The organism is Ascidiimonas aurantiaca (genome assembly GCF_037646345.1).
Taxonomy (GTDB): Bacteria; Bacteroidota; Bacteroidia; order Flavobacteriales; family Flavobacteriaceae; genus Ascidiimonas; species Ascidiimonas aurantiaca.
This window is the reverse complement of record NZ_JBBEWR010000001.1, coordinates 173014-230684: the sequence shown is the minus strand read 5'-3', so window position 1 is coordinate 230684 and position 57671 is coordinate 173014. Positions and strand designations below refer to the sequence as shown.

The 57671-nt window shown below is 38.1% G+C and carries 60 protein-coding genes (2 of these 60 only partly in view); 24 read left to right on the top strand and 36 right to left on the bottom strand.

Annotated features, from left to right (window positions below):
- The 3 genes from WAO84_RS01040 to WAO84_RS01030 all read right to left on the bottom strand — a co-directional run.
- Positions 1-323: the beginning of a xanthine dehydrogenase family protein molybdopterin-binding subunit gene (locus tag WAO84_RS01040; protein ID WP_340063161.1), read on the bottom strand. The gene continues 1834 nt to the left of window position 1, outside the view; 323 of the gene's 2157 nt are visible here — the first part of the coding sequence; the start codon lies at positions 321-323; the stop codon falls past the left edge of the window.
- A gap of 16 nt (positions 324-339) precedes the next feature.
- Complete coding sequence (locus WAO84_RS01035) at positions 340-801, bottom strand: (2Fe-2S)-binding protein (RefSeq protein WP_340063160.1); 462 nt, start codon at positions 799-801, stop codon at positions 340-342.
- A 282-nt stretch (positions 802-1083) separates the two neighbouring features.
- Entirely contained in the window at positions 1084-3138 is a 2055-nt protein-coding gene (locus WAO84_RS01030; protein ID WP_340063159.1) for a dipeptidyl-peptidase 3 family protein, read from the bottom strand.
- 185 nt (positions 3139-3323) lie between these two features.
- Here WAO84_RS01030 and WAO84_RS01025 point away from each other — a divergent pair, with 185 nt between their 5' ends.
- On the top strand, positions 3324-4559 hold the full coding sequence (locus WAO84_RS01025; RefSeq protein ID WP_340063158.1) for a glycosyltransferase: 1236 nt from the start codon (positions 3324-3326) through the stop codon (positions 4557-4559).
- Positions 4560-4577: 18 nt separating this feature from the next.
- Here WAO84_RS01025 and WAO84_RS01020 read toward each other — a convergent pair whose 3' ends face one another.
- The 6 genes from WAO84_RS01020 to WAO84_RS00995 form a co-directional block, all read right to left on the bottom strand.
- Positions 4578-5846: a glucose-1-phosphate adenylyltransferase gene (locus WAO84_RS01020; RefSeq protein ID WP_340063157.1), complete on the bottom strand. Its 1269-nt coding sequence runs from the start codon at positions 5844-5846 to the stop codon at positions 4578-4580.
- Positions 5836-7266, bottom strand: a complete 1431-nt coding sequence (locus WAO84_RS01015) for a glycogen synthase (RefSeq protein WP_340063156.1) — start codon at positions 7264-7266, stop codon at positions 5836-5838. Before WAO84_RS01015 ends, WAO84_RS01020 begins: the two co-directional genes overlap by 11 nt.
- A gap of 204 nt (positions 7267-7470) precedes the next feature.
- Positions 7471-7668 (bottom strand): hypothetical protein, encoded by a 198-nt coding sequence (locus WAO84_RS01010; RefSeq protein WP_340063155.1) that lies wholly within the window; start codon positions 7666-7668, stop codon positions 7471-7473.
- Between the two features lie 342 nt (positions 7669-8010).
- Complete coding sequence (locus WAO84_RS01005; RefSeq protein ID WP_340063154.1) at positions 8011-8175, bottom strand: hypothetical protein; 165 nt, start codon at positions 8173-8175, stop codon at positions 8011-8013.
- Positions 8176-8204: 29 nt separating this feature from the next.
- Complete coding sequence (locus tag WAO84_RS01000; protein ID WP_340063153.1) at positions 8205-8387, bottom strand: hypothetical protein; 183 nt, start codon at positions 8385-8387, stop codon at positions 8205-8207.
- Positions 8388-9079: 692 nt separating this feature from the next.
- Positions 9080-9865: a sulfite exporter TauE/SafE family protein gene (locus WAO84_RS00995; protein ID WP_340063152.1), complete on the bottom strand. Its 786-nt coding sequence runs from the start codon at positions 9863-9865 to the stop codon at positions 9080-9082.
- 144 nt (positions 9866-10009) lie between these two features.
- Here WAO84_RS00995 and WAO84_RS00990 point away from each other — a divergent pair, with 144 nt between their 5' ends.
- The 3 genes from WAO84_RS00990 to WAO84_RS00980 all read left to right on the top strand — a co-directional run bounded on the left by WAO84_RS00990 (position 10010) and on the right by WAO84_RS00980 (position 13069).
- On the top strand, positions 10010-11335 hold the full coding sequence (locus WAO84_RS00990; protein WP_340063151.1) for a dipeptidase: 1326 nt from the start codon (positions 10010-10012) through the stop codon (positions 11333-11335).
- 78 nt (positions 11336-11413) lie between these two features.
- Positions 11414-12694 carry a mechanosensitive ion channel family protein gene (locus tag WAO84_RS00985; RefSeq protein WP_340063150.1) on the top strand — a complete coding sequence of 427 codons (1281 nt, stop codon included), beginning with the start codon at positions 11414-11416 and terminating at the stop codon, positions 12692-12694.
- 162 nt (positions 12695-12856) lie between these two features.
- On the top strand, positions 12857-13069 hold the full coding sequence (locus tag WAO84_RS00980) for a hypothetical protein (protein ID WP_340063149.1): 213 nt from the start codon (positions 12857-12859) through the stop codon (positions 13067-13069).
- 24 nt (positions 13070-13093) lie between these two features.
- Here the strand turns inward: WAO84_RS00980 and WAO84_RS00975 are convergent, their stop codons facing one another.
- Complete coding sequence (locus tag WAO84_RS00975) at positions 13094-13999, bottom strand: DUF72 domain-containing protein (protein WP_340063148.1); 906 nt, start codon at positions 13997-13999, stop codon at positions 13094-13096.
- Positions 14000-14043: 44 nt separating this feature from the next.
- Entirely contained in the window at positions 14044-15396 is a 1353-nt protein-coding gene (locus WAO84_RS00970) for an NAD-dependent succinate-semialdehyde dehydrogenase (protein WP_340063147.1), read from the bottom strand.
- Between the two features lie 145 nt (positions 15397-15541).
- Between WAO84_RS00970 and WAO84_RS00965 the strand changes: the two genes are divergently transcribed.
- Entirely contained in the window at positions 15542-15949 is a 408-nt protein-coding gene (locus WAO84_RS00965) for a glyoxalase (protein ID WP_340063146.1), read from the top strand.
- A gap of 18 nt (positions 15950-15967) precedes the next feature.
- Here the strand turns inward: WAO84_RS00965 and WAO84_RS00960 are convergent, their stop codons facing one another.
- Positions 15968-16642, bottom strand: coding sequence for a DUF2461 domain-containing protein (locus WAO84_RS00960; protein WP_340063145.1), 675 nt, complete (start codon positions 16640-16642; stop codon positions 15968-15970).
- A gap of 247 nt (positions 16643-16889) precedes the next feature.
- Between WAO84_RS00960 and epsC the strand changes: the two genes are divergently transcribed.
- Both epsC and cysM read left to right on the top strand, forming a co-directional pair.
- On the top strand, positions 16890-17696 hold the full coding sequence (gene epsC, locus WAO84_RS00955; RefSeq protein ID WP_340063144.1) for a serine O-acetyltransferase EpsC: 807 nt from the start codon (positions 16890-16892) through the stop codon (positions 17694-17696).
- Positions 17677-18561, top strand: a complete 885-nt coding sequence (cysM, locus tag WAO84_RS00950; RefSeq protein ID WP_340063143.1) for a cysteine synthase CysM — start codon at positions 17677-17679, stop codon at positions 18559-18561. The genes epsC and cysM overlap by 20 nt, the downstream gene beginning before the upstream one ends.
- 38 nt (positions 18562-18599) lie before the next feature.
- Here cysM and hisIE read toward each other — a convergent pair whose 3' ends face one another.
- The 9 genes from hisIE to hisG are packed head-to-tail and all read right to left on the bottom strand — an operon-like array spanning position 18600 to position 26104.
- Positions 18600-19217, bottom strand: coding sequence for a bifunctional phosphoribosyl-AMP cyclohydrolase/phosphoribosyl-ATP diphosphatase HisIE (hisIE, locus tag WAO84_RS00945; RefSeq protein WP_340063142.1), 618 nt, complete (start codon positions 19215-19217; stop codon positions 18600-18602).
- Positions 19214-19969, bottom strand: coding sequence for an imidazole glycerol phosphate synthase subunit HisF (gene hisF / locus WAO84_RS00940; RefSeq protein WP_340063141.1), 756 nt, complete (start codon positions 19967-19969; stop codon positions 19214-19216). Before hisF ends, hisIE begins: the two co-directional genes overlap by 4 nt.
- Before the next feature lie 12 nt (positions 19970-19981).
- Positions 19982-20719 carry a 1-(5-phosphoribosyl)-5-[(5-phosphoribosylamino)methylideneamino]imidazole-4-carboxamide isomerase gene (gene hisA, locus WAO84_RS00935; protein ID WP_340063140.1) on the bottom strand — a complete coding sequence of 246 codons (738 nt, stop codon included), beginning with the start codon at positions 20717-20719 and terminating at the stop codon, positions 19982-19984.
- Complete coding sequence (gene hisH / locus WAO84_RS00930) at positions 20719-21303, bottom strand: imidazole glycerol phosphate synthase subunit HisH (protein WP_340063139.1); 585 nt, start codon at positions 21301-21303, stop codon at positions 20719-20721. The genes hisA and hisH overlap by 1 nt, the downstream gene beginning before the upstream one ends.
- 22 nt (positions 21304-21325) lie before the next feature.
- Positions 21326-22462, bottom strand: a complete 1137-nt coding sequence (hisB, locus tag WAO84_RS00925) for a bifunctional histidinol-phosphatase/imidazoleglycerol-phosphate dehydratase HisB (RefSeq protein WP_340063138.1) — start codon at positions 22460-22462, stop codon at positions 21326-21328.
- Complete coding sequence (hisC, locus tag WAO84_RS00920; RefSeq protein WP_340063137.1) at positions 22463-23512, bottom strand: histidinol-phosphate transaminase; 1050 nt, start codon at positions 23510-23512, stop codon at positions 22463-22465.
- Between the two features lie 4 nt (positions 23513-23516).
- Positions 23517-24803 (bottom strand): histidinol dehydrogenase, encoded by a 1287-nt coding sequence (gene hisD, locus WAO84_RS00915; RefSeq protein ID WP_340063136.1) that lies wholly within the window; start codon positions 24801-24803, stop codon positions 23517-23519.
- Entirely contained in the window at positions 24800-25228 is a 429-nt protein-coding gene (locus WAO84_RS00910) for a GNAT family N-acetyltransferase (RefSeq protein WP_340063135.1), read from the bottom strand. The genes hisD and WAO84_RS00910 overlap by 4 nt, the downstream gene beginning before the upstream one ends.
- Before the next feature lie 18 nt (positions 25229-25246).
- Positions 25247-26104 (bottom strand): ATP phosphoribosyltransferase, encoded by an 858-nt coding sequence (gene hisG / locus WAO84_RS00905; protein WP_340063134.1) that lies wholly within the window; start codon positions 26102-26104, stop codon positions 25247-25249.
- A gap of 346 nt (positions 26105-26450) precedes the next feature.
- Here hisG and WAO84_RS00900 point away from each other — a divergent pair, with 346 nt between their 5' ends.
- Positions 26451-26987, top strand: coding sequence for a hypothetical protein (locus WAO84_RS00900; protein WP_340063133.1), 537 nt, complete (start codon positions 26451-26453; stop codon positions 26985-26987).
- Between the two features lie 2 nt (positions 26988-26989).
- On the opposite strand, the gene WAO84_RS00895 is transcribed toward WAO84_RS00900, so the two are convergent.
- The 11 genes from WAO84_RS00895 to WAO84_RS00845 form a co-directional block, all read right to left on the bottom strand.
- On the bottom strand, positions 26990-27805 hold the full coding sequence (locus WAO84_RS00895) for a prohibitin family protein (protein ID WP_340063132.1): 816 nt from the start codon (positions 27803-27805) through the stop codon (positions 26990-26992).
- An 18-nt stretch (positions 27806-27823) separates the two neighbouring features.
- The gene (locus WAO84_RS00890) at positions 27824-29857 is read right to left on the bottom strand and encodes a VWA domain-containing protein (protein ID WP_340063131.1); all 2034 of its coding nucleotides are present in this window, start codon (positions 29855-29857) and stop codon (positions 27824-27826) included.
- Between the two features lie 98 nt (positions 29858-29955).
- Positions 29956-30273, bottom strand: a complete 318-nt coding sequence (locus tag WAO84_RS00885; protein WP_340063130.1) for a YbjQ family protein — start codon at positions 30271-30273, stop codon at positions 29956-29958.
- 8 nt (positions 30274-30281) lie between these two features.
- Complete coding sequence (gene fabG, locus WAO84_RS00880) at positions 30282-31028, bottom strand: 3-oxoacyl-[acyl-carrier-protein] reductase (RefSeq protein WP_340063129.1); 747 nt, start codon at positions 31026-31028, stop codon at positions 30282-30284.
- 115 nt (positions 31029-31143) lie between these two features.
- Entirely contained in the window at positions 31144-32016 is an 873-nt protein-coding gene (sucD, locus tag WAO84_RS00875; protein WP_340063128.1) for a succinate--CoA ligase subunit alpha, read from the bottom strand.
- Between the two features lie 161 nt (positions 32017-32177).
- On the bottom strand, positions 32178-33116 hold the full coding sequence (locus WAO84_RS00870) for a UDP-3-O-(3-hydroxymyristoyl)glucosamine N-acyltransferase (RefSeq protein WP_340063127.1): 939 nt from the start codon (positions 33114-33116) through the stop codon (positions 32178-32180).
- Between the two features lie 5 nt (positions 33117-33121).
- Positions 33122-33688: an elongation factor P gene (gene efp, locus WAO84_RS00865; RefSeq protein WP_340063126.1), complete on the bottom strand. Its 567-nt coding sequence runs from the start codon at positions 33686-33688 to the stop codon at positions 33122-33124.
- Positions 33689-33695: 7 nt separating this feature from the next.
- The gene (gene lpxA / locus WAO84_RS00860) at positions 33696-34481 is read right to left on the bottom strand and encodes an acyl-ACP--UDP-N-acetylglucosamine O-acyltransferase (RefSeq protein ID WP_340063125.1); all 786 of its coding nucleotides are present in this window, start codon (positions 34479-34481) and stop codon (positions 33696-33698) included.
- A 3-nt stretch (positions 34482-34484) separates the two neighbouring features.
- The gene (locus WAO84_RS00855; protein WP_340063124.1) at positions 34485-35888 is read right to left on the bottom strand and encodes a bifunctional UDP-3-O-[3-hydroxymyristoyl] N-acetylglucosamine deacetylase/3-hydroxyacyl-ACP dehydratase; all 1404 of its coding nucleotides are present in this window, start codon (positions 35886-35888) and stop codon (positions 34485-34487) included.
- Positions 35881-36906, bottom strand: coding sequence for a UDP-3-O-(3-hydroxymyristoyl)glucosamine N-acyltransferase (lpxD, locus tag WAO84_RS00850; protein ID WP_340063123.1), 1026 nt, complete (start codon positions 36904-36906; stop codon positions 35881-35883). Before lpxD ends, WAO84_RS00855 begins: the two co-directional genes overlap by 8 nt.
- Positions 36907-36936: 30 nt before the next feature.
- A complete protein-coding gene (locus WAO84_RS00845; protein ID WP_340063122.1) occupies positions 36937-38160 on the bottom strand; it encodes an HD domain-containing protein in 1224 nt (407 codons plus the stop codon).
- A gap of 40 nt (positions 38161-38200) precedes the next feature.
- Between WAO84_RS00845 and porX the strand changes: the two genes are divergently transcribed.
- The 6 genes from porX to WAO84_RS00815 all read left to right on the top strand — a co-directional run bounded on the left by porX (position 38201) and on the right by WAO84_RS00815 (position 42915).
- Positions 38201-39751, top strand: a complete 1551-nt coding sequence (gene porX / locus WAO84_RS00840; RefSeq protein ID WP_340063121.1) for a T9SS response regulator signal transducer PorX — start codon at positions 38201-38203, stop codon at positions 39749-39751.
- A 2-nt stretch (positions 39752-39753) separates the two neighbouring features.
- Positions 39754-40158 carry a tRNA (adenosine(37)-N6)-threonylcarbamoyltransferase complex ATPase subunit type 1 TsaE gene (tsaE, locus tag WAO84_RS00835; protein WP_340063120.1) on the top strand — a complete coding sequence of 135 codons (405 nt, stop codon included), beginning with the start codon at positions 39754-39756 and terminating at the stop codon, positions 40156-40158.
- Positions 40159-40318: 160 nt separating this feature from the next.
- Positions 40319-40468, top strand: coding sequence for a hypothetical protein (locus WAO84_RS00830; RefSeq protein WP_340063119.1), 150 nt, complete (start codon positions 40319-40321; stop codon positions 40466-40468).
- Positions 40469-40762: 294 nt separating this feature from the next.
- Positions 40763-41338, top strand: a complete 576-nt coding sequence (locus WAO84_RS00825; RefSeq protein WP_340063118.1) for a hypothetical protein — start codon at positions 40763-40765, stop codon at positions 41336-41338.
- An 11-nt stretch (positions 41339-41349) separates the two neighbouring features.
- Positions 41350-42549, top strand: coding sequence for an alanine dehydrogenase (locus WAO84_RS00820; protein WP_340063117.1), 1200 nt, complete (start codon positions 41350-41352; stop codon positions 42547-42549).
- 6 nt (positions 42550-42555) lie between these two features.
- A complete protein-coding gene (locus WAO84_RS00815) occupies positions 42556-42915 on the top strand; it encodes a DUF4258 domain-containing protein (protein ID WP_340063116.1) in 360 nt (119 codons plus the stop codon).
- Here the strand turns inward: WAO84_RS00815 and WAO84_RS00810 are convergent.
- The gene (locus WAO84_RS00810) at positions 42912-44078 is read right to left on the bottom strand and encodes a proline dehydrogenase family protein (RefSeq protein WP_340063115.1); all 1167 of its coding nucleotides are present in this window, start codon (positions 44076-44078) and stop codon (positions 42912-42914) included. The genes WAO84_RS00815 and WAO84_RS00810 overlap by 4 nt on opposite strands.
- 93 nt (positions 44079-44171) lie before the next feature.
- Between WAO84_RS00810 and aroB the strand changes: the two genes are divergently transcribed.
- Positions 44172-45242: a 3-dehydroquinate synthase gene (aroB, locus tag WAO84_RS00805; RefSeq protein ID WP_340063114.1), complete on the top strand. Its 1071-nt coding sequence runs from the start codon at positions 44172-44174 to the stop codon at positions 45240-45242.
- A 255-nt stretch (positions 45243-45497) separates the two neighbouring features.
- Positions 45498-45803, top strand: coding sequence for a hypothetical protein (locus tag WAO84_RS00800; protein WP_340063113.1), 306 nt, complete (start codon positions 45498-45500; stop codon positions 45801-45803).
- 63 nt (positions 45804-45866) lie between these two features.
- Here the strand turns inward: WAO84_RS00800 and WAO84_RS00795 are convergent, their stop codons facing one another.
- The 3 genes from WAO84_RS00795 to WAO84_RS00785 form a co-directional block, all read right to left on the bottom strand.
- Positions 45867-48455: a phosphoenolpyruvate carboxylase gene (locus tag WAO84_RS00795; protein WP_340063112.1), complete on the bottom strand. Its 2589-nt coding sequence runs from the start codon at positions 48453-48455 to the stop codon at positions 45867-45869.
- 83 nt (positions 48456-48538) lie between these two features.
- A complete protein-coding gene (locus WAO84_RS00790; RefSeq protein WP_340063111.1) occupies positions 48539-49018 on the bottom strand; it encodes an Lrp/AsnC family transcriptional regulator in 480 nt (159 codons plus the stop codon).
- An 89-nt stretch (positions 49019-49107) separates the two neighbouring features.
- Positions 49108-50292, bottom strand: coding sequence for a M14 family metallopeptidase (locus tag WAO84_RS00785; protein WP_340063110.1), 1185 nt, complete (start codon positions 50290-50292; stop codon positions 49108-49110).
- 248 nt (positions 50293-50540) lie between these two features.
- Here WAO84_RS00785 and WAO84_RS00780 point away from each other — a divergent pair, with 248 nt between their 5' ends.
- The 8 genes from WAO84_RS00780 to WAO84_RS00745 all read left to right on the top strand — a co-directional run.
- A complete protein-coding gene (locus WAO84_RS00780) occupies positions 50541-50987 on the top strand; it encodes a helix-turn-helix domain-containing protein (RefSeq protein WP_340063109.1) in 447 nt (148 codons plus the stop codon).
- 30 nt (positions 50988-51017) lie between these two features.
- Positions 51018-51395 (top strand): hypothetical protein, encoded by a 378-nt coding sequence (locus tag WAO84_RS00775; RefSeq protein ID WP_340063108.1) that lies wholly within the window; start codon positions 51018-51020, stop codon positions 51393-51395.
- 1 nt (position 51396) lies between these two features.
- Positions 51397-52203 (top strand): TerC family protein, encoded by an 807-nt coding sequence (locus WAO84_RS00770; protein ID WP_340063107.1) that lies wholly within the window; start codon positions 51397-51399, stop codon positions 52201-52203.
- 241 nt (positions 52204-52444) lie between these two features.
- A complete protein-coding gene (locus WAO84_RS00765; protein ID WP_340063106.1) occupies positions 52445-53245 on the top strand; it encodes a hypothetical protein in 801 nt (266 codons plus the stop codon).
- A gap of 121 nt (positions 53246-53366) precedes the next feature.
- Positions 53367-54332, top strand: a complete 966-nt coding sequence (locus WAO84_RS00760; RefSeq protein WP_340063105.1) for a class I SAM-dependent methyltransferase — start codon at positions 53367-53369, stop codon at positions 54330-54332.
- Positions 54333-54619: 287 nt separating this feature from the next.
- On the top strand, positions 54620-55201 hold the full coding sequence (locus WAO84_RS00755) for a hypothetical protein (protein ID WP_340063104.1): 582 nt from the start codon (positions 54620-54622) through the stop codon (positions 55199-55201).
- 167 nt (positions 55202-55368) lie between these two features.
- Positions 55369-56910: a bifunctional GNAT family N-acetyltransferase/carbon-nitrogen hydrolase family protein gene (locus tag WAO84_RS00750; protein WP_340063103.1), complete on the top strand. Its 1542-nt coding sequence runs from the start codon at positions 55369-55371 to the stop codon at positions 56908-56910.
- Between the two features lie 65 nt (positions 56911-56975).
- On the top strand, positions 56976-57671 hold the 5' portion of the coding sequence (locus WAO84_RS00745; RefSeq protein WP_340063102.1) for a class I SAM-dependent methyltransferase. 156 nt of this gene lie beyond the right edge of the window; the window shows 696 of its 852 coding nt (coding positions 1-696); its start codon is at positions 56976-56978; its stop codon lies off the right edge, out of view.

Here is a 57671-nt window from a genome sequence, read left to right as displayed (position 1 = left end):
TCAGTATCTAAAGGAGCCTGCTGCACAAACACATGCTCCCAGGGAACATCGAGCTCTTCAGCAATGATCATAGGCATAGAGGTTTTTACACCCTGACCTATCTCCGGATTGGGTGAAAAAATGGTAACCATACCATTGTCAGCAATTTTAATAAATGCATTGAAATCATTAAAATTTAGTTGCGAGATATCGGTTGGTGGTGTCACTTCCGATTTACAGGCAGTAAAAAAATTAAAGCCGATGAGCATTCCTCCTCCTGCCAAAGCCGAAGTTTTTAAAAATGCTCTTCTGTTAAAACTATTTGGTATTACGGATGACGACATTTTTTTCAAGGTTTGATTAGTTAGATTTTTCCGCAGCCTTTGCTACTGCTTTTTCTATACGGTTATATGCCGCACACCTACATAAATTGCCATGCATGGCATTTCTTATCTCATCCCTAGTAGGGTTAGGATTGTTTCTTAAGAAAGCTGTCGCGGTCATAATCTGTCCGGCCTGACAATAGCCACACTGAGGCACGTCTTCCTCTTTCCAGGCTTGTTGCACCGGATGATCTCCATTTTCAGACAACCCCTCAATAGTGGTAATTGCTTTTCCTTCCAGTTGTGACACCTGCAGCAAACAACTGCGTGTAGCATTTCCGTCAAGGTGTACGGTACATGAACCACATTGCCCTATACCACAGCCGTATTTCGTGCCTACCAGATCCAGGTGATCTCTTAAAATCCAGAGCAATGGCATATCGGCATCCGCCTCTACGGTAACTGATTTTCCATTGATCGTCAAATTGTAAACTGACATAAAATGTTTTGATTAGATTGATTAATTTAATTCCTTCTAGTATTTTCCTATAACGGCTTACTGTAAACCGGAAATGAGTTCGCTCACTTAAAATCTTAATATGAAATATAAAGTGCTTAACAAGTTACTAAAAAATAGACAGGTACTTTACTTTTTAACAATTTGTAAAGATTTCAAAAAACAGAGCCAAAAGCACTGTGAACCTATAGGGATATGCATGAAAAAGGCATAAAAAACCCCCATACTTTTAAGTATGAGGGGGTATATGATTTTACCTGAATTTTAGTTTTCTTCCGGCAAATGCTTGTATTTTTTTGAATATGCAAGCATTTGGTTCTCAAAAGAAACCGGCTGTTTTACACTAATGGATGTGATCTCTCCATTTTCATTAGTCTCAGGCACCAATACAGGGTTTACAAAACCACTGTAAGGAGCACTTTTAAAAGCTTTATTACGCTCTAATACTTCGGCATGTATGGTTTGATCTACTTTTACTCCATATCCCTCTACTAAAGCCTGAGCTGCTTCATAATCACCTTCTGATTTGATGCGCTGGGTTTCACGCAGTAGTTCGCCAAAGAGTTTCCGGAGTTTTACATAATCATTGATCTTAAAATACGTTTTACCATCTTTGGAAACCTTTTCGATCACGTTATCTGCAGCTCCCTTTTCAAACACCCAGGCAGATACCCACTGACGGTTACGCATATGGGCCTCCTCAACATCTGCTCCCAGTTCCAACCTGATAAGCTGCATCATTAAACCATTCCTGATATAGTTGTTATATGAGGTCTTGCCCAGTTCTTCCCAATTGTCTGTAAGGCCGAGTTCCTGAAGTTTGGGGTTCATTATAAAATAAAGTCCCACGAGGTCTGCCCTTCCTTCTTCTAATGTAGATGCATAGTTTTTAAGGGTTTCTTTGGTTTCCCCTACTCCGGGGTTTAGTTTTCCGGAAGCGTGACCTATTACTTCATGAAGTGCCGTGTGTAGTTTGGAAGCCAGTTGTCCGTACTTTTTATTAAGGGTCACTTCTTCTTCACTATAAGCAAACTCCTGCAAGCGTCCGCTACTACCGGCATTGTTATATGCATCTATGATATTACCAAGTGAAACAGATTTAGAGCCTACGGCAGCCCGTATCCAGTTGGCGTTGGGTAAATTCACACCAATAGGCGTGCTGGGTGAAGCATCTCCCGCCTCTCCGGCTACATTTACTACTTTATAACTTACTCCTACTACGTTCTTTTTCTTGTGGGTATCCATTATGGGAGAGTTATCTTCAAACCATTGTGCATTTTCAGAAAGTACAGACATTTTTTGGGACATATCAAAATCTTTTATCTGTACTATATTTTCATAAGAGCCTTTATAGCCTAAAGGATCGTTATACACTTCAATAAAGCTGTTTATATAATCTATATTGCCTTCTGTAGCGGCTGTCCACGCTACGTTATACTCATCCCAGGTTTGCAGATCTCCTGTTTTATAATATTCAATAAGAAGGCCCAATGCATCACCCTGCGCGGTATTCTCGGCTACTTCTTTAGCCTTTTCCAGCCATTTCACTATTTCATCGATCGCTTTCCCGTAAAGTCCGCCAGACTTATATACACGCTCGGTGACTACTCCGTTTTCTTTTATGAGTTGTGAGTTAAGCCCAAAGGATAGAGGTTTATCAGGGTCTGGCGACTCCATGTTCCCGTAAAAGGTTTCTACATCTTCATTGGTAACACCGGGACCGTAAAAATTAACGGCAGACATGGCTACATTATCTATTCCTTTTGCCTGATTCACTTTTTTGGCATCTTCATCATTAAAGATCACTTCAAATGCCTCATTTTTGAGAGGCGTTGCTGTTTCTGCTAACAGTGTTTTTAAATATTCCCGTGAAAAATCAGGCTTTATTTTATCATTGGAATAATGGTGGTGTATCCCGTTTGAAAACCAAAAACGCTTCAGATATACCTCAAATGCCTTCCAGTCATTAGTAGTTTTATCTCCTGTGTAAGAAAGATATATATTCTCCAGTGCATTACGAATAGCCAGATTGTGCCGGTAATTCTGATCATACATGATATCCCTACCCTGCAAACCGGCTTCGACTAGATAATACACCAGTTTTTGTTCTTTTAAGGTTAATTCATCCCATCCCGGTATCTGGTACCTGAGTATTCTCAGATCGGCAAATTGATCTACTACAAAATCTTCAAGTTTACCGTTTACCATATCGGTAAACTCTTCCTGAAACGATGTGGTTTCCGGTGCTTTTGGTTCTTGCCTGCAAGCCTGAAAAACCCATAAAAAAAGTACCGATACTAGTATTATTTTTTGTCTCATTAGTAAGTAATTAATTAGTTTCTGATGCACAAAAATAAACGAAAAAATAATGAAAGAGTTTTCGTATAGCTATAAGTTTTTAAAAGATATGGCATTGGTATATGGTTAGGGTACATTTCTGATATACCTCTTTTTTTGGCAGTTGCTTTTTAAATGAAAAAAGTACCTTTGAAGCAAAAAGGAATATGCCCAAACTACTCATTGTTGGTTATGTATGGCCCGAGCCCTCTTCTTCGGCTGCGGGAAGGCGTATGATGGAGTTGATCGATTTTTTTCTCTCCCGGCAATACTCTGTAGTTTTTACCTGCGTTTCTGTAGAGAACACCCATGCTAAGAGGCTTCGCAAAAAAGGGGTTACCGTTGAAAGGATTGTACTGAACAGTCCTCAATTTGATGATTTTATAGAAAGTTTACAGCCTGAATTGGTTTTGTTTGACCGTTTTATGATGGAAGAACAGTTTGGTTGGCGGGTAGCGGCAGTTTGTCCTGAGGCTTTGCGTATTCTTGATACTGAGGATCTCCACTTTTTAAGAAAAGCGAGAGAGACTGCTTTAAAAAAGAATAAAGACTTTTTGGAATTGGCGCTGCAAAGCGATCTGGCAAAAAGAGAAGTTGCCAGTATATACCGTTGCGATCTAACATTGATGATTTCGGATATGGAAATAGAGCTTCTTACTAAGTATTTTCAAGTACCTGAACAACTTTTACACCTGGTGCCTTTTATGGGGACTATTCCGGATGAAGAAAAGAAAAAACAGAACAGTGTTTTTGAAAACCGAAAGAATTTTATTGCCATTGGTAATTTCAGGCATACCCCTAATACAGATGCCCTGCACTATTTAAAAACAGACATATGGCCACTGATCAGAAAGGAGCTCCCGGATGCAGAAGTACATATTTACGGAGCTTATATGTCTAAAAAAAATAAAGTATTAGAAGCTATTGAAGACGGGTTTTATGTGTCTGGATGGGTAGCCAATGCTGCAGAGGTAATGGCTGTAGGTCGCGTATGTCTGGCACCACTGCGCTTTGGAGCAGGATTAAAAGGAAAACTTTTGGAAGCGATGGAAAATGGTACCCCAAGTGTTACTACCTCAATAGGAGCCGAAGGCATGCATGGAATGCTACCGTGGAATGGTATCATTGCCAATACTCCGCAGGCATTTGCTAGTGCTGCCATAACTTTATATCAGGATCCTGAAAAATGGCAGGAAAGTGTGGCTAATGGATATACACTTCTTGAAAACCGATATCACAAAAAACAGATCCTAACTGCTTTATCGAATAAAATAAAAGATGTATTTACTAACAAAGAAACCTATAGAAATGCTAATTTTACGGGAGCAATGCTAATGCACCATCGTATGCAAAGTACGAAATACCTATCCAAATACATTACCCTTAAAAACACTGGTAAATAGATTTTATAGGTATTCGCCCTATAGTCTGAATCCGTGCGGGATCACTGCTCCTTTTTTAATGACTACAATTCCCTCTTTTACTGCATAAAGAGGTGTATCTGTGTTGTTCGTGCAAGCAGTACCATCAATACGCACATCATTTCCAATACAACAGTTCTTATCAACAATCACATTATTAAGGTAACAATGCTGTCCTATACCCATGGGAATATTACCATCATTGTAAGCTTCCAGTTCATTGATATGCTGGTAATGATCACAACCCATAATATAGGCATTGCTAATGGTGGTTCCTTTGCCAATTCTCGAGCGAATACCAATCACAGACCGCTCAATGCGACTGGCATGGATAATACACCCTTCGGCAATAATGGTCTTTTCTAAAGTGGTACCGGTAAACTTAGAAGGGGGTAGCATACGGGCGTGGGTGTATATTCTGCTGGCTTCATCAAATAAATTAAATTTAGGAATATCATCGGTAAGCCCTAAGTTTGCCTCAAAAAAAGAATCAATATTCCCTATATCAGTCCAGTAGCCTTCGTACTGATAACTTAATGTTTTTAGTTTCTTAATAGACTGTGGGATGATATCTTTACCAAAATCGGTTGTAGAGGTATCTGCCATGAGTTTTTCAAGCAGTGCCCTGTTAAAAATGTAGATCCCCATAGAAGCCAGGTAATGGCGGCCTTCGCTTTTCATTTCTTGACTCACTTCAGATACCCACTCGGGAAGCTTATCTTTTGATGGCTTTTCTATAAATGAGGTTATACGCTGCTCTTTATTTGTTTTAAGAATACCAAATCCGGGAGCATCTTTACTGTTAACCGGTAAAGTTGCTATAGTAATATCTGCTTCATTCTCAATATGTGTATCCAGCATTAGGTTAAAATCCATCTGGTACAACTGGTCTCCTGAGAGGATTAATGCATAATCAAAATCGTGATTTTGAAAATGGTGCATACATTGTCTTACCGCATCGGCAGTGCCCTGAAACCAGGCCACATTGTCCGGGGTTTGTTCTGCTGCCAGTATATCAACAAATGCCCGGCTAAAAAAACTAAAGTGATAGGTGTTTTTAATATGTTTATTTAAAGAAGCTGAATTAAACTGAGTAAGTACGAACATACGTTTCATGCTCGAATTGATACAATTGGATATGGGGATATCAACCAGGCGATATTTCCCGGCAATGGGAACGGCTGGTTTGGAACGTGTGCTGGTTAAAGGTGCCAGGCGACTTCCCTGTCCTCCGCCCAGTATAATAGCAAGTACGCGATCATTCTTCATGACTGTGTATTTTAAGAGAGTTGTATAGATTTTGATAATGCCGGGCTGTTTGTTCCCAGGAATGATTAATTTTCATGATACGCCTGCGCAATTCTTCAAACTGTTTTTTATGATTGTAAAGTGTTACTGCTCTTGCAATAGAGTAGCATACATCTTCTACAGATGCCTGGTCGTGACAGATACCAAATCCTCCGGGGTCTCCTACATCTATAATAGTATCCCGAAGCCCTCCGGTGCGTCTTACAATGGGGATGGTACCGTACCTAAGTGCATACATCTGGTTAAGTCCGCAAGGTTCTACTCTTGAGGGCATTAAGAGAAAATCGGCACCGGCATACATAATTCTGGATAAACGCTCATTATACCCCACATAAGTGTTATAATACCCTGGAAAAGAAGATGTATGGGCTTCCAGTCTTGAGGCGATTTCTTCATTTCCTGACCCAAGAATGAGCAGGTTTACGGAGGCTTTGAATTTTTTAAAGGTTTCTGAAATAATATCGGGTAAAAGATCGGCTCCCTTCTCATATACCAATCTTCCTATGAATATAAAGAGTGGCAGGTCTTCATCCAGCCCAAATTCTTCACACAGATATTTTTTATTTTTATGTTTCCCTTTTTTAAGGGTCTGTAGAGAATAGTTACTTATCAACATGGTATCAGTGGCGGGATTCCATACATCGGTATCAATTCCGTTAAGTATTCCCTGGGTCTTGTTTTTTTCATGCTGCAACAACCCTTCCAGGCCATTGGCCGCATATCTGAGTTCTTCCATGTATGATGGCGATACGGTGGTAACCTTCCAGGCACATTTAATACCGGTTGCCAGAGGATTGATCTGTCCTGACCAATCGAGTAACCCTGTATGGGCCGGATCAAAATCAGGAATATAATACAGCTTATCGTATCCAAAATTTCCCTGATATTGTGCATTGTGAATGGTTAATACGGTTGGAATATCAGATAAAGACGTAAACGCATGGGAACGGGTAATAAAAAAAGGTATGAGTCCGGTATGATGGTCATGACAATGAATAATATCCGGACGATGTGAGTGATCTAATAGCCATTTCACTACAGCTATCTGGAAGGTCGTAAAACGTTCAACATCGTCAGGATATGCATATACTTCTTCTCTGTCAAACATACCCGGAAGAACTACGAGAAATACTTCAAAATCTGTAAAATCAGGAAGTGTTACTACTTCAAAACGCACTTTGAGCATACCCAATGAAACGGTACCTTCAAAAATTTTTTCTTTGGTATGGTCCCGAATGACCGGAGTATCATAACAGGGCAAACATACGCTTACCCGGGAGTTTTCTTTTTGTTGAAATTTAGGCAGTGCCCCCACCACATCGGCAAGGCCCCCTACTTTTGCCAGGGGATAACATTCAGCGCTAACGTGCAGAATATTCATTAAGGAAAGTATTTATAACTACGTTTTTAAATCTTTTTAAAGATACTTCTTTTCTTTAAAACACCCTCACTATAACTGTTTTTTTAAGGTTAATCTTTTCAGGTTTTTTGGGGTATCTGTACTAATAACGCAGTAAAAAAAAACTCCCTTAGTACAAGGGAGCTTATTCAAATATGGTTATCTAAACGTTTTTGATACAAGAGATCAGCAAATGGGGCGCCCCGCAGTATCTACTTCATTGGTTTGTACCTGGCAGGTACGATATTCTCTTGTAATTTCAACAAGGCATTCTTTTACAGGCACGCGGGTATAGGTAGTTATAACCTCTTCTCCTCCCTGTATCTCATTTAGTTTACTTACTATATATTTTTTTAGATATAAATTCTTTAATGTTTTTTTCATAATTGCTTAGTTTTTAATTTTTTTTGGAGCCGACTTCACAAAAAGACCGAATACGGGTTTTTTGATTTTCTTTTCCAATATTATTGTGCTTCTAAACGGTAGTCTTACACGCATAAGCCGGCACACACCCGCGGGACGTACAATTTACGGTATAGTCTTCACCTCCTCGTATCTGGGAAGCAGTTTTCACATCAAGTTTACTAATCATAGTTTTACGTAAACTTAGTTTATACATACTTTTTTTCATTATTTTAAATTTTAAGTTATCTCTTAAACTACAAGTTTTTATCTTGAAGCTTTTTCTAAATACAAGAAATGCTCAGGTTTTAAATGTTTGTCACATTAAACGTCATCACAATTATAAGCAGGATTGCACCCTCTTGACGTATAGTTCAATGTACAGGGAACAGATTCTGTCTCACCCCCCTTAAGCTCATAAGTTGTATTGGTATTTAATTGACTAATTACATTTTTAACCAAATGCAGGTTTTTAATAGTCTTTTTCATAAATAATTGGGTTACATATTATATGAGGCTTATAATTCGGTATTCGTGTTCATACCATTACAAAAAATTAACGGGTCGCAATTTCTTGAGGTGCAATTCACCGTACAGGGAACAGATTCTTTCTCACCTCCTTTAAGCTGATAAGCCGTATTAATATTTAATTGGCTGATCACATTTTTACGTAAATACAGGTTTTTAATAGTTTTTTTCATAATTAGAGAGGGTCTTATAAGTTTCAAGGTTCAATCCCTTTAAGGAATATAAAGACCAGTTACGGCCTTTACATTCCTACTATGGGGTCTTCACATCTTAAAATGCTTCAGTACATAAAGAATGGGGGACACACACTCTGGAGGTACAATATTCTGTACCATTTGCTGTATCATTCTCTCCCCCATTTAACCGCGAAGCAGTTTTTACATTCAGTTTGCTTATCATGCTTTTATGCAAGTACAAACTCTTAATTGACTTTTTCATTACGCTAATATTGATGGTAATAAAAACACCTAATACAATTACACTAAAGTTTCCTGAATCGCCTCGCTTCCTTACTGCATTAATCCTTTTTAGAAAACCTACTTCATTAAAATAAGTGATAGCGTTTTTTACTTACTGAATTTCCGAGCCTTATACAATTTTTAGAAATCCGGGAAATGGGGCGGGCATACAAAACAAAAAGTATTTGCAGTAGGATGCGTTGTATTACAAAGAGTTACAAACTGCGAATCCTTAACTAAAACATTGTCTTGTTGGTTGTTTAACCTACCTCCGGTAAGCTTAGAAATAGTATTCTTTTGAAGCTTAAACAGATTTTTCTTTTTTTTCATTACTGTATGAATTTAAATTATTAATACACTAAAGTTAAGAAAAATATTTCAAAGTAAAGAGATTAAAAGATTGGTATTTATCTGAAAAATATGATAAGTGCACCTATACCCGTAAGTAAGAGAATAAGTCTTCTATAACTAAAATCTCTAATGAGGGCCACTATCTTTACTCCAATCAACAATCCGGCCAGCATAAAAGGAAAAAGACCCAGATTAATGATGAAGGAATCGATTGTGATGGTTTTCCATACCCAAATATGAAAAGGCAGTTTAAACAGATTTACAAAGAAGAATAACCAGGCTGCCGTACCAATGAAAACATTTTTTGGCAGTTTCATGGCCAGAAAATAAATATTGGAAAAGGCACCGGCCAGATTCCCTATCATGGTGGCAAAGCCGGCGGCAAGTCCTAAAGAAGCCCCAAACCAAATTTTATGAGGAATGCGATGCTTTTTTCCTCTATCCATCCATATTAGTAAAAAAACCGAGATCAATATTATCACAGACATCCCTTTTTTAAAATAATCTTCAGGAATATCTTTACCTGCATATACACCTATAAGTACCCCAGCCAGTATCCAGGGTAACAATTTGGCAAGATATTTCCAATGCACATGCCTTCGATAATAAATAATGGCAAAAATGTCTCCGAAAACAAGTAAGGGCATAACCACTCCGGTAGATGCTTTGCTTCCGAAAACCAGGGCCATAATTGTAACTATAATTATGGCAATGCCCTTTAATCCTGCTTTCGAAATACCTAAGGTAAAGGCTGCCACAGCGGTTACTATCCATTCTGTAAGAGTCAGGTTCTCATACATATTTAAAGCACTGTTTTGAATACAATTGATCAAACTGACCATGAAAGTATATAATTTTCGTTTCTTAGAACAGAAGATCTGGTAAAACACGGTTTGCAGCTAAGTACATATTTGTTAAAGCACTAAGGAATGTAAAGTTCAAATGAGCTTTTTTTGTAACTTAGGCAACCATCAAAAAACAGGTTCATGAAAACAAACTTTATTCCTCTTTATTTCTTATGTATAGCTCTTTCTTTGTACGGTTGTAAAAAAACCGAAAAATCCGCAACCCCTGATACCGAGACCGCCGAAACAAATGTGGTTTCCAAAGCTCGGGCTATTCATGAACGCGTTATCACTATTGACACTCATAACGATTTTAATGTAGCCAACTTTACAGACTCCCTTAATTATACTATGGATCTGGACACACAGGTGACCCTGCCTAAAATGAAAGAAGGCGGCCTGGATGTATCCTGGCTCATTGTATATACAGGACAGGGACCTCTTACAGATGAAGGATACAAAAAAGCAATGGACAACGCTATGGCCAAATTTGATGCGATTCACCGTTTGTGTGAAGAAATTGCACCAGAGTCTATTGAACTCGCCTATACTTCCAACGATGTGAAAAGGATTGTGAAAGCGGGAAAAAAAGTAGCCATGATAGGTGTTGAAAACGCATATCCGCTGGGTACTGACCTCACTAATATCAAGAAATTTCATGAGCTGGGAGCGCGTTATATGTCGTTATCCCATAATGGCCACAGCCAGTTTTGTGACTCAAATACCGGAGAAAAGGATAGTACATGGCTATACAACGGGCTAAGTGAGCTAGGCAAAGAAGCTGTTGAAGAAATGAATAAATGGGGAATTATGATCGATGTTTCACATCCTGCTTCATCTTCTATTAAACAAATGATAGAACTTTCAAAAGCACCCGTGATTGCTTCCCATTCTTCTGCACGCGCTTTATGCGATCACAGTCGTAACCTTAGTGACGAAGAGCTTGTAATGATAAAAGAGAACGGAGGTGTAGTGCAAACCGTTGCCCTGGATGGCTATCTTAACATTGAAAAAAATGAAAAATATCGCTCATTTATAAAAGAAGTCAACAAAAAAGTGGCCGATTCACTGGGTCTCCCCTGGTACGAACGTAGTGAATTTAACAAACTCAGTGATAAAGAAAAAGATGCTTTTATGGAGGCATATCCAAAAATAACGGCCCTTAGTAATAAGAAAGCTTCTCAAATGACAGATGCGCCGCCCGCTGTAAATGTGGGTGATTTTGTAGATCATATTGATTATATGGTGAAGCTTATAGGCATTGATCATGTAGGCATAAGCTCTGATTTTGACGGTGGCGGTGGTATTGAAGGCTGGGATGATGCTTCAGAAACTTTTAATGTGACCCTAGAGCTTGTTAAAAGAGGATATACAGAAGAAGATATAGCTAAGCTGTGGGGTGGCAATCTCCTTCGTGTATTGGATGACGTTCAAAAAGTAGCGGCCGATTTACAACAAAGCGAATAAAGTTTCACATTGTTTTAACAATTCAGTACCTTCACCCAACCGGAAAGGCCTTAATTTTACAATTTTTAATAAATTACTATGTTAACTCCGGAAAAGTGGAGCAGATTTATTTATAATCTGCTATTAGAAAACGGGTATCCCTCTCAAACTGCTATTTATCTCAATTTATTGGCTAATTTGGTAGCTCTCCTGCTGCTTATGTTAGTTTTTGATCGTTTTTTGAGAGGTCTTATTATCAATGCTTTTAAAAAATTCTCTGACCGAACTAAAACTACTTTTGACGATTATCTTGTGAAAAGTAACTTTCCCCGATATATAGCACATATAATACCCTTTATTCTTATAGAATTATATATACCTTATTTATTTTCAGATTTTCCTTCCTGGGCTACCTTCTTTATGTTAATTACCGATGTCTATCTTATTTTCCTTATAATATGGATTATTAGAAGTGTTGTTCGTACTACCATAAACTACCTGAGAAGCACTCCCTCTTTTAAGGATAAACCTATGGATAGTTACGCGCAGGTAGTAATGATATTCATATGGTTTATTGGTATCGTTTTTATGTATTCTGAAGTTTCAGGACAATCGGTTGTCAAATTTCTCACTACACTGGGAGCCGCTTCTGCTATTCTGTTGTTTGTTTTTAAAGATACTATTTTAGGTTTTGTAGCCAGTATTTCAGTTTCGGTAAATGATATGGTTCGTATAGGTGACTGGATTACACAGGAGAAATACGGAGCAGATGGGGATGTGATCGAGATTAATCTTACGACCGTAAAAGTGCAGAATTTTGATAATACAATAACCACTATTCCCACGTACTCTTTGATCTCAGAATCTTTTAAGAACTGGAGAGGTATGCAAGAAAGCGGAGGGCGCAGAATGAAAAGGGCTTTGCATATTAAAGTATCCAGTGTGAAATTTCTCTCTCCTGAAGATCTGGAACGTTTTTCAAAAATTCAGGTAATTTCCTCCTTTATCAAACATCGCCAAAAAGATATTGATAACTTCAATAAAAAATATGAGGTAGATAAATCTTTGTTAGTTAACGGCAGAAATCAAACCAACCTTGGGCTATTCAGGAAATATTGTGATGTATATCTTGAGAACCATCCTGCCACCAGCAAAGAGCTTACTTTAATGACCAGACATTTGGAACCTACTACCAACGGAATACCTATTGAGGTTTATGTTTTTTCAACAGATAAGCGCTGGCTAAACTATGAGCGGATCATGGCCGATATTTTTGAACACCTTATGGCCGCTGTACCTTTCTTTGACCTGGAAGTTTTTGAACATCCCAGTGGGGAAGATATCTTGGCACTGCGAGGTCATGAACCATCAAAAGGCTAACCTAATAATTTTGCAGCCCTCTCTTTTCACATATTCTTAACAGCTCTTTAAAACTTAAAGGTATAACTGTTAAAGTAGGTATAAACTTTTCTTAATTTACTGGTGTTTTGGTATTTAATCAAATAACTTTAATACCATTAAACACCTAATCCTATATAAACAATGACAGCTTTAAGTAAATACGTAGTCCATCTTGTTTTTGGCTTGCTTCTCACTTTGGGAGTTGTAAGTTCGTTAGAACATGAAAACGCAGGTGTCAATGCCTCTATTGATTCAAACGTGATCCCGTGTTCTCAATTAAAAAACAAATCAATGCACACAAAAGACGCAAAACCTTTTTCAGTAAACTGTGAACAGTGGAGATATCATGCATAATGTATATTCTTTAGAAAGTATATACTACGCTTTCATATCGAACAGATCTCCGGATTTATGAAGTGTAGCTGGAATTTTGAGGTTTACTCCCAGGGTTTTATTTATTTTCTTGATAAAATATGCCGAAAGTAAAGGAGACTCTACTTCAAGGTTTTGATGTACAAAAAAGTGAATATTCTTTAACCCTTGATCTTTCCATTTTTTCAGTCTTTTCTCCCAATCATTCAACCGGTCGTAATCACTCGCATGATTAGCTCCCACATATCTTATAAACGCCTCATTATTGGTGAGCCTCATATGCATTATATCTCTTCTTCCTGCAGTATCTACTAAAATGTTAGCAATATCATTTTCCTCCAAAAGATAATATAGTTCCTGTGCCACATTAGGGTCATTAAACCAGTCTGTATGCCTGAATTCCATAGCGAGATTAAACTCCTTTGGCCAGTATTTTACAAATGAAACAACGCGGTCCCAGTTTTTGGGTCCAAAATTATTGTGCATTTGCAAAAAAATGGTGCCCAGTTTTTCTTTTAGGTTTGATACTGCCTCCAGATAAGTATCTAAAATAGGATATACGTTTTCATTTAAGCGTCTTAAATGACTTATATCCTGGGATATTTTTGGAAAAAACCGAAATTCGGGAGGTGTTTTATCGTACCAGGTTGCAAATTGTTCTCCTGGAAAAATACGGTAAAAGGTAGCATTAAGTTCTATACAATTAAATTGAGAGGCGTAATACGTAAGCTCATCTTTTGTTCCTCTGGGATAAAAGTTCTTTAAATCCTGTCTGTTCCATTTTGCACACCCAATATACACCTGTAAAGGTTCCTCATTTTTTTGCTTTGACAATACTATTTCTGTATCAGGATGATCTGCTGGAAATGCAAAGTTTACATTTTCAGGATGTTCTACTTTTCCGAATTTCATACGTGGTTTTTAGCTAAAATTAATGAATAATCCGCACTTTTGGATCATTTGATATAAACCGTCTTGACATTTACAAACTCTCTGATTCCAAAATATCCCAGTTCTCTTCCAAAGCCTGAGATTTTGGTACCGCCAAATGGTAACCGAGGATCTGATTTTACCATCTCATTAATGAAAACAGCCCCGTCATCAAAGGCGCCAATCCATTTCTCTTTTTCGTCCTTATTTTCCGTGAACAATGTTACTCCTAACCCAAACTCAGAAGCATTTGATATTTCTATGGCCTCTTCCATAGTATTAAATTCTCCTATACCAATAACGGGGCCAAAAGTCTCTTCTTTAAAAAGAGGCATTTCCATAGATACTTGGGTTACAACTGTTGGCTCAAAAAAAGTTCCGGAGTATTTTCCTCCCATAACCAGTTTACCTCCCATCTCAAGCGTTTGGGATAATTGTTTCCCTAATTCCACAGCAAAATCCGGAGTGGGTAGAACCCCTATATACGTGCTTTCTAACAAAGGATCTCCGGTTTTTAATGCTTCTATTTTTTCACAAAACCTTGTTATAAAAACATTTGCAATTTCTTTCTGTAGCAGTACTCTTTTGGCAGCAATACAGCTTTGTCCTGTATTTTGGAACCTGGCATGAACTGCGGTTTCAACAGCTTTCTCTATATCTGCATGCTTACTCACAATAAAAGCATTACTACCTCCAAGTTCCAGAACTGCTTTTTTAATATTTTTTGCAGCTTCTGCGGCTACGGCAGCCCCGGCCGATTTACTTCCCGTTAGCGTTACGGCCTTTACTCTTGAATGTCTTATAACTTCATTGACCATGCTGGCGGGAATGCAAAGGTTTTGGAAAATATAAGGAGGGAACCCTGCCTCTATAAAAGCTTCCTCTATTTTAAACGCACTTCCCATCACCAGGCCGGCATGTTTTAAAACGGCTGTGTTCCCGGCCATTAAAGCGGGTACAGCAAACCGAAATACCTGCCAAAAAGGGTAGTTCCACGGCATAACGGCCAGAAGTACACCTAAAGGGTCATAACGTACATAACTTAATAGAGCGTCTGATGCTATGGGTTCCTCTTTTAAAAAGGATGCTGCATTTTGTGCATAGTATTCACATACCCAGGCACATTTTTCGATTTCGGCTATAGCCTGCGAAATAGGCTTCCCCATTTCCACAGTAATATTGCGGGCATAAAGTACTTTGTTTTGCCGTAATACGTTTGCCAGTGAAATAAATAATCGGGCGCGTTCTTCAAAGGTGAAATCGCGCCATTTTACAAATGCCGTATGGCTCGCTTCTGTTTTTTTCCATAGCTCTTTTGATGTTAGTGTAGAATATTCTTTAACAACTTTCTGATTATAAGGGTTTTTTGTAGTTATCATTTTTATGATATCAGTTTTAGTATTTTTTAAAAATACTCATTGTATCACACACTGTAAACAAATTGTTTATAAAGTCGTGAATAACAAAGAAATGAAGTTGTCCCTAATCATTGTTTATTTAGGTACTTTTAATAAAACTTCTCTTATGGAAACAAGATCAGAAGACTTACTGAAAGTCAGACCTGTGATCCCTTCAGCACTTGTTTATGAATCAATGACTTCAGGCGAACGTTTTCAAAACGAGACCCTGCGTCCCGTACTAAAGCTACAAAATAGTATTTTGGTAGAAGCCTTTAGAAACTACATACACAAGCATAAGGGTGGGTTTTATGACTATACTATCGAAAAAAAAGAATATTTTATAGAAAATTCCATTCAGAAGGATATAAAATTTCGGAACTCTTTAAAAGGTATGATCATAGGCCAGTTTACTGTAGAAGAATATCTTGAGTATATAAAGAATTCTTCTGCTCTTAACAAGCGTATGATGAAAATGGTCATTGAACGTTTAAAAGATCAGGTTCAATTATTTGACAAAGAAGCGGCCGCCTGAGTAATCTCGTTGCTTTTTTCACAAAAGTGATTCACCATTAAGATTAGTGGTAAGAACATCTGTCATATAATCAAAAAAGGGCCTTACGGCTTTAAATGACGAGTTCACCTCTTCCAGAAAAGTACCGGAAGTCACTTGGCTATCTGTAAATTCTCTGGTAAAAATATATTGCTTTTTACGTATAAGATCTATATTCTTGTGATTTTTATCAAACCCTTTAGGGGCCGTTTTTACCTCTTCCCCCTCCAGTTTACCCCATACTTTTTGAAAAGCTTGCTCTTGCACGATATTACGAAACTCATCTGCATCTATTTCCAGTTCTTTCCGAATTCGCAGAAGATCATTTTTTTCCGGATCCCAAAAACCAGTTGCAATAAACGAACCTCCCGGAGTAATATGCAGATAATAACTACCTCTTAGCTTTGGCTTTACACGCATAAACACCCCTGCAAAATGAGTTTTGTAGGGTACTTTGTTGGCTGAGAAGCGTACATCTCTGTATATTCTAAATACCTTAGCCCCTTCCAGCTCATCATGCACATTCATTTTATTCTTTAACGTCTCACAAAAGTGTTTAAAGTTTGTCTCATGTTCTTTAAAATGCTTTTTGTGTACTTCAAACCATTCGCGGTTATTGTTTTGTGACAACTGTTCCAGAAAAGAAAAAGTAGAGGGTGTTATAAGGACTGACATATGTTGTGAGTTTACTGCTGTTCTACAAATAAAAAAAATTGGAGTTTGAATACGATAGCATGAAATAAATGAATTTTGACAATTCGAGGGGTGAATTGAGCATTAAAAGTTTGTTAAAAAGTATGTTTACAAGATTTTTCGGGCACTATATATAGTTTCATTGTATATTTGATATGCAGCCGGTTAGTTATTATCTGGTGAAACGACCTAAGCAAAAGTAGTACAAAACCCATTATAAAAAAGCCATATGGACAGAAATGATATCATCCGGAAGATCATCTCTCAGAAACAAGATCCTAAACTGAGGCTGATACTAAAAGAAAAATCGGAAGGCTTTACTAATTTACTTTTTTATACCCTTTTTGATTCTGAAACTGATGTTGATTCCAATTTACAAATATTAGAAGCTAGTTTTTCAGAGTTGGCCCTTTTATGTGATTGGGAAAAGGCCTCTTTGTGTAAAGAAGTATGGGAAGAATATCTTCAAAAACTTCCTGAAATACTGCAAAAGCTAAATCTGGATGCCAGGGCCATTGCCCAGAATGATCCGGCCTGCCGTTCGCTGCGGGAGGTTTATCTCGCTTATCCGGGATTTTATGCTATTGCTATTTACAGGCTGAGCCATGAATTGTACAAAGCAGGGTTTCCTTTGGTGCCCAGGCTTATGACTGAGTATTCCCACAGGCTTACCGGGGTAGATATCAATCCCGGGGCAGAAATAGGAAAATCGTTTTTTATAGACCACGCCACCGGTGTGGTTATTGGTGAAACTACCGTTATCAAGGATCATGTGAAAATTTATCAGGGAGTAACTCTTGGAGCTTTGAGCGTGTCTAAAAATCTGCAAAATGTAAAAAGGCATCCTACGGTCGAAAATAATGTTACTATTTATGCAAATGCAACTATCCTGGGAGGTGATACGGTAATTGGTGCCAACAGTATTATTGGCGGAAACGTATGGCTTACCGCTTCCATACCGGAAAACTCCATAGTTTCTCATACTCCGGAAATCAAAATAAAAACCGTTAATTCAAATGAGCAAAAAACTACTTGATCTCATAGGTAATACTCCTTTGGTAGAATCTGAAACCCTGGTGAGCAACCCTGATATAAAACTTTTTTTTAAAATGGAAGGGCACAACCCGGGAGGTAGTGTAAAAGACAGAGCGGCGTATAATATGATCCACTCAGCCCTTAAAAGAGGTACCATTTCTAAAGACACCCGTCTTATAGAGGCCACCAGTGGTAATACAGGTATTGCACTGGCAATGATCGCTGCGCTTTACAAGCTTAATTTGGAACTGGTAATGCCCGAAAACTCAACTAAAGAACGGGTACAAACCATGCGTGCCTACGGGGCAAGGGTAACACTTACTTCTGCTGATAAAGGAATTGAAGGATCACGTGACTACGCAGAAAGTAAAGTGAAAAATGAAGGGTATTTTATGCTAAACCAGTTTGGTAATGACGATAACTGGAAGGCGCATTATAAAACCACCGGGCCCGAAATATGGAGAGATACTGATGGTAAAGTAACCCACTTTATATCGTCTATGGGAACCACCGGTACTATTATGGGGACTTCTACGTATCTTAAAGAACAAAACAAAGACGTACAGATCGTAGGCGTACAGCCTACCGATGACTCTCGCATACCGGGCATACGCAAATGGCCTGAAGCGTATCTGCCAAAAATCTTTAATCCTGCCAAAGTAGATCAGATTATTGAAGTCAGTGAGCAGGAAGCTAAATATATGGCCCGGAAAATTGCCATTGAAGAAGGAATATTTTCGGGTATGAGCAGTGGTGGTGCAGTAACCGCGGCCCTAAAACTTGCAGAAACACTTGAAAAGGGAGTACTGGTCTGCATTATTTGTGACCGTGGCGATCGCTATTTATCATCAGACCTTTTTGATTAGTTTTATTTCCAACTGCCAACCTACACCGTATTGATTGGTTATTGATGTCGTTTCTCCAGAACGGCAACAATGTCTTTTAATTGAAAACCTTTAGCCTGTAAAAGAATAAGATAATGAAACAAAAGATCGGCACTCTCATCAAGAAAAAGAGTGTCGTTCTGATCTTTGGCTTCTATAACTGTTTCTACGGCTTCTTCTCCTACTTTCTGTGCAATTTTATTGATCCCTTTCTTAAAAAGTGAAGCTACATAGCTTTGGGAAGACGGATTTTCTTTTCTGTCTTTTATTACATTTTCCAACTCTGACAAAAAACCAAACGAGGGTTCATTTATCTCGTTCCAACAGGTATCAGAACCGGTATGACAGGTTGGTCCCTGGGGAGTTGCTTTTACTAACAAGGTATCTTTATCACAATCTATTTGAATATCTGCCAATAGTAAATAATTACCACTTTCTTCTCCTTTGGTCCAGAGCCGTTGTTTACTGCGGCTGTAAAAAGTTACTTTTTTAAGAGCACATGTCTGCCGGTAAGCTTCTTCATTCATATATCCCAGCATTAACACTTTCCGGGTGCGACTATCCTGCACAATAGCAGGTACCAGTCCGTCCTTATTTTTATTAAAATCTATTTCCATGATGGTTTTCTTGGTTATCATATTCTTACGGGTACCCCCTGTTCCTGTAACGCCTTTTTTAAATTCGGGATAGAGATCTCACCAAAGTGAAAAACACTGGCCGCAAGAGCCGCATCTGCTTTCCCTTCTTTAAAAGTATCTGCAAAATGTGTAATGGTGCCGGCGCCCCCGGAAGCGATTATGGGTATATTTAATTGTTCTGAAAGCGCAGCCAGAGCCTCATTGGCAAAACCTTCTTTGGTGCCGTCATGATCCATAGAGGTAAAAAGGATCTCTCCGGCACCTCTTTGTTCTACTTCTTTTGCCCATTCAAAAAGATCGAGATCAGTAGGAACTTTTCCTCCAACCAAATGTACTTTCCATTGTTTATTGACCTGTTTGGCATCAATGGCCACTACAATACACTGGGAACCAAACTTACCGGCGAGTTCATTAATAAGATCAGGGTTCTTTACTGCTGAAGAATTTATAGACACTTTATCTGCTCCACATTTCAAAAGTATATCAACATCTTCAACTGAACTGATGCCCCCTCCTACTGTAAACGGGATATTTACTTTCTCTGCTACCCGCAATACGAGATCTGCCAGTGTCTTTCTGCGTTCTTCGGTAGCAGAGATATCGAGAAAAACTAATTCATCGGCTCCTTCACGGGCATACAACTCTGCCAAGATCACCGGGTCGCCTGCATCTCTTAAATCTACAAAATTTACGCCCTTTACGGTACGCCCGTTTTTTATATCAAGACAGGGTACAATCCTTTTAGTTAGCATTTGTTTTAAGTATTAATTTTCATTTGTGGGGTTTTCTATAAATGCTTTTAATTGCTTTAATGAAATGTGCCCTTCGTATATGGCTTTACCAATAATAACACCTTCACAACCTGCCTGCTGTAAAACCGGTAATTCATTCATGGACGAAATTCCACCGGAAGCAATAAGCTTTAAATCAGGAAATTCATTTAATATTTTTTGGTAAAGAGGTATAGCGGGTCCCTGCAACATGCCATCTTTACTAATATCTGTACAGATAACATATGAGATCCCTTTTTTAACATAACCTTCTATAAAAGGGATAAGTGCCAGATTTGAGGTTTCTTCCCATCCGCTAACAGCAATAGATTCACCGTGTACATCAGCTCCTAAAATAATGGCTTCACTGCCGTACTCACGTATCCACTTTTCAAACACGGAAGGCGATTTTACGGCCACGCTGCCTCCGGTAATCTGCCGGGCACCACTTTCAAAAGCGATTTTGAGATCTTCATCGGTTTTAAGACCACCTCCAAAGTCGATCTTAAGTTGGGTTTTGGAAGCTATTTGCTCAAGGATCTTATAATTTACAATATGACTGCTTCTGGCACCGTCCAGATCTACCAAATGCAGATGTTCTATGCCGTGTGCCTCAAACTCAAGAGCTACTTCCAACGGATGTTCATTGTATATTTTTTTGGTTGCGTAATCTCCTTTGGATAAACGAACACATTTACCTTCAATAATGTCTATGGCAGGTATAATCCTCATTATAAAAGTGTTAAAAAGTTATGTAATATTCTGGAACCGGCTTCTCCGCTTTTTTCAGGGTGAAACTGAACTCCGTAAAAATTATTTTTTCTGAGTGCAGAGCTATACGGGCCATCATAATCAGTTACCGCAATGGTTTCTTTACACACGGGTGCATAGTAACTATGTACGAGATACATGTATTCATTTTCCTGTATTCCTTTAAAAAGAGGTGACGATAAGCGGGATATCTGGTTCCACCCTATCTGGGGTACTTTTACTGTGTTCCGGAAGCGTACTACATCCACATCAAAAATTCTCAATCCGGTGGTATCGCTCTCAGAAGAGTGACGGCACATAAGCTGCATCCCCAGGCATATGCCCAGAACGGGTTGTGTTAATCCGGGGATCACGTTGTGTAGCCCTGAAGCGCGTAATTTATTCATAGCACTTCCTGCTTCTCCGACTCCGGGGAATATTACTTTATCTGCTTGCTGAATTTCATTATGGTCATCACTTAAAACAGCTTCACAGCCAAGGCGTTGCAAAGCAAATTTTATACTTTGAATATTCCCGGCACCATAATTAATAATTACAATTTTCATTTTCTGTTTTTCAAAGAATTTTCTATAAGACTCCTTTGGTGCTGGGTAATACCATTTTTTCAGGATCTCTTTTTACGGCTGCTTTTATCGCTTTGGCAAAACCTTTAAAAATCGCTTCAATCTTATGGTGTTCATTGGTGCCCTCTGCTTTTATATTCAGGTTAGCCCGCGCACCATCTGTAAATGATTTAAAGAAATGAAAAAACATTTCGGTAGGCATCTCCCCTATTTTCTCTCTTTTAAAATCAGCTTCCCAAACCAGCCAGTTCCTGCCTCCAAAATCAATCGACACTTGAGCAAGGCAATCATCCATAGGTAAACTGAAGCCATAGCGTTCTATACCCAGTTTGTTACCCAGTGTTTTGTGAAAAGCTTCTCCCAGGGCAATGGCGGTATCTTCAATAGTGTGGTGTTCATCTACTTCAAGGTCTCCGGTCACTTTGATCTCCAGATCCATTTGCCCGTGTCGCGCCAGTTGGTCCAGCATATGGTCAAAAAAGGCCAGTCCGGTATTTATGGTACTTTTTCCTGTACCGTCCAGGTTTAGCTTAATGAGTACATTGGTTTCTTTGGTTGACCTGTGTACTGAAGCGGTACGTTGATCCAGTTTAAGAAAAGAATAAATATCTTTCCATGAATTGGTTTCAAGGGATATAAACGTATCCAGTGCTTCTCTTGATACAGAGATCTCATTTGTACCCAAATGGGTCTCGTCATTTATATAAATTGCTTTGGCTCCCAAATTCTTTGCCAACTCAACATCGGTGAGGCGGTCCCCGATCACAAAAGAACCTGCCAAATCATAAGCATCTGAAAAATAATGAGTAAGCAGGCCGGTATTGGGCTTTCGGGTGGGTGCATTATCTTTAGCAAATGTACGGTCTATAAAAACTTCTTTGAAAACCACGCCCTCATTTTCAAAAGAACGCATAATATGCTCATGTACAGGCCAAAAATCTTCTTCAGGAAAAACCTCAGTTCCCAAACCATCCTGATTGGTAATCATTACCAGTTCAAAATCGAGTTCACGGGCAATCTTACTCATGTAAGTAAATACCTGAGGGTAGAATATCAGTTTTGAGAACGCATCTATTTGTTCATCTGCTGTTTCTTTTATCAAAGTACCGTCACGATCTATAAATAATACTCTCTTTTTCATTTATGACATTTTTTTTAAAGCTTGTATAAGTTTTGAGTTTTCTTCGGGTGTCCCTACGGTAAAGCGCAAGGTCTCTTCACACAAAGGTTGTGCAGAACGATTTCTCACTACGATCCCCATTTTTAATAAACTTTGGTATCGCTCTGCGGCATTATCTACACGAGCCAGGATAAAATTGGCATCCGACGGGAATACTTTCTTCACATAAGATAAATCTTTTAAGGTATTTTCAAGTATATTTCGCTCTTTTAAAACCTCTTCTTTTTCTTTCTGTATAGCTTCCGGGTTTTCCAGACGTTCCAGAGCCTCAAGCTGGGTTAACTGATTTATATTATACGGAGGTTTGATCTTATTGAGAATACTGATTATCTCTTCTGAAGCAAAACAAAGCCCGAGACGTATTCCGGCCATACCATAAGCTTTGGAAAGTGTTTGCGTAACTATTAAGTTCGGATATTCTGAAAGTGTATTTACCCAGCTTTCTGTTTCTGCAAAATCAATATAGGCTTCGTCTATAACCACCAAGCCCGCAAACTGCCTTAGGAGGATTAGAATATCTTCTTTAGGTATCAGATTTCCTGTGGGATTATTGGGCGAACAGATAAATACTACTTTTGTATTGGCATCTGCCGTACGTAAAACAGCATCGGTATCTATACAAAAATCTTCAGTAAGTAGTACTTTTCTATTTTCTATATCATTTGTAGCTCCTAAAACCCCGTACATTCCGTAGGTTGGCGGTAACGTGATCATATTATCTATACCGGGCCGGCAAAACGCCCTTAAAATAAGATCGAGTACCTCATCACTGCCATTACCCAACAGCATTTGGTTTTCTGACAAACCGCGCTGTTCGCGAAGTAATTGCTTCACATCACGTTGACGAGGGTCCGGATAACGATTTACTCTGGAAGGGAACGGGTTTTCATTGGCATCGAGAAACACCATCTCTTTTTTGAAGTCCTTAAACTCATCTCTGGCCGAAGTATAAGGTATTAGGGCTGCCACATTAGGGCGCACCAGTTTTGAAATATCGAAAGTCTTATTCATTGGCTTATTTTTTGAGGGTTTCCAACCGTAAGGATACAGCCCGTTTATGTGCTTCTAACTGCTCGGCTTCGGCCATACGCTCTATTGCTTCCCCTATATTTAACAAACCTTCAGCACTTATTTTCTGAAATGTCATAGCTTTCATAAAGCTATCCAGGTTAACACCACTGTAGTTACGAGCGTACCCATTAGTAGGCAGGGTATGATTTGTACCGGAAGCATAATCACCTGCACTTTCAGGAGTATAGTTGCCAACAAATACAGACCCTGCATTACGAATATTTTCCAGATAAAAGTCTTCATTCTTTACTGAAATAATAAAATGCTCGGGGCTATAAGTGTTGATGAAATCAATAGCGCTTTTATTATCATCAAAGTAGATAAGTCTGGAATTCTTAATGGCTTTTTTGGCAATTGTTTTTCGTGGCAAACTTTCTATTTGCTTTTGAATTTCTTCTTCTGTACGTGAAATACATTTTTCAGATGTGCTCACCAGTAGTACCTGGCTGTCGGTACCGTGTTCTGCCTGGCTTAAAAGGTCTGAAGCTACAAAAGCAGGATTGGCAGTATCATCTGCCACAACCAGTAACTCACTGGGTCCTGCGGGCATATCTATAGCTACCCCGTATTTGGTAGCCAGTTGTTTGGCCACGGTTACATACTGGTTTCCAGGGCCAAATATTTTATATACCTGAGAAACGGAAGATGTGCCAAATGTCATAGCTGCTATGGCCTGAATACCTCCTATTTTAAATATTTTGTGTACACCGCATAAATGGGCCGTATAAAGAATAGCAGGGTTTACTATACCTTCTTTTCCGGGGGGGGTACACAGTATAATTTCACGGCATCCGGCAAGTTGTGCAGGTACCGCTAACATTAAGATAGAAGAAAATAAGGGGGCGGTCCCTCCGGGAATGTAAAGCCCCACTTTATCTATGGGGCGTTTTTCCTGCCAGCAAAACACTCCGGGTGTCGTTTGTACTTCTACTTTTGAAGTTCGCTGCGCCTCATGAAATTTAGTGATATTCTCTTTTGCCAGTTTAATGGCTTCCTTAAGTTGCGGAGACACCTGAACTTCGGCATTTTTTACCTCTTCTTCAGAAACAGCGTGATCGGTAAGTTCGACACCATCGAAAAGACTGGTATATTTTTTAAGTGCTTCGTCCCCTTTTGTTTGTACCTCCTTAAAAACTTCAATAACGGTAGATTCTATCTCATCTACGGTTTGTGTGGGGCGCCTTAAAAGGCTTTCCCAATTCTCTCTTGAAGGATTATTGTATTTTTTCATGATGTTAATTTCATTTGATAATGATATCCAACAGGTTTGAAGCCCTGACCTGTCCAGAATTTATTTGCTTCCTGACTGGCAACATAGGCATTGAGCTCTACGGAGTTCCCATTAATGGAAATCGCATAATCAATGATCCATTTTACCAATTGTTTTCCTATACCTTTTCCGCGATATTCAGGCAGAATAATCACGTTGTCCGGTTCTACGTGTTTTCCTATATAATGCTTAACCAGGATCCAGAGCCCGGAGATACCAATAAGCTTTTCATCGTTGTACACGCCTATACATTTGTAATTGTTTTTTAGCATCTCTGCAAGACGTTCCTTTAAAACCTTTTCAGTGGTGTCAGGGTTTAATCTCTGTAAAAAGGGAATGGTCTTTTCTTCAATGAATGCTTCTTCAATAAACGTAATCGTAAACATGCGTTTTTTCTATTTGTCTTACAATACCATTTTTTCAATAGGGCATACAAGAATCCCTTCAGCTCCTTCTGCTTTTAGTTCATCTATTACTTCCCAAAAGGTAGCTTCTTCTATTACTGAATGTAAAGAACTCCATCCGGGTTCTGCCAACGGAAGTACAGTAGGGCTTTTTAAAACAGGTAGTATTTTGCTAACTGCTGTAATTTTGTCATTGGGCACATTCATCAATATATATTTTGATCTTCTGGCCCTTAGTACAGACTGTATCCTAAAACGGAGTTTGTTGAGAACTGCCAAAGCATCTTCTGAGATTTGAGAAGATACCGCAAGAACGGCTTCGCTTTTTAGAAGTACTTCTACTTCTTTAAGGTTGTTTTTAAACAATGTGCTTCCACTGGATACAATATCAACAATAGCATCTGCCAATCCAATATTAGGAGCTATTTCTACAGAGCCACTAATGATATGAAGATCTGTCTTTACTTTTTGTTTGCTTAAAAATGCTTCTACGGTAGCGGGATACGAAGTAGCAATACGCATACCTTCCATATCCTTAAGGGATGTATATTTAAAGGTACGTGGCACGGCAAGGGATACTCTGCATTTGGAAAACCCCAGTTTTTCAACTATTTCAATATCTGCTCCTTTTTCGATTAACAGGTTTTCTCCTATAATCGCTATGTCTGCCACGCCATCTCTTAAGTACTGGGGTATATCACCATTTCTTAAATACAGAACTTCCAATGGAAAATTCCGGGCTTGCGCTTTAAGCTGATCTTTTCCATTATCAATTGATATACCACAATCTTTTAGGATTTTTAAGGAATCTTCATTGAGCCTTCCTGATTTTTGAATAGCAATTTTAAGTTTTTTCATTTTTTCAGTTTTGTGTTCAGGCAGCTCAGGAGCATAAAAAAACCCGTCTGAACTGCTCAAACGGGTTTGTAATGTTTTTAAGTTATATACACAACATTTTCACCTCGCCTGAGTGCAAGAATGAAAATGATGATGATTTAATACTGTAAGTCTCATAAATAATTTTTGACACTTCAAAGTTAAAAGAAAAAAAATCATAACACCAAAGGTTTTGTTATCTTTTTTGAGAGAATTTGACAGATTTTTTTGAACACGTTCGTTAATTAATTTATTTTTAATACACTAGGTTTGTAGTAACAAGTATGAATTTATATTTTTAAGAGCGAAACCATCATTACTTTAGCATATGCCGGGAATTACTACTTCTATTTTAATTATGGGACTTCTGTGCTTTCTTACCGGCTTTTTACTGGCTTTATTCATTAGCCGCCACTATTTTAAGAAGTTATTGAAAGCAAAGTATATTTTGAAAGATGCTATGCAAAACCCCCCTACACAAGAGGCCGATCATACCAGTAGTATTAAAGCGGTGCAAACTATGGGCAGAAGCGGTACTTCTGTGTTGGAAACGGACGGTTCTATGTTTAAAGGTGTAAAGGCCCAAAATAAGAATGCAAAACCTTCTCTTAATTTTTCTGTTATTGGACTTTCTTCAGAGTCTGAAAAAGATGACCTTAAAAAAATAAACGGGATAGGCCCTTTTATTGAAGAAAGACTAAATGTTATAGGTATATACACTTTTAAACAAATAAGCCGGTTTACCGATACTGAAATAGAAACGGTAACCCGACTTATTGAATTTTTCCCGGGACGTATTAAACGTGACCAGTGGAAAGAGCAAGCTATAGCCCTACTTGCTACCAAAGAACAAGGGGCGAAATAAGTTTATTGATTTCCGAGAATAATAGGCAAGCCATTTTCACCGCTTCCTACTACAATCACTTTACTATTAGGCGATTTGGAAAGTTCCAGGGTAGCTTCAATACCTTTTTCTGTAAGAATCTTATCTGTTAAAGAAGCACTTAGAATTCGGTTAGCATTGGCTTTACCTTCTGCCTCAATTCGTTGGCGCTCTGCTTCTTTCTCGGCTTTTTCAAGCCTGAACTCGTATTCCAGAGACTCTTGTTCTTGTTTAAGTTTACGCTCTATCGCATCTTTTATCGATACGGGAAGGGTAACATCTCGAACCAGTACTTCATTTAATTGAATAAACTGATCCTCTACAATACGCTTGGTCTCTTCAAAAATTTCCTGCTGAATAGCATCCCGCTTACTGGAATATAGTTGTTCTGGCGTGTAACGCCCTACTACACTTCGCGCTGCAGAACGAATAGCAGGTTGTAATATTCTACCTACATAATTTTCTCCTTTTTGCTGATGTAATAACCCTAAGCGTTCAAATTCCGGCTGGTACCAGGAAGATGCTTCTAGCTTAATTTCAAGTCCGTTGGAAGACAGTACCTGCATTTTTTCAAATACTTCCTGCTGACGAACTTCATAGACATATACTTTGTTCCAGGGAGCTACCAAATGAAATCCCTCTCCTAACGGGGGTTCATCTGTAACCACTCCTCCGCCAAAGGTTTTATAGAGAACTCCTGCCTTACCTGATTCAATCGTGATCGTAGATTTTACGATGAAAATAACCAGTATGACAAGGACAAATAGTATGGGTAGTACAAGCTTGGGTAATCGTTCCATGATTTTTAAACTGTTAAATTAGACATATCCGCTATATTTTCTGGACAACCATTCCAGAGACAGCAAAAGTACGACCAGAAATAGTAAAAACCTGAAATCTATAAGAGAAACTTTCTCTACTTTGCTTTTTTGAATTGCTTTATTTGCAGGATCGTTCATAAGTGTATCTACAAGACGTTCCCATTCATCAGGGAAAAACATTTGTCCGCCGGAGGTTTTAGCCAATGTGCCCAGACGGGTGATATCTGCCCGTAAAAACTGTCGTTCTATATTAAAGTCCAGTACTTTAAAACTCCCTGAGCGAGATATATTTTCGTTTCCGGCCTGAACTGTAAAGCTGTAATCTCCTGCAGGCAATCCGTTAAGATCAGCCTCATAGTATCCTGATTTAAGCAACATGGGAAGTGTACGTGTTGTACTGTCTTGTATATTCGTAAGCACCAAATCTAAGGTAGCTGTATCGTCAAATTCATAATTTCGGTTAAAGAACTCAGCAGTTAGCCTGAAAGCTGTATTTTCATCATAAAACGGCTCATAGCTCACGGCAAGACGCTGCTTTCTGGTATTTGATGCCAGATAAAAAACAAGCTTCCCCAAAAAACGATCAAAATCTTCAAAACTGCTCGCATCAACATATCGTTGTGCCCTCCATTTCCAGATATTTTCCCCTAATAACACTCCATACCTGCTATTGTCTTTCTCATAGGTAAACAAGAGTGGGGTCTTGAGGTTTACATTTCTGATTTTTTGAAAGAAAAGCACCTCTGCAGGCACATTGATACGTATTTCTCCGAGATCGTCATGCAGAGGCGGATAATCTTCAAAACCTAAGTCCTCAAAACTAAAAACGTTGTATTGTGAATTTACCGATGCCTGAATGTTCTCTGTTTGCCGGAACCATTCTTTTTTGTAATCATCCTGTATGGTATTCAGGAAATTCCAGTCGGTCTTCGTTCCAGTAATAACAAAAAAGGAGGTGTTGTTTTTTTGCAAAAATTCATACACAGACCTGAATGCGGGCCCTGGTTGATAAAGGATCACCAATTGATACCCATTCAACTGGTTTACCGGAAGCCTGCTGTTTTTAAGGGTTACTTTTCTTCGTTCATTACTTTCAATACTTCGCCTGAGCATACCTATGTCAGGATGGCTTATATCTGAAATAATAAGTACTTCTGTTTTTTCATCAATTACTTCAATGGCAAAATTTTTAAGGTTGTTACCTGTGTTTTTTTCCTGAGGAAGTGAAGAGAGCGATGCCTGGTAAACTGCGGTTCCTGTAACGGAAGCTTTCAGGTTTGTTGTTAATACGGTTGAATTGTTTTCCTCATCAAAACGAAGTGTTCGCTGAAAAAGAACGTCATTATCCCTACTGATGGTAAATGTAGTTTCTACGGGCTCCTGCCCAGAATAATTTAAAAAGACTTCTACAGGAAATTCATTGCCGAGATAGGCATAACGGTTCACATTAATACGACTTACCGAGAGGTCTCTTACCATAGCTGTATCTCCCAAAACTACCGGATAAACAGGTTGCCCGGGTGGCTGGGTCCTAAAACTATAATCTGCTCCAAAAGTCTGGTTTCCATCAGAGATTAATACAATGGGGGCCACGCGATCCCTGTAAGTGGCTTTAATGGTATTCAATGCATTGTCGATGAGCGTTTGCTCTTCGTTAAATGCATTGTTTACACCGCTTTCCAAGCGCTGCCCAAATGTGAGAAAGTTTAGGTTGAATTGCTCATTAAGAGCTGCATGCTCCTTAAGATGATTACGTAGGGCAATACTAGTCTCCTTTTCTTCAAAAAAAGAGATAGATGTTGAATTATCTACAGCTATAACCAGTTCCGGTTTGACCAGATAGAGGTCTTGTTTGGAATATTTGGGATTAATGAGCAGTAAAAGAACACAAAAAACGGTAAGGAAACGAAGGCCTGCAAAAAACCAAAGATATCGCGGTGTTTTTTTGGAGTGAACTTTATAAAACCAAAAAGCGGTAATACATGCAAAAACCGCAGCCAATACGATAAATACAATTGTGGATGCAGTCATTGATTATTAATTATTTTCTTTTAAAATTACTTTGTAAATACCAAAAAGGAGAAGTACCTGTAAAAGTTCTGCTCTTTACTAAAGTTAAGATATGTTAGTTACTTGAGTTTTACCGCCGTACCATACGCAAGTATTTCTGCAGCGCCTTCAGTAACCTGCGAAGTAGAAAACCGTACATTCACTATAGCATGGGCCCCTTCTCTACTGGCCTCTTCTTTCATTCTTTGTAAGGCTTGCTCACGAGCACTGGATAATAACTCTGTATATTCTGAGATCTCTCCTCCTAACATGTTTTTCAGACCTGCGAAAAAGTCTCTGCCAAAATTACGGGCCCGTACCGTGCTGCCTTTTACGAGGCCTAAAGTCTCTGATATTTCTCTGCCTTGTACTGTTTCTGTAGTAACAACAATCATCATAATATTTTTTAAGTTAACATTCCGCCATCTACATTAAGCGTTTGCCCGGTTATATAAGACGACATATCTGATGCCAGGAACAGGCAGGCATTAGCCACATCCTCCGGAGTCCCTCCTCTTTTTAGAGGAATGCTATCTCTCCAGCCCTGTACTGTATTTTCATCGAGTTTTGCCGTCATTTCGGTTTCAATAAACCCGGGTGCTATGGCGTTACAACGTATATTACGTGAACCCAGCTCTAACGCTACTGATTTTGTGAATCCAAGAATACCTGCTTTTGAAGCTGCATAATTGGTTTGCCCTGCATTTCCTTTAACACCTACTACGCTGCTCATATTAATGATGGAACCCTTGCGCTGTTTTAACATAGTGCGTTGTACCGCTTTGGTCATGTTAAAAACTGATTTCAGGTTTACTTCTATGACTTTATCAAAATCAGCTTCTGAAATACGCATCAGGAGATTATCTTTGGTAATTCCGGCATTATTAATGAGAACATCAATACTACCAAACTCTTTTAAAACCTGATCTGCCAACTGCTGTGCCTGTTCAAAACTGGATGCATCTGACTGATAACCTTTGGCTTTAACACCATAAGCGATCAATTCCTTTTCAAGCTCTTCGGCTGCAGATGCTGATGAGCTATATGTAAATGCTATGTTAGCACCATGATCGGCAAATGCCTTAGCAATTCCTTTTCCAATCCCGCGGCTCGCCCCGGTAATAATTGCTGTTTTTCCTTCTAACAATTTCATACTGACGTTTCTGATTTTCATTTTAAGTTATCACTCAAATATAAGTGATTTGTTTTAGTTACTCTATAAAAAAGTCCCGCCAGGGCGGGACCAATATGTTAACAATGCTTACTTTTTAAGCTAGCACTTCTGCCACTTTTTTACCAATCTCTGCCGGAGAATCTACCACGTAGATACCACATTCTCTCATAATACGTTTTTTGGCTTCGGCTGTATCGTCACTGCCTCCTACTATGGCACCTGCATGCCCCATAGTACGGCCCTTAGGTGCTGTTTCACCAGCTATAAACCCAACTACCGGTTTGGAGTTACCGCTTTCTTTTATCCATCTTGCAGCATCTGCCTCTAACTGCCCTCCTATTTCACCTATCATCACGACACATTTGGTTTCATCATCATTCATTAAAAGCTCTACAGCTTCACGGGTAGTGGTACCTATTACCGGATCTCCCCCAATACCTATAGCAGTGGTAATACCCAGACCCTGGCGAACTACCTGGTCAGCCGCTTCATAGGTAAGGGTTCCTGACTTGGAAACAATACCTACATTTCCTTTTTTAAATACAAATCCTGGCATAATCCCTACTTTGGCTTCTCCGGGAGTGATCACTCCGGGACAATTAGGCCCTACCAGTCTGCAATCTTTTTCTTTTATGTAGTTAAATGCTTTAATCATATCGGCTACGGGTATGCCCTCAGTAATAGTAATAATTACCTTAATTCCTGCCTCGGCTGCTTCCATAATAGCATCTGCTGCGAAAGCCGGGGGAACAAATATGATCGATGTATCGGCCCCTACTTTATCTACCGCTTCCTTTACTGTATTAAAAACCGGTTTTCCCAGGTGTTCCTGGCCTCCTTTCCCCGGAGTAACCCCACCTACTACATTGGTACCGTAATCTATCATTTGTTCGGCGTGAAAGGTACCTTCACTCCCTGTAAAACCCTGAACAATTATCTTTGAATTCTTGTTTACTAAGACACTCATCTTTTATTTTTTTGTTTTGGCTCTGCAAAAATACCACTTTGAAGGCGATTTCTCAACAGCATCTGTATTTTCTAAACTTAAACTTTTATTAAAGCAAAATCAGCAATACGACAGTTTTCTGATTTTCAACTATATATAGTTACAAAACCCCTTTTGGGTATTTATTTTTTGGTTTTCTTGTCGTTTTCTCTATCAACCAATTGCCGCAAGGTAGCCAGTTCTTTATATTTTTTCCTGAACTCTTCTGCGGGGTAACCAAAATATCTGTGGTTACCTTCAAGAGATTTACTGATGCCTGATTGTGCCAAAACCACGGCTTTTTTACCAATTCTAAGACCACTGCTAATACCTACCTGCCCCCATAGGGTCACTTCATCTTCAATTATTACACAACCTGCTATACCTGTCTGTGAAGCGATCAGGCATTTCTGGCCTATCACGGTATCATGCCCTATGTGCACCTGGTTATCTATTTTGGTTCCTTTTTTTACAGTAGTATCTCCGGTTACTCCTTTATCTATCGTACACAAAGCACCGATATCTACCTCATCTTCAATAACCACTCTTCCTGAGGAATAGAGTTTGTCATATCCTTCAGGTCTGTTTTTATAGTAAAAAGCATCGGCTCCCAGAACGCTCCCGCTGTGTATGGTAACTTTGTTACCAATAACGGTATGATCGTATATTATGGTGTTGGGATGAATTATACAATCATTACCGATAATTACATGATTCCCTATGAAAACTCCGGGTTGTATGATGGTATTTTCCCCAATTTGTGCAGTTGGTGCTATAGTAGCTCCTGCCGGTTGAAAAGGTTTGAAATGTTTTCCCAGTACATTAAAATCTCTAAAAGGATCATCTGAAATGAGTAACGCCTTTCCTTCGGGACAATCTACTTTTTTATTAATAAGCACTACGGTAGCATCTGAAGTGAGTGCTTTGTCATAATATTTGGGGTGATCTACAAAAACAATATCACCCGGTTCTACTACATGAATTTCATTCATGCCCAATACGGGAAAAGATGGGTCTCCCACAAACTCACATTCTAAAAGATCTGCTATTTGTTGAAGGGTTTGTTGCTGCGGGAATTTCATAAATACTATTCTTTAACCCGCTCTACGTAGGTTCCTTTTTCTGTTTCAACTTTTATTTTGTCGCCCTCATTTATAAAAAGAGGCACATTTACTTGCGCACCGGTCTCTAATTTAGCCGGTTTGGTAGCATTGGTGGCTGTGTTTCCTTTTACACCAGGTTCTGTATGTACTACTTCAAGAACTACATGTGACGGCATTTCTACCGAAAGGGGCATATTATCTTCCGTATTGAAGAGGATGGTCACGATCTCTCCTTCTTTCAACAACTCAGGGCTATCCAGGGTGTCTTTAGAAAGGGATATTTGATTGTAATCATCTGTATTCATAAAATGAAATATATCGCCTTCAGGATATAAATATTGATAGTTTCGGGTCTCTACCCGTACGTCTTCTATTTTATGTCCTGCTGAAAAAGTATTATCAATAACTTTTCCGGTGGTAACGCTCTTTAGTTTGGTTCTCACAAAGGCAGGGCCTTTACCGGGTTTCACATGAAGAAACTCAATTATTTTATAGATATCGTGGTTATATCGTATGCACAACCCTTTTCTAATGTCTGATGTAGATGCCATAAATATATTAATTTGCGCTAAAGTATCCTTTCATTATACCTCTTTGGGAATCTCTTATAAACTGTAATATCTCATCCCTTTCCGGCGTAGCCTCCATTTCGGCCTCAATAATCTCTATTGCCTGGGTATTGTTATAATTTTTCTGATATAAAATTCGGTACACATTCTGTATTTCTCGTATTTTTTCTGAAGTAAAACCTCTTCTGCGAAGTCCTACTGAGTTGATCCCCACATAGGAAAGGGGTTCTCGGGCAGCCTTTACATACGGGGGCACATCTTTTCGTACCAGCGATCCTCCTGTAACGAAGGCATGATTACCTATAGAACAGAATTGATGAACTGCCGTCATCCCTGCCAGTACCACATAATCTCCTAAAGTAATGTGTCCCGCCAGTGTACTGTTATTAGAAAAAATACAATTATTCCCTACTATACAATCATGGGCAATATGGCAGTATGCCATGATAAGACAATTGTTCCCGATAACGGTTTTCATACGATCTGCCGTACCTTTATTAATGGTAACACACTCACGTATGGTTACGTTGTTTCCTATTTCGGCCGTGGTTTCCTCTCCCTGATATTTTAGATCCTGAGGAGGTGCGGAGATAACCGCACCCGGAAAAATATTACAGTTTTTACCAATTCTGGCACCTTCCATAATGGTAACGTTCGATCCTATCCAGGTACCTTCTCCAATAACAACGTTACTGTGTATGGTGGTAAAAGGTTCTATCACCACGTTCTTGGCAATTTTTGCCCCCGGGTGAACATATGCGAGAGGTTGATTCATAGTTTAGTCTTTATGCTTTACAATTTGAGCCATCAGTTCTGCTTCGGCCACAAGTTTATCATTGGCGTACGCATAGGCCTGCATATGGCAAATACCTCTTCTTATGGGGGTTATAAGATCTGCTTTAAAAATTAATGTATCCCCGGGTACTACTTTTTGTTTGAACTTTACATTATCTATTTTCATAAAGAAAGTAAGATAATTTTCCGGATCTGGAACAGTGCTTAGCACCAGTATCCCTCCGGTTTGTGCCATCGCTTCTACCTGGAGTACCCCTGGCATAACGGGCATGCCTGGAAAATGGCCTACAAAAAACGGCTCATTCATGGTTACATTTTTAACACCTACTACCGTTGTATCAGTAAGTTCCAGGATTTTATCAATAAGAAGAAAAGGCGGCCTGTGTGGCAGCATATTCATGATTTGTGTTACATCCATTAAAGGAGGCTGACTCAAATCGAATTTAGGAACATTATTTCTTTTTTCAATCTTTATGATCTTTGAAAGCTTTTTGGCAAACTGGGTATTCACATAATGTCCGGGCTTATTCGCGATCACTTTGCCTCTAATCCGTATTCCTGTTAAGGCAAGATCCCCGAGTACATCCAGGAGTTTGTGTCTTGCAGCTTCATTGGGATAATGTAAGGTGAGGTTATCCAGAATACCATTTGGTTTTACTGCTATACTATCTTTCTTAAAAGCTACTTTTAGCTTCTCCATAGTCTCGGGAGAAAGTTCTTTATCTACATATACAATAGCATTGTTAAGATCTCCTCCTTTTATGAGCCCGTGCTCGAGCAGCATTTCCAGCTCATGTAAAAAACTAAAAGTTCGGGCGCTAGCAATTTCGTTTTTAAAATCGTTTACATGCTTTAATGTTGCATTCTGGGTACCTAAAACTTTAGTGCCAAAATCTACCATAGCCGTAATTTGGTAGGTATCTGAAGGGATTACAGTAATCTCACTACCCGATTCTTCATCAGTATAAGAGATTACATTTTGAACTATGTATTCGTTCCTGTCTGCATCCTGCTCAACTATACCTGCTTTTTCTATAGCTTCTACAAAATATTTTGCTGAGCCATCCATTATAGGAGGTTCTGAAGCATTAAGCTCAATAAGAATATTATCCAGGTCCATACCTACCAAAGCGGCCAGTACATGCTCACAGGTTTGTATTTTTACTCCCAGTTTCTCCAGTACGGTTCCTCGTTGTGTATTTATTACGTAGTTTGCATCGGCCTCAATAACCGGGGTACCTTCAAGATCGACTCTTGCAAATGCAAATCCGTGATTTGCTGGAGCAGGCTTAAAAGTCATGGTCACTTCTGTTCCTGTATGCAGGCCTACTCCTTTAAGCGAAACCGCTTTAGCAATCGTTTTTTGTTTAGCTATCTGACTACTCATTAGCAATTCTTTTATCCAATTTATTTACAGTATCTGCCAGTTTAGGAAGATTTTTAAACAAAACATATGACTTATTATAGTCTCCATAACTCAATGCAGGAGAACCCTGTAATACTTCTCCATCTTTTACATTACGGCCAATACCGGATTGTGCCTGTATGCGCACGCCATCTCCTATGGTTATATGACCTACAATACCAACCTGCCCTCCAATCATACAATTCTTACCTATTTTGGTACTACCGGCAATGCCTGTTTGTGCAGCTATAACCGTATTTTCTCCAATTTCAACATTGTGGGCAATTTGTATCTGATTATCGAGTTTTACTCCTCTTTTAATAATGGTAGATCCCAAAGTCGCTCTGTCAATGGTAGTACCTGCCCCTACATCTACATGGTCTTCCAGAATCACATTGCCGGTTTGGGGTACTTTTTGGAACTCACCATTTTCATTAGGAGCAAAACCAAACCCATCTGCCCCAACCACAGCACCGCTATGAATAACACAATACTTACCAATTACTGATTCGGAATATATTTTGGCCCCGGCAAAAATGACCACATGATCGCCTATGCTCACATTATCTCCAATATACACATTTGGATATATTTTCACATGATTACCTATTTTGACATTTTCTCCTAAATAGGTAAAGGCCCCTACATAACATTCTTCCCCACATACTGCCGTTTTAGAAATATAACAGGGATCTTCGATCCCCGTTTTATTGATTTTCACCTTATTGTAATATTCCAGCAATTTTGAAAATGATTTATACGCATCATTCACTTTTATAAGTGTGGTTGTAAGCCCATCTTCCGGAATAAAATCTTTATTAACTATAGTAATGGAAGCTTGTGTACTGTATATATATGCCTTATACTTAGGATTAGCCAGAAAAGTTAAAGAACCTTCGGTACCCTCTTCGATTTTAGATAGTCTAGAAACCTCAACATCAGGATTACCTACTATATCTCCTTCTAAAATACCTGCTATTTGACTTGCTGTGAATTTCATTCTGGCAAAAGTATAAAAAAACTGCTAAAATTATTCTTTTGGATAGCATATGAAATATTTACGTACGGGTTTGGAAAGAGCCAGAAGATTTAACTGATCTGATGCTGCGGTGATATCTTTGATCTTACCGTTCTTAAAAAGGATATGAATGTTCTGTTTCTCTACATCGTAGGCCTGGTTGGCAATGGCTCCGTGAAATACGAAATAGGGTACTTCGGCATCAGAGAGCCCGTATTTTTCTTTAACTTTAGCCTTTATCTTCATAAGCTTTTGCCGGGATACCGGTTTATCCTTTAGTTTAGAAGCCGGCAGCTTTCGGTTTAACAACATTTTACACAAACGCGAAAGAACAATATCAGAATGATCCTGCCATGTTTTCAATGCGGCCACCACATCATAATCATCTAGTTTTGAGAACGTTTCCAGAGCCTCTTCATTAAATGAATCAGCATCTATTTTTTGTTCAAGAAAAAAAAGCAAAGCAGTACTGCATGACAATACAGTACCCCCGCTCACCAGTTCTTTAGCTCTTTTTAGTACCATTATCAGTAGTTGTTCTGCTGCCAGGCTGGTTTTATGCAAATATACCTGCCAGTACATAAGCCTTCTGGCCACCAGAAACTTCTCGACCGAATAGATCCCTTTTTCTTCTACTACCAGGGCATCATCAAATACATTAAGCATGTTCAATATGCGTTCTGTATTAATATTACCTTCGGCTACTCCGGTAAAAAAACTGTCCCTTTTCAAATAATCAGTACGGTCAATGTCTAACTGGCCGGAAACCAAATGGTTCATAAATTCTCGCGGGTATTCTCCCTTAAAGATTTCTATGGCAAGCGTTAAACTTCCGTTAAACTCGGTATTCAGTGCTTCCATGAACAGCAATGATATGTGCTCATGGTTAACTTTGTCCACAATACTGTGCTCCATAGCATGCGAAAACGGGCCATGCCCAATATCATGAAGAAGAATAGCTATAAGCAACCCCTCTTCTTCTTCCTTACTAATGGAAATATCCTTAGATCGCAAAACCTGAATGGTTTTTTGCATAAGATGCATACACCCCAAAGCATGATGGAATCTGGTATGGTGAGCTCCGGGATACACAAGGTATGAAAGCCCCATCTGACTTATACGACGTAATCTTTGAAAATACGGATGTTGAACTAAATCAAAAATGAGGGCAGAAGGAATTGTAATAAATCCGTAAATTGGATCATTTAAAATTTTAAGTTTGTTGGATGTTTTCAAATCCTGACGTATTATTTAAATAGTACACAAATATACATATATGAGCAATATCAAAATATTATGGGTAGATGATGAAATTGAGTTATTAAAACCCCATATAATATTTCTTCAAAACAAAAACTATATAGTGGACACCTGTAAAAGTGGTGCTGAAGCTATTGAAGATATTAAAGATCAAAACTTTGATATTGTTTTTCTGGATGAGAACATGCCGGGAATTACCGGCCTGGAAGCCCTTAATGAAATAAAGGCATTACGGCCTACGCTACCGGTAGTCATGATTACCAAGAGTGAAGAGGAATTTATTATGGATGAGGCTATTGGCTCTAAAATCTCAGATTATTTAATTAAACCGGTAAATCCGAACCAAATATTACTGAGCCTAAAGAAAAGTCTTGACCATTCCAGATTGATAACTGAAAAAACAACGGCTAATTACCAACAGGAATTCAGAAAAATCGCAATGGATATGGCAATGGCCAATTCATACAGCGAATGGGCCGACCTTTACCAAAAACTGGTTTACTGGGAACTGGAGCTGGAAGAAATTGAAGATTCGGGAATGTTTGAGATCCTGGAATCGCAAAAGATCGAAGCAAACAATCAGTTTGGAAAGTTTATTGAAAAAAATTACAGAAGCTGGTTTCATGAAAATGAAGATCATCCGGTTATGTCGCACACCGTTTTCCGGGAACTACTGGTACCCGAGCTTGAAAAGAAAAAACCAACACTGTTCGTTGTTATAGACAATCTCCGGTATGACCAGTGGAAAGCTTTTGAAAGTACAGTAAACCTGTACTATAAAAAGACAAAAGAATCTCCCTATTACAGTATATTACCTACTGCTACACAATATGCGAGAAACGCTATATTTTCTGGTCTTACACCGGTTGATATGGAAAAACTGTATCCAAAACTATGGAAAAACGATGTAGATGATGGAGGTAAGAACCTTCATGAAGAAGATTTTCTTAATGAGCAAATACGGCGGTTGGGGCTTTCTCTGAAATGGGAGTACCATAAAATATCAAGTTTAAAATCAGGAAAAAAACTGGCAGAAAATTTCAGGTCCCAAAAAAACAATGATCTTACAGTAGTGGTCTATAACTTTGTTGATATGCTTTCACACTCTAAAACCGAAATGGAAGTTGTGAAGGAACTGGCTTCAAACGACAAAGCATATAGGTCGCTCACACAAAGCTGGTTCAAGAATTCTCCCTTGCTGGACATTATACAACAGGCACAACAGTTAGGTTTTAAACTGGTTATTACCACAGATCATGGTACCATTAACGTAAAAAATCCCTCCAAAGTGGTAGGCGATAAAGAAACCAGTCTTAACCTTAGATATAAAACAGGGCGCAGCCTTACCTATGAAGAAAAAGATGTACTTGCAGCCAGAAACCCTAAAGAGATAAAGCTACCCACCATCAATATGAGTAGTTCTTTTATTTTTGCCAAAGGTGATCTGTTTTTTGCATATCCTAATAATTACAATCACTATGTTAGTTATTACCGCAATACCTATCAGCACGGAGGAGTGTCCCTTGAAGAAATGATCATCCCTTTTGTCGTGTTGGAACCCAAATAAATATGAATTCAATATACAGCTTAGAAGATATTGACGTTATAGCACGGGAAATCATTCAAAGAGCCCATAACCATACCTTATTGTTTTACGGCGAAATGGGAACAGGAAAAACTACTCTTATTAAAGCTATTGTAAAAGCACTTGGAGTAACCCACCCAACTACCAGTCCTACCTTTGCCCTGGTAAATGAGTACTCCGGAGACTCCGGGAAAATTTATCATTTCGATTTTTATCGTATTGATACTCCCGAAGAAGCCCTGGATATAGGGCTGGAAGAATATCTTGAATCAAATGCCTGGGTGCTTATTGAATGGCCGGAAAAGGTAGAGAAGTTCTTACCTGAGAACGTAACAGAGATACATATACAAAAATTAGAGGGAAATCAGAGAATAATTAAAATATTATAAGAATTTTATAGCACCAAATGTTTTTTTTACTATATTATCGCTGGTAAATATTCGATAAACTGCACAAAAAAATCGTTAAAGATACAATAAAAGTATTTTACATGCGCTTTTTTTTTTTGTGTAGGTTTGTACCATCGGTAACCAAAAAAAATTAAACATCATGAATACTAAAAGATTTTTATTCGCAGTAGCATTTGTAGCAGCCTTTTTATTTGTTTCTTGTAGCCCAAACAGCGTAGCTGATGAAGATAGTCTATATGATAAGCAAGGCGTAGAGAAAAGTAAAATCAAAGTAACAGACGTAGTATAAGTCTTTATATTCTATTTGATTAAAGATATTGAAATAAAAATTCGCTTATAAACAAAGCACCTTTCCGGTGCTTTTTTTATTAAGCAAACGGTGCCCCTTATTGCCCCAACAGGGTCATTAATTTATAGTTTGAACTTAACTACAATGACTGTACCCTCCTTGCTTTATCAGGCATTCCGTTTTTAGTGATATAATTTGGATTATTAACTTTTCTTCTATTTTTTTGTTACCTTTCGGAAAGTTTTATAGTATTTAAAAACTATTAAGACAGAGGTAGAGACAATAATTTCATTAATGAAAGATAAAGTACGTAACGTTTCTAAAGACGCAAACAAAAAGAGTTACATCAGGCGTTTCACCATTGACGGTGTGCTTATTGTACTGATAGGACTTTCTCCTTTTGTGGCGTATTTTTACGACATTATCAATATCCCTACGGATGCCCCTTCCTGGGATTTTGGTTTGTTTGTTCTGAATAAAGGGCAATTCAGCAGTGTTTATATTGCACTATGGATTATTTTAGGCAAACTGGTTCCCTTTTATTTATTTGTACTTTGGTTTTTAACCTGTAAACAATGGTGGTACCATATTATACTGGTCCCTATTGCCATGTATGCTTTTCAACTTTTCTCAGCAATCAACAGAGGTTCACAGTTTATAGATGAAGTAGAGATCTATTGGGTTATCCCTATTTTAATGATCGTTGCTCCTACTGTTTATTGGATACGTATTCGCCTTTTTGATAAACTCATTTACGGAATTGATCTAAAAGAAATTGAAAGAGAGTTGGACGAATACAAACAAAAAGAGCGGGAAGAAAGAAGACGCCGGGATGAAGAGCGTAAGAAACGCTTATCTGATATTCACTAAAAATCAGGCTCATGAGCGAATCTCTGTCTCCTTTCACCAAACAGCAATTATTGCCCCAGGAAGAAAAACTGGAAATATTACGGCAAAAAGGTGAGTTATTCATAGGCATTCCCAAAGAAAACGCGTATCAGGAGAAACGTGTTTGCCTTACTCCCGATGCAGTTAATGCATTAACTTCCCACGGCCATAGAGTTTTGGTAGAATCGGGAGCAGGTGAAGGTTCTAACTTTTCCGATAAAGAATACAGTGATGCCGGTGGAGAAATCACCAACGATACTGAAAAAGTATTTTCATGCCCTATTCTTTTAAAAATAGAACCTCCTTCTCTGAAAGAGCTTAAAATGGTAAGTTTCAAAACCATTCTTATTTCTGCTTTACAGATCAAAACACGAAGCAAGAAGTACTTCGAAGAACTCGCAAAAAAAAGGGTAACAGCTATTGCTTTTGAATATATAAAAGACGATGACGGAGATTACCCGGCAGTGAGAGCTTTGAGCGAAATAGCCGGTACCGCCTCTGTTTTGATCGCATCAGAACTTATGACCAATGCCCGTAGCGGTAATGGTCTTCTTTTTGGAAATATTACCGGGGTCCCTCCGGTAGATGTGGTCATACTGGGAGCCGGTACCGTAGGCGAATTTGCAGCCCGGTCTGCTTTGGGACTGGGAGCTAACGTAAAAATATTTGACAATTCTCTTACCCGGCTTAGACGCATACAAACCCATCTGGGCAGGTCCCTCTATACATCCACGGTACAACCCAAAACACTAATTAAGTCACTTCGAAGATGTGATGTTTTAATTGGTGCCGTTCGCGGTAAAGACCGTGCACCAGTTATTATAACCGAAACTATGGTTGAGAATATGAAAAACGGGGCCATTGCCATAGATGTAAGTATTGATATGGGAGGATGCTTTGAAACCAGTGAGATTACCACTCATGAGCACCCCACTTTTGAAAAGCACGGTGTAATACATTATTGTGTTCCCAATATACCTTCACGTTACAGCCGAACGGCCTCTGTTTCTATTAGCAATATTTTTACTCCGTATCTGCTAAAAATTGGAGAAGATGGCGGACTGGAGAATTCACTTCGTTTTGATCGAGGTTTGCGAAATGGTTTGTATTTTTACCATGGAATTCTAACCAGCAAATCGGTAGCAGACTGGTTTGACCTTTCGTATAATGATATTAATTTTCTTATTTTTTAATTTTACATGAGTTTGCTTAAAAGAATTGGCTTCTACCTTATAGGTTTTGCCATAGGACTTGTTATTCTTTCTTTTTTTTTCAAGGGAAAAGACACTAAGTTTTGTTATTCTCCCAATTGCCGGGTACTTAAAGAGTTACGAAGCAAACCTATGGAGTTGGGCAAGGGAATTGCTCTTAAAGACACTCTGGTTATAAAAACACTGTTAACCAATGGAGACGTAGTATTCTCAAAAAGCGATACGCGCGCAAAACCCTGTAAACTATACACTGTAGAAGGTAGTCACAACACTAAAGAAATTGAAATTACTTTAAAAAACTGTGATAGTACAGTTATCGTCACTGCGATGAAAGAAAAAGCAAATTAAATTTTTCTTCGTTTTAATTCCTGATTGAGTAATAACAGTTCTCTTCCTGTTTGCCCGGCTACTGAAGTATTTTCTTCGGCTCTTCTTATAAGATAAGGAATCACCTCTTTGATGGGACCAAAAGGTAATAACTTGGTTACATTGTAACCATATTTGGCCAGATTATATGTAATTTGATCGCTCATACCATACAACTGCCCAAACCAAATCCTTGAATGATCCTTTTTTAGCCCCTTAGCTTCCATTAACTCCATGGCAAGATAAGTACTCGGTTCATTGTGTGAACCTACAAAAACTGAAAATATATCCAAACGGTCTATTGTATAGCGCAGTACCTCATCAAAATTAAGGTCCGTAGCAGCTTTGTCAGCACAAATAGGGGTTGGGTAATTAAGAGTTTTAGCTCTTTCATTTTCTTTTTCCATATATGCCCCTCTCACCAGTTTTACACCTACTAAGAACCCACCATTTCGCGCTTTGACTTCCAGGTCCTTGACAAAATCCAGTCGGTCCCAGCGGTAACACTGTACGGTATTAAAAACAATTACGTCTTTAATGTTATAGCGGCGCATCATCTTCTCAACCAGTTTATCTGCGGCATCCTGCATCCAGCTTTCTTCCGCATCAACCATTATAGGCACATGCAATTCGGTTGCTCTTTTACATATAGTATCAAAACGCACCTCAATTCGATCCCATTCTTTTTGTTCGGCCTCAGAAAGTGCTTCTTTCCCCGTAACTTTTTGCCATATGGCAAAACGCCCCAGAGCAGAAGGCTTCATAGATGCATATGAAATTCCTTTATTTTTTTTCGCGAACTCAATTAACAGGAGTTTGGTTTGTAATGCTTTATCAAACTCTGCCTCTTCTTCTTTTCCCTCTACGGAATAGTCCATTATAGAAGTTACCCCCGTATTTAAAAGCTTGTTGATTATGGGCTTACATTCATCCAGATCTGTACCTCCACAAAACTGTTGAAAAATGGTATTTTTTATAAGCGATTTTACAGGAAGTTTCCATTTTAAAGATACCAGAGTTAGCCATGTACCCAATTTTACCAGAGTGGGGCTTGACATAACCTGAAACAGTAAACGTGCTTTTTTGAGTTCATTATTGGATTTGAGCGAGAAAGCGATCTCAGTATTATCAAATATCTTTTTCATGTAATAACAAAAGGATGTGCAAATATACTATGGAATGTTCAATTTTTAGAGAAAATGTTTTTAATTTGTCAGTCTTAAATAACAACACATTTCATGCCGGAAACAATATCCACCAAGGGGTGTAATATACATTTTAACGAAGAAGGTTTTGTTCAACTTAACGCCTATATTCAGAATACCCAACCCTCTGGTATTTTCGTTCTGGTAGATGAGAATACTCATGAATACTGCCTCCCTTTCTTCCTTAGTCAAATAGTCACTGAAATTACTATTGAGATCATTGAAATAGAGTCTGGAGAAGAAAACAAAAACATACATACCTGTACGGGGGTTTGGGAAGCTCTATCCGAATTGGGCGCAAATCGTAAAAGCCTGATGATCAACCTTGGAGGTGGTGTTATAACAGACCTGGGTGGTTTTGTAGCTGCTACTTTTATGAGAGGTATGGCTTTTATAAATGTTCCTACTACCCTGCTCGCTATGGTAGATGCTTCAGTAGGTGGAAAAACAGGTATTGATCTGGGGATGTTAAAAAACCAGGTAGGTGTTATTCAACTGCCCGCTATGGTACTAATTAATACGCTGCTTCTCGAATCGCTCCCTGCCAGACAAATACGAAGCGGGTTTACTGAAATGTTGAAACACGGTTTGATCTATGACAGGGAACACTGGGAAAAGCTCAAAGGTATAGACCTCACCAATCATGCAATTCCCGTTGAACTTATACATGAGTCCATAACCATTAAAAACAAAGTGGTAACGTTGGATCCCTATGAAAAAGGATTAAGAAAAATACTAAATTTTGGGCACACTCTAGGGCATGCCATTGAATCGTATCTTCTTCAAAATGAAAACAGGGAAACTTTACTGCATGGCGAAGCTATTGCCATAGGCATCATTCTCGAATCTTTTCTCTCTTCAAAAACTACCAACCTTTCAGAACAAGAAACAAAAGAGATCAAAGACGTTTTTCTTTCATGGTTTGACAAAATAGTTTTTACCGAAAAGGAAATAGCAGAGATTATTGAATTTATGAAATACGACAAAAAAAACGCTTATGGCCGTATAAATTTTGTCATGCTGGAAAAAACCGGAAAAGCACAAATTGACCATCAGGCATCACATTCGCTCATACAGCAAGCATTTCAGTTTTATCTTACTTAAGTATAATTATCTGCTAATATGAAAGAGCTTAACCATAGATGTCTTATTGGTTCTTCACATTAACATAAAGCCAAGAGGCTACTGTTTTTCTTAACTAAAGACGGTATTTCCCATATATGTATTTCATATAAACCGGGATTGTGCGGTCATAATATCATCATTATTACACTCTTTAAACTCACAAAAAAATAACATATGTTTTCTGAAAAAAATGGTATTTTTAATTACATTAGTTTTTAGAATAATGACTTAACCATGAAACGTGTAATTGTTGACTATAAAAAACTTACCACTGAAATCCTTTCACTTCTGGTGGAAAAGTTTCCCGATGGCTATGGAGATGATGATATCATCCATTTTAAAAATTCAAAGAATGAAGCTATTGAAGCAATCGAAGTTCGTTCGGAAGATGCTATATATCTGGTTAAGGTAAGTACCCGACTTGCCTACTCAATGGAGAATTTTGACGAAGATGATGATGATGATTTCACCACTTCTCCCGATGAAAACATAAATACGGAACAGATAGACATAGAAGATACAGATGATGACACAGATTAACTCTCTGCCAATGATTTAAAACAAAAAAAGAACCCTTTCCGGGTTCTTTTTTACTACAGTATATTATGCAGAGTTTCTACTGGCGTTAATATTACCAAAGAGTGATCGGGTTACCATTTTTTCATAGATTTCTATCTGTTTCTTATCAATAGGCTCTGATGAATTGATTTCCTGTATTTTGCGTAGCGCATATTGTTGAATAGTAAGTAACGGTAAAACAATTTTTTCACGTACCTCGATAGAGGCGCGCATGGTTTTGGAATCTTCCATGAGTTCTTTGTATCCCGTAACTTTAAGGATCATTTCGGTGCTACGCAAGTACTCCTCATAGATCAAGGTCCAGAAATCCCCAAATTCTTTATCCTCCCGCATATATGCTGTGAGTTGGAAAAACGATTTGCAAAGGCTCATCATACTATTTTCCAGCAGTGTTCTGAAAAAAGCAGAGTTTTTATATAAGGCACGTATCTTTTCAAAATCCCCCTGATCAATAAGAGATGCTATGGCATATCCTACCCCGTAAAACCCTGGAACATTTTGTTTAAGCTGGCTCCAGCTTCCTACAAAAGGTATAGCCCGCAAATCAGAAAACACCAGTTTATCTGATTTTCCTCTTTTGGAAGGCCGGCTCCCAATGTTCGTTTTGGCATAATACTTTAGAGTACTCATATGCTCCAGATAAGGAATAAATTTTGGATGTTCCTTAAATCGGGTATATGCATCATAACTAATATCTGCCAGTTTTTGCATGGTAGCACGGTCATCATCGGAAAGCGAATGACTCGTTTCTGGTTTAAAAACTTCATTTATAATACCGGAACTTAGTAATTGCTCCAGATTGTACTGGCAACTTTGCAGTGTTCCAAAATTAGAGCTAATGGTTTGCCCCTGTATAGTGAGCTGAATTTCACGGGCCTCAATAGTATCACCCAAAGATGCGTAAAACTGATGTGTTTTTCCTCCTCCCCGTGCAGGAGGCCCTCCTCTACCATCAAAAAATATTACTTTTATTCCGTGTGTTCTCGATATTTCGGTTAACGCTTCTTTTGCTTTAAAAATACTCCAGTTAGCCATGAGGTACCCCCCGTCTTTTGTGCCATCTGAAAAACCTAACATTACCGTTTGTTGATTACCTCTGCGCTTCAGGTGAGCTGCATACGCCACATTAGTATAAAGTGCTTCCATCACTTTATGAGCTACCCGCAAATCATCTACCGTTTCAAATAAAGGAACTATATCTGCCGTAGGGTGCTTCCAATCACATAATCGCATCATGGCAAATACTTCCATTACATTTAAAACACTCTGATTGTTACTTATAATATATCGGTTACACCCTAACTCACCGTTGCTTTTTTGTACAGATTTCATTGCAGTAATAGACTCCAGTGTATTAAGAACAACCTCGTCTGTAAAGATGGTAAAGTCAAGGTCTCCGTTTACTTTACTTAAAACCTCTATTTTTTTTTCAGCATCCATTTCATGATAATCAGGAGGAAAAACATCTAGGTCTGCCTTTTGGGTCTCATCTACAATAGCTTTAAATACGTAATCATGTACTCTGGAATCTTGCCGTATATCCAAACTGGCAAAATGAAAGCCAAACAGTTTTACTTTGTTTATAAGTTCATCCAGCTCTTCTACAAACAGCGACTGATGTTCAGACACAATAATGGCACGAATTTTTAGCAGGCTTTCCAGAAATTCTTTTTTGGTGATCACCATAGAGGCCTTTTTTCCAAAAGCACTCTGATACAACTTTATTTCAAGATCGGCCAATAGCTTATCAACTACCTTAAAAGTAATTCTTCGTTTAAGCTTTCTTACGTCCCGATAGTAATTCTTCAAAATAGTAATTCGAAGCCTTTGCGCTACTTTCAATGTAGTTTCTGTAGTAACGAACGGATTACCGTCGCGGTCACCTCCCGGCCAGAAACCCAGACTCACTATTTCATTATTCAGTTCTGTATTTTCAAAAATATTGTTTTGAATATAGGTGAAGATTTTGCTGCCGGCATGATAAAAAACATTTTCAAGATACCAGATCAAGCTTACCGCTTCATCATAAGGTGTTGGCTTTTCTTTTTTGAAAAAAGGGGTCTTGCCCAATTGCGCAAGAAGCTTTTTAATTAAGATAAGGTCATTGGCTTTTATAGCCTCCGAAAGGTCGGTTATGATCCCCAGAACAGGTCCCGGGTAAAACTGGGTAGGGTGTGCGGTTAACACTGTACGCACTTTAAAAGAAGTAAGATACTCCTGCAGCTCATGCTTTTTATTCTCAGCTTCTGCCTTTTCTTTAATACTCCTTAGTGTACCATGCCCATCCATGTGGTTCACTACCGAAAAAGAAGCGTCTTCTATCGCATCAAATAATACAACCTCCCGTTCTATATACTGTATAAAACGGAACAAAAGCTCTTGTTTTTCACTTTCTGAAGGGTTCTCAAGATATTTTTCAAAAAATAAGTTCACAATCTCAGAAGGATTCTTTTTATTGTTATATCCTTTCTCACAAAGTTCACTAAAAAGTGGCAACAACACCCCTGTATTACTTATCGTATCAAAAGGAAGGGTCATAAAGATGCTGTTGTATATCTGAAACCTGGAGAGTACACTTTCGTTAAAACGATCAATTCTTGGTTTTCTAAGCATGGTGCTACTTGTAAGTGGTAAAAAAACCCTTTCACGATTATCGATGAAAGGGTCTCAATATTTTTTAATTATTTATTCCCTCGCTACATCTCATTAAAAATAGAATGCATTAAACGTTTCTTATCGTTAATACTTTCCTCCAGAGATATCATAGTTTCCGTACGTGAAACACCGTCTATATCATCTATTCTAAAAATGATGTCTTTTGCATGTTTGGTGTCCCGGGCACGTATTTTACAGAAAATATTAAATTTTCCTGTAGTGATATGCGCAACTGTAATATACGGAATCTCGTTTAACCGTTCCAACACAAATTTGGTCTGGTGTGTTTTTTCCAGAAAGATCCCTACATATGCAATAAAGGAATATCCCAACTTCACATAGTCTAAAGTTAAAGAAGAACCCTTAATGATACCTGCATCTTCCATTTTTTTTACTCGAACATGTACCGTACCTGCAGAAATGAGTAATTTTTTTGCAATATCCGTGAAAGGTGTACGGGTATTATCAATAAGCATGTCGAGAATTTGATGATCTACATCGTCTAGTTTAAATTTTGCCATGTCTAACGAATCTTTTAAAGATTATGCAAAAAAAACAAAAAAAATCGAATAATATGCTGTTAATAAACACATATTTTGTTAATAAACCATTAAGATTTCTGTAATTTTTTCAATAACCCTATCAGTTCTGTTTCATCTATTTTACTCTTTTTCAAGGGAAAGAGACTTTCGGTTTCCGCATCAAACTCAACATGCCCGAAAAAAGAAGACAAATCGCCTGTTTTATCAAGATAAGGCACCCACTCTACAGCATTATCTTTTAGGTTTTCCTTGTATAAAATACCCATATCAAGATAATTTACTTCATTTTCAACCATTACGGGAACTCTTTTAATAAGTACGTCAAAAAAAGATTTTCGGTTTTCAGGAATATCAAAATACGCCTTGTAAGATCTCCCTGTAATTTCATTAGATGCAATGCCTGAGAAAGCTTTTATGAGTGCGAGAAAGAGAAGTTCACGGGTTTTTTCACGTTGGTAGTCATCAGGATAATGTCCTGCTTCAAACAAAACCGTAGGAGTTCCTGCATTTTGAAAAGTATCTCCCATACAGTTTATATTAAAGGTATCATCATAACGGCCCACCTGCCCGGGTATAGATTTCTGAAGTTCTTTATTCATCATAACAATAAGCTCCATAGATATTTTTCGTTCCGGGGTGATGGCCGTAGATGCATCGGCAGCAGGTGTAAGAAACGAAACCGTAGCCGGCTTATTGGTAGAGCCCACACCAAAAATAGTTCGTTGATCGTGCATATTAAAACAATAATCAGGTTTTTCACGGGCATATATGTCTAACAAAACCCTGCTTTCGGGTTGTGTAAGGGCCTGAGCGTCCCGATTAAGATCAATCCCGGCACTGTTTACCCGGGTGTAAGCCATAGCCCCATCCGGATTAAGCATAGGGAGAATATGTAACTCACACTCGCGGCGTATTTGTAATGCCTGCGGCGTATCTGACAGTATATAATTTATAGTATCAAAAACAGCTTTTGTAGTGGTTGATTCATTACCATGCATTTGAGACCATATCAATATCTTTTTCGAACCGGAACCTATAACAAATTTTAAAATAGGATACCCCTTAAGTGAAGTTCCCACATGAAAAAAAGGAACCACTTTTTTTAACCGGGTAACCACTTGTTCTATATGTACAGGTGAAACGTAACGCCCTGCCAGACTTTGCTCTTTGTATATTTTAAACAATGGAGTAAACATGATCGCTTTTTCTTTGTTTACAAATGTAACAACTCTATTATTTACATTTGTAAACATCTTTTTTCGAAGTTTAGTTTATTTATGTAAACATTTTTGCTTTTTAATAATACTTGTTTTGTCTCTGTATTCACACTTATTTTGTTCGCAATTTAAAATAATTTCTAAAATATTTATTATCAATGTTTTAAATGACATTAAATAAACTATTAATTTAACTCTATTCTGATCTTATACATCCTGTTGTTACTTGTTTACAACTTTTTTTATACATTTGTAAACATGTTACATAACAGTATTTGTTTACAATGGTAAACGACACGAAATTTCCAAAAAGACTCGAAAAAATCATCGGGTATTATGAACTATCGGCATCCGCTTTTGCCGATAAAGTAGGTGTGCAACGTTCTTCCATTTCTCATATTATTTCGGGAAGGAACAAGCCAAGTTTAGATTTCATCATGAAAATTATAGAGGCTTTTCCGGAAGTAGATCTCTATTGGCTGTTAATGGGTAAAGGCACATTTCCTACTGTCGAAAAAAAAATAGCGCCCCCTGCACCTCCCGACCTTACATCTGCAGGCTCAGATCTTTTTACACAAATTAGATCTCCCGAGCCTTCTGCTTCTATTACTCCTGAAAAGTCTGTGCTTAAAAAAACAACTGAAGAAAACATTCATAAAGAACACAGTTCAGAAATTGAACGTGTGATCGTTTTTTATAAAGATGGTACTTTCCGTAATTACCAAAACTGATTTTATTCCGTATTTTTGAAAAAAATCAAAATGTTCAAAAAAGTACTCTATTTCTTACCTTTTGTTTTTATGGCTTCCTGTTATCAACCCGAACGAAACTGTGAAGATTTTAAAACAGGAAAATTTTCATTTACCTATACCCTGGAAGGAAAAGAACGTACCGATATTTTTTATCGAAGTGATTCTATAGAAATAAGCTGGCTGGAAGATACTGTTGATACTTCTTCCGTACGATGGATCAATGACTGCGAATTTATTTTACGAAAACGTAACCCGGTTACCCTATCTGATCAAAAAGCAGTACATGTAGAAATATTGTTTACCACAAAAGATTCTTATACATTTGAATATAATATTGTAGGTGATCTCAAAAACAAGCAAAGAGGTACCGCAAAAATCGTGAAATAAAATGTTAGAGATTTTTACCAGCCCCGATGCCTGGGTAGCATTACTAACTCTTACTTTTCTGGAAATTGTATTAGGCATTGACAACATTGTTTTTATTTCTATCGCTGCCAATAAACTCCCGCCTTCGCAACAGCGAAAAGCCACAAATATAGGTTTACTGCTGGCTATGCTACAGCGTATTCTTTTGTTGTTTGGGATATCGTTCCTGGTAAGTTTAAAGGAACCTTTTTACCATATTGAAACTTCCTGGCTCACTATTGGGGTAAGCTGGCAGGGTCTTATCTTACTTTTGGGAGGGTTGTTTCTTATTTACAAAAGTACATCCGAGATCCATGAAAAGGTTGAGATACCGCGCCATGATGAAGAAGAAATAAAAAGTAAAAAAATTGACTCACTCTCCAGAGCCATTGTTCAAATAATTATTATCGATTTTATTTTTTCTATCGACTCTATTCTAACCGCCGTAGGGATGACCAACGGGATCTCTCCAAACCCGGATGACGCTCTTGTACTTATGATAACTGCAGTGGTCATATCTATCATTGTTATGATGTTATTTGCCAACCCCGTTCGGGTATTTATCAACAAGCATCCTTCAGTGCAACTTTTGGGTCTTTCTTTTCTTATTCTCATTGGGTTTATGCTTATTGCAGAGTCGGCACACCTGTCACATGCTAAAGTATTCGATCAGGAAATAGGTGCTATTCCTAAGGGATATCTGTACTTCGCAATTGCATTTTCGTTACTGGTAGAATTCCTGAACATGCGTTTTAAAAAAGCTGTCAAAATGAAAGAAAAGGTTAAATAATAAAAGTCTTATTCAGAGATTTTAGCCTGTTAAAAACCTGTGAGATCATATTATATAAGCCGTATTCTTTTCAAATTATCCATACACATTTCACCTTATAAGGCCATTTTGTAATTAAAAGAACAGAAACCTTATTCCGATAAGTTTTATCGGGTGTTTTTTCAAAATGTGCTATCTTAAAGTCGGTAAAAAAAACAAATAATAACTTTAATTTTCTTTAGTGAAAAGTAACCCAATTATTATGAAAAATACCTTTTATGTATGCCTTTTTTTGTGTTTAACCAGTTACCCCTTACTGGCACAATGGACCGATAACGGAACCAACCTTACGACTACCGATAATGTGGGAATTGGCACCACCATTCCCGGCGGGCATCTTGAGATCAATAAAAATGTCGATGGCAGTACTTCAGCTCTTATTTTAAACCAAAGTACAGCTCCTAATGCAAGAGCAGTATTACTAATAGGGCAACAAACTACAGGGGGTAAATATGGCTATTTTGCACATCATAATGAAAATCATGTTCCTAATTTCGGGAATTTTACGATGGCCAATTCAACATGGCTCATGGGCGCCGATACTAACGGACTAAATATAATTGCCAGTAATTCACTGGGGAAAATTGTTTTTGGAACAGGTTCCAGTGAGAAAATGCGATTAACTGCAAACGGATATTTAGGAATTGGCACCACTAATCCGGATATGAAACTAACCGTAAAAGGAAAGATTCATGCAGAAGAAGTAAAAATTGATCTGAACGTTCCTGCCCCCGATTACGTTTTTAAAAAAGATTATAAACTTAGAAGCGTAGAAGCACTTGAAAAGTTTATTGAAGAGAATAACCATCTGCCTGAAATGCCTTCTGCCAAAGAATTTGAGGAAAACGGCATACTCCAGGCTAAAATGGATATGGATCTTCTTAAAAAAACTGAAGAACTTACCCTATACACCATTCAACAGCAAAAAGAAATTGATCAACAGGCCCATGAGATCAAAGAGTTAAAAACTTTGGTAAAAAAGTTGCTTGAAGCAGGGAAATAAAAGCTTTATCTTTAAATGACCTGTAACCGGTATTTTTAAACTAGCCTTTGATATTTTTTACCTCAATGTTTCGCTTTAAAAAATCTCGCAACCCAATCATCCTATTAAATAGCTCAATACCATGTTAACCCATTTAGCCCCTCTTATACAAAAAACAGGAAGTACCCTTTCGCCTGAAGAATTTCATGAAAAAGTAAACATCGTATTTCACAATTTTGAATCTGAACAATATGACCATTTGCATCAAAACATGTGGCAAAGCCTTCAGGAACAAGTAGATTTGCTGGTAAATGATCTACCCCATATCCCAGAAAAAGGTTTAAAACTGCTGGATATAGGGTGTGGTACCGGGCTAAGTACAAAACTTATTCTGGACTCTAAAATTGGGCCTGCAGTAGCATTGGCAACCCTGTTAGATACCTCTCCTCAAATGCTAAAACAAGCCGAAAAAAAGGCATCCGGGTGGAATGTACCCTACACTCTGGTAAATGGTCATCTGCACTCGGTAGATGAGAAATTTGATATCATTATTATTTGTTCTGTATTGCATCATATCCCTGAGCTGGCCGTTTTTCTAAAAGAAGTAGAACAAAAATTAAACGCTGATGGTATTTTAATTCATCTCCAGGACCCTAATTTTGACTTTCTGCAGGACATCATTTATTTAGAGAACAAGAATGAATACCGTAAACATCTCAATTCAAAAAAGAAAAAGTTTAGATCTTCAAATTTAGTCCCAAAAAAACTCAAAAGAACATTAAAGAGATGGTTGGGCAGATATGATTATATTGATAAAATAAACAATCAGCTATTACGTGAGAACATAATTAAAAAAAGAATGTCTGCAGACGATCTATGGAGTGTTACCGACCTTCATGTAGAAACCAATGAAGTAACCAAAGGTATCTCATTATCATTTCTAAAATTCCAACTTACTGGTTTTAATTTAATTAACATACGCTCTTATGGCTTTTACGGCTTCTTAAAAAGTGAACTGTCAGACGCCTATCGGGAAAAAGAAGAAAAGTATATCTCCGAAAATCATAAAAACGGCCGGTTCTTATCCGGTATCTGGATCAAAAAATAATCGCCTTTCAAAGCGTGAACCTCGCCGCTATACACAAGGAAAACAAAAAGTATATGCTACTTTTAAAAGATAGCCTTACCAAGAAAACCTGTCCCTTAAAAAAAGTAAATCAAACACATACAAATAACTTTCTTTTCTTATAAGTAAGGTATGGCCAGGTGATTTTTATATCATCTGTTATTTATAGTAAATACTTATCAAATATCCGTATAAATCAGTATTTTTAGGCCAAACCGTACCGTTCTTAAACGGTTCATTTATCAACAAATATTAAAATAAAAATAACCATGAAAAGAATTAAATTAGCTGCCGTATTAGCCATAGGCATATTGTTATATAGTTGCAACACTGCTAAAAAGGAAGCAAAAGAGCCCGATACCGTACAAAAAATAGTAACACCTGAGGAGGACGGGGATAAAACAGCGCTTAACACAGATTCTCTGGTTGCCAGCATTGATAAGAAGCGAGCGACCATAGAAAGTACCATTGGAGAACCTGTTGTGATATATACCGATAGTTTACGAGAAAAAATCAAGCAGAAATGGCAAAAAATGCACTATTATGTAATAGATGGAGAAGTAGTTAGAATTAAAACGTACCCTTATGAGCAGATAACTTCCAGGACCGAAGAGTTTTATGTTGATAAAGGAAATTTAGTTTTAGTGGTTATTGAGGATCACGGCGATGCAGAAAGAGGAAAACCAAAAGATCAGCTAGACAAACTGTATTACTTTTACAACGGTTTATTGATTAAAGAGAAACACTCGGGTGAGGAGCCTGAATATACCATTAAAGAAAGTGACGGAGAAGAATTAGCTTCCGAATTTAACGAATATGTAGATATATATAAAACTCACATAAAGAAATAAATTATTTTTACTATTTAAAATTTTACAGTAAACTAACCCATTCTATTATAAAGAAAAGTGGTGATCTTGTTTTGAAGAAAATACTTCGTTTCAAGTTTGTTTGAAAGACAGTATATGTCTTTTTTAGAACTATTCTGAACGGGACGCCCATTTTTAATGACTAAAAAATGAAAATCAGCGATATTGATAAAATAGAATTAAGTTATCTTCAGTTTGAAGATTATCTGGAAATAAAAGATGTTATGGTGTCTGCTTATACATCCATGCCTAATTCGTATTGGAGAGAACACCATATAAAAGCTTTGCTGAAAAAATTTCCTGACGGTCAGGTAGTTATTAAAATAAATGACAAAATAGCAGGGTGTGCCCTGTCTATTATTGTTGATTATGGTAAATATGATTACAATCACACCTACAGAGAAATTACAGCCGATTACACCTTTGATTCACATGACCCCAAGGGGGATATCTTATATGGGATAGACATTTTTATAAAACCTGAATACAGAGGGCTTAGGCTTGGTAGGAGGCTTTATGATTACAGAAAAGAATTGTGTGAAAAAATGAACCTTAGAGGCATGGCTTTCGGAGGCAGAATTCCTAACTATTACAAATATTCTGAAAAATTAAGTCCAAAAGAGTATATTGCAAAAGTAAGGGCCAAAGAGATCCATGATCCCGTACTTAATTTTCAGATATCTAATGACTTCCATCCTACCCGAATATTAAAAAACTATTTGGAAGGTGACAAGGCCTCTCAGGATTTTGCCGTATTAATGGAGTGGGATAATATTTACTACGAAAAGCCCGTAAAGAAAGCTGCAATCAAAAAAAAGGTAGTAAGACTGGGTCTCATACAATGGCAGATGAGGCCATACAAAAATATTGATTCTTTATTGCAGCAGGCAGAATATTTTATTGATGCCGTTTCCGGGTACCGATCAGATTTTGCTTTATTCCCCGAGTTTTTTAATGCTCCTTTAATGGCACAAAACAACCATTTAAATGAGGCTGATGCCATACGGGAACTGGCAAAACATACCGGTGAAATTGTTCAAAAATTCTCAAATTTCTCCATTTCGTATAACATTAATATTGTAGCAGGCAGTATGCCGGAAATAAAAAACGGTATTCTGTATAATGTAGGGTATTTATGCAAACGAGACGGCACGGTAGAAAGATATGAAAAAATACATGTAACTCCAGACGAAGCAAAAGTATGGGGAATGCAGGGAGGAAAACAATTAAAAGTTTTTGATACCGACTGTGGAAAAATAGGGGTTCTTATATGCTACGACTCTGAGTTCCCAGAGTTAAGCAGACTTCTAGCCGATGAAGGTATGGATATACTTTTTGTGCCTTTCCTAACCGATACTCAAAATGGTTATTCAAGGGTCAGGAATTGTGCACAGGCAAGAGCCATAGAAAATGAGTGTTATGTAGCTATTGCCGGAAGTGTTGGCAATTTGCCTAATGTTCATAATATGGATATTCAATTTGCCCAATCTATGGTTTTTACACCCTGCGATTTTTCATTTCCCACTAATGGCATTAAAGCAGAAGCTACTCCAAATACTGAAATGATCTTGATCGCAGATGTAGATATTGACCTGCTAAGAGAACTACACGAGTTTGGAAGCGTTAGAAATTTAAAGGACCGGCGTAAGGATATTTTTGAATTAAAAAAAGTATCTGCTGCTAAGAATTAATAGTGAGACATACATTTAACATGCCTCTGTGAAAATCTTGTTGTAGCATGCTTAACCATCATTATATGATAAATTCTTCTGAAAAAAATACGTTAAAGAATAAAGATCATTATGATAAAAAGTATGCCGGAGCCAGCGTTAGGCACATTCTAAAAATGCTCACAGACCTCGAGAATTTTATGCACGATGCTACGCGAACAGACACGAGTTGGGTGGGTTTGTATTATGGAAATTTTCAGGAGCACTTAAAAGGAAAAAGAGTATTGGAGTTAGGTTGCGGAAACTGTACCAATGCGGCAATAATGGCAGCTTTAGGAGCAGAGGTCTATGCGAATGATATATCACAAAAATCCGGAAATATTATTGATGAACTCAATGAAAATTACGAATTTCCCAGTAAGATCACTTTTCTTCACGGAGATTTTTTAAAGGTACCTATTCCAGAGAATTATTTTGATATTGTATTGGGTAAAGCGTTTGTACACCACCTTACTCATGATCAGGAAATTGACTTTACGCGAAAAATTGTTTCACTGCTAAAACCCAACGGAATAGTACGGTATTTTGAACCAGCGGTCAATAATAAATTTTTAGATGAAATACGATGGCTAATCCCTGTGCCGGGAAGGCCTTCAAAACTTCAAAGGAAAAAATTCAAACAATGGAAGTTAAACGATCCTCATCCGGAAAGGAACAACTCTTCTGGTCATTACTTAAAAATAGGGCAACAATACTTTGAAGAGACCAGAATTGTTCCGATT

Excerpts from the sequence above, each read along its gene's own strand:
- WAO84_RS01035 (WP_340063160.1), bottom strand. The coding sequence starts at position 801 with ATGTCAGTTTACAATTTGACGATCAATGGAAAATCAGTTACCGTAGAG.
- WAO84_RS01030 (WP_340063159.1), bottom strand. The coding sequence starts at position 3,138 with ATGAGACAAAAAATAATACTAGTATCGGTACTTTTTTTATGGGTTTTT.
- WAO84_RS01025 (WP_340063158.1), top strand. The coding sequence starts at position 3,324 with ATGCCCAAACTACTCATTGTTGGTTATGTATGGCCCGAGCCCTCTTCT.
- WAO84_RS01020 (WP_340063157.1), bottom strand. The coding sequence starts at position 5,846 with ATGAAGAATGATCGCGTACTTGCTATTATACTGGGCGGAGGACAGGGA.
- WAO84_RS01015 (WP_340063156.1), bottom strand. The coding sequence starts at position 7,266 with ATGAATATTCTGCACGTTAGCGCTGAATGTTATCCCCTGGCAAAAGTA.
- WAO84_RS01010 (WP_340063155.1), bottom strand. The coding sequence starts at position 7,668 with ATGAAAAAAACATTAAAGAATTTATATCTAAAAAAATATATAGTAAGT.
- WAO84_RS01005 (WP_340063154.1), bottom strand. The coding sequence starts at position 8,175 with ATGAAAAAGACTATTAAAAACCTGCATTTGGTTAAAAATGTAATTAGT.
- WAO84_RS01000 (WP_340063153.1), bottom strand. The coding sequence starts at position 8,387 with ATGAAAAAAACTATTAAAAACCTGTATTTACGTAAAAATGTGATCAGC.
- WAO84_RS00995 (WP_340063152.1), bottom strand. The coding sequence starts at position 9,865 with ATGGTCAGTTTGATCAATTGTATTCAAAACAGTGCTTTAAATATGTAT.
- WAO84_RS00990 (WP_340063151.1), top strand. The coding sequence starts at position 10,010 with ATGAAAACAAACTTTATTCCTCTTTATTTCTTATGTATAGCTCTTTCT.
- WAO84_RS00985 (WP_340063150.1), top strand. The coding sequence starts at position 11,414 with ATGTTAACTCCGGAAAAGTGGAGCAGATTTATTTATAATCTGCTATTA.
- WAO84_RS00980 (WP_340063149.1), top strand. The coding sequence starts at position 12,857 with ATGACAGCTTTAAGTAAATACGTAGTCCATCTTGTTTTTGGCTTGCTT.
- WAO84_RS00975 (WP_340063148.1), bottom strand. The coding sequence starts at position 13,999 with ATGAAATTCGGAAAAGTAGAACATCCTGAAAATGTAAACTTTGCATTT.
- WAO84_RS00970 (WP_340063147.1), bottom strand. The coding sequence starts at position 15,396 with ATGATAACTACAAAAAACCCTTATAATCAGAAAGTTGTTAAAGAATAT.
- WAO84_RS00965 (WP_340063146.1), top strand. The coding sequence starts at position 15,542 with ATGGAAACAAGATCAGAAGACTTACTGAAAGTCAGACCTGTGATCCCT.
- WAO84_RS00960 (WP_340063145.1), bottom strand. The coding sequence starts at position 16,642 with ATGTCAGTCCTTATAACACCCTCTACTTTTTCTTTTCTGGAACAGTTG.
- epsC (WP_340063144.1), top strand. The coding sequence starts at position 16,890 with ATGGACAGAAATGATATCATCCGGAAGATCATCTCTCAGAAACAAGAT.
- cysM (WP_340063143.1), top strand. The coding sequence starts at position 17,677 with ATGAGCAAAAAACTACTTGATCTCATAGGTAATACTCCTTTGGTAGAA.
- hisIE (WP_340063142.1), bottom strand. The coding sequence starts at position 19,217 with ATGATAACCAAGAAAACCATCATGGAAATAGATTTTAATAAAAATAAG.
- hisF (WP_340063141.1), bottom strand. The coding sequence starts at position 19,969 with ATGCTAACTAAAAGGATTGTACCCTGTCTTGATATAAAAAACGGGCGT.
- hisA (WP_340063140.1), bottom strand. The coding sequence starts at position 20,719 with ATGAGGATTATACCTGCCATAGACATTATTGAAGGTAAATGTGTTCGT.
- hisH (WP_340063139.1), bottom strand. The coding sequence starts at position 21,303 with ATGAAAATTGTAATTATTAATTATGGTGCCGGGAATATTCAAAGTATA.
- hisB (WP_340063138.1), bottom strand. The coding sequence starts at position 22,462 with ATGAAAAAGAGAGTATTATTTATAGATCGTGACGGTACTTTGATAAAA.
- hisC (WP_340063137.1), bottom strand. The coding sequence starts at position 23,512 with ATGAATAAGACTTTCGATATTTCAAAACTGGTGCGCCCTAATGTGGCA.
- hisD (WP_340063136.1), bottom strand. The coding sequence starts at position 24,803 with ATGAAAAAATACAATAATCCTTCAAGAGAGAATTGGGAAAGCCTTTTA.
- WAO84_RS00910 (WP_340063135.1), bottom strand. The coding sequence starts at position 25,228 with ATGTTTACGATTACGTTTATTGAAGAAGCATTCATTGAAGAAAAGACC.
- hisG (WP_340063134.1), bottom strand. The coding sequence starts at position 26,104 with ATGAAAAAACTTAAAATTGCTATTCAAAAATCAGGAAGGCTCAATGAA.
- WAO84_RS00900 (WP_340063133.1), top strand. The coding sequence starts at position 26,451 with ATGCCGGGAATTACTACTTCTATTTTAATTATGGGACTTCTGTGCTTT.
- WAO84_RS00895 (WP_340063132.1), bottom strand. The coding sequence starts at position 27,805 with ATGGAACGATTACCCAAGCTTGTACTACCCATACTATTTGTCCTTGTC.
- WAO84_RS00890 (WP_340063131.1), bottom strand. The coding sequence starts at position 29,857 with ATGACTGCATCCACAATTGTATTTATCGTATTGGCTGCGGTTTTTGCA.
- WAO84_RS00885 (WP_340063130.1), bottom strand. The coding sequence starts at position 30,273 with ATGATGATTGTTGTTACTACAGAAACAGTACAAGGCAGAGAAATATCA.
- fabG (WP_340063129.1), bottom strand. The coding sequence starts at position 31,028 with ATGAAATTGTTAGAAGGAAAAACAGCAATTATTACCGGGGCGAGCCGC.
- sucD (WP_340063128.1), bottom strand. The coding sequence starts at position 32,016 with ATGAGTGTCTTAGTAAACAAGAATTCAAAGATAATTGTTCAGGGTTTT.
- WAO84_RS00870 (WP_340063127.1), bottom strand. The coding sequence starts at position 33,116 with ATGAAATTCCCGCAGCAACAAACCCTTCAACAAATAGCAGATCTTTTA.
- efp (WP_340063126.1), bottom strand. The coding sequence starts at position 33,688 with ATGGCATCTACATCAGACATTAGAAAAGGGTTGTGCATACGATATAAC.
- lpxA (WP_340063125.1), bottom strand. The coding sequence starts at position 34,481 with ATGAATCAACCTCTCGCATATGTTCACCCGGGGGCAAAAATTGCCAAG.
- WAO84_RS00855 (WP_340063124.1), bottom strand. The coding sequence starts at position 35,888 with ATGAGTAGTCAGATAGCTAAACAAAAAACGATTGCTAAAGCGGTTTCG.
- lpxD (WP_340063123.1), bottom strand. The coding sequence starts at position 36,906 with ATGAAATTCACAGCAAGTCAAATAGCAGGTATTTTAGAAGGAGATATA.
- porX (WP_340063121.1), top strand. The coding sequence starts at position 38,201 with ATGAGCAATATCAAAATATTATGGGTAGATGATGAAATTGAGTTATTA.
- tsaE (WP_340063120.1), top strand. The coding sequence starts at position 39,754 with ATGAATTCAATATACAGCTTAGAAGATATTGACGTTATAGCACGGGAA.
- WAO84_RS00830 (WP_340063119.1), top strand. The coding sequence starts at position 40,319 with ATGAATACTAAAAGATTTTTATTCGCAGTAGCATTTGTAGCAGCCTTT.
- WAO84_RS00825 (WP_340063118.1), top strand. The coding sequence starts at position 40,763 with ATGAAAGATAAAGTACGTAACGTTTCTAAAGACGCAAACAAAAAGAGT.
- WAO84_RS00820 (WP_340063117.1), top strand. The coding sequence starts at position 41,350 with ATGAGCGAATCTCTGTCTCCTTTCACCAAACAGCAATTATTGCCCCAG.
- WAO84_RS00815 (WP_340063116.1), top strand. The coding sequence starts at position 42,556 with ATGAGTTTGCTTAAAAGAATTGGCTTCTACCTTATAGGTTTTGCCATA.
- WAO84_RS00810 (WP_340063115.1), bottom strand. The coding sequence starts at position 44,078 with ATGAAAAAGATATTTGATAATACTGAGATCGCTTTCTCGCTCAAATCC.
- aroB (WP_340063114.1), top strand. The coding sequence starts at position 44,172 with ATGCCGGAAACAATATCCACCAAGGGGTGTAATATACATTTTAACGAA.
- WAO84_RS00800 (WP_340063113.1), top strand. The coding sequence starts at position 45,498 with ATGAAACGTGTAATTGTTGACTATAAAAAACTTACCACTGAAATCCTT.
- WAO84_RS00795 (WP_340063112.1), bottom strand. The coding sequence starts at position 48,455 with ATGCTTAGAAAACCAAGAATTGATCGTTTTAACGAAAGTGTACTCTCC.
- WAO84_RS00790 (WP_340063111.1), bottom strand. The coding sequence starts at position 49,018 with ATGGCAAAATTTAAACTAGACGATGTAGATCATCAAATTCTCGACATG.
- WAO84_RS00785 (WP_340063110.1), bottom strand. The coding sequence starts at position 50,292 with ATGTTTACAAATGTAAATAATAGAGTTGTTACATTTGTAAACAAAGAA.
- WAO84_RS00780 (WP_340063109.1), top strand. The coding sequence starts at position 50,541 with ATGGTAAACGACACGAAATTTCCAAAAAGACTCGAAAAAATCATCGGG.
- WAO84_RS00775 (WP_340063108.1), top strand. The coding sequence starts at position 51,018 with ATGTTCAAAAAAGTACTCTATTTCTTACCTTTTGTTTTTATGGCTTCC.
- WAO84_RS00770 (WP_340063107.1), top strand. The coding sequence starts at position 51,397 with ATGTTAGAGATTTTTACCAGCCCCGATGCCTGGGTAGCATTACTAACT.
- WAO84_RS00765 (WP_340063106.1), top strand. The coding sequence starts at position 52,445 with ATGAAAAATACCTTTTATGTATGCCTTTTTTTGTGTTTAACCAGTTAC.
- WAO84_RS00760 (WP_340063105.1), top strand. The coding sequence starts at position 53,367 with ATGTTAACCCATTTAGCCCCTCTTATACAAAAAACAGGAAGTACCCTT.
- WAO84_RS00755 (WP_340063104.1), top strand. The coding sequence starts at position 54,620 with ATGAAAAGAATTAAATTAGCTGCCGTATTAGCCATAGGCATATTGTTA.
- WAO84_RS00750 (WP_340063103.1), top strand. The coding sequence starts at position 55,369 with ATGAAAATCAGCGATATTGATAAAATAGAATTAAGTTATCTTCAGTTT.